The sequence below is a fragment of the Serratia sp. Ag1 genome (assembly GCF_000743355.1).
In the GTDB taxonomy this organism is placed as follows: Bacteria; Pseudomonadota; Gammaproteobacteria; order Enterobacterales; family Enterobacteriaceae; genus Chania.
The window spans coordinates 57,672-110,837 of the sequence record NZ_JQEI01000013.1; the positions used below are offsets into that span (position 1 = coordinate 57,672).

Genomic DNA, 53,166 nt, shown 5'->3' on the forward strand with positions numbered 1-53,166 from the left:
TTCTGCTCCTGATTATATGTCCCCTTGTTTTAGGTGCGATGTGCTATTTAAATTGCGGCAAATAAGCCTGGTTCACCGCTAATACTTCTTCCAGCAGCGGTTGGGCAATCTGGGCATTGGCGATTAACGGGTTGGTCACCAGGGCCAGCAGAGCACTGCGGCGATCGCCGTGTACGGCGGCTTCAATTGTCAGGCGCTCGTAGGTTTTTATCTGTTGGGTTAGCGCGTGCATCGATTCCGCCAGCTTGCCGAAAGTGAGCGGGTGTGCGCCCTGAGCATCGACGACGCAGTTGGTTTCTATCACAGCATCGTCTGGCAAACCACCAATAGCGCCACGGTTTGCGGTATTGACAACTAATTGCGTCCCGAGATTATTGTGAATCGCACGAATCAGTTCCAGCGCGACTTCCGAATAAAACGAACCGCCACGGAAGCTGAGCTGCTCGGGTTTGCTGTCCAGATGCGGATCGGCATACAGTTCAAACAGCGCTTGCTCCACCTGCATCACCTGTTCTGCACGGGTGCCGCGCTCGGTTGCGGCGGCGGTTTCTTCTGCCAGCATCTGCTGAGTCTGGTAGAAATAACGATGATAAGGGCAGGGGATAGCACCGACCGCCCGCAGGAACTCCGGCGGCCACGGCTCTTCTTTGATGTTGTTCATGGTTAATGTCGCGCCGTTGCACAGCATGTCGATCACGTTGCCGGTGACGTCCTGGCCGTTTTGCAGCACTTTGTGTACCCAAACCAGGTGATTCAGCCCGGCAAACTGCAATTGCACCTGGTCGTAAGGAGCTTGCAGCATATTGGCAATCATATGGTGCATGCTGATGGGCACGTTGCACAGGCCGATGATTTTCGCTTTGGTATAACGCGAAACCGCTTCGGTCACGATGCCTGCCGGATTGGTGAAATTGATGATCCAGGCGTTCGGTGCCAATTGTTCCACTTTACGGGCGATGTTCAGCATGACCGGTATGGTGCGCAGTGCTTTGGCAAAACCGCCGATGCCGGTGGTTTCCTGGCCGATTAGGCGGTATTTCAGGCCTAAACGTTCATCGGCAGCGCGCGCGGGCAACTGGCCGACGCGCAGTTGCGTCAGCACAAACTTGGCCCCGCGAATGGCTTCGTCCAGCTCGAAATGCACGCTGACTTTCACCTGCTCCAAGCCGTTACGTGCCAACATGCGCTGAGTCAACGCCGCAATGATCGCCACTTTTTCGCGGCCTGGCTCGACGTCGACCAACGCCAGTTCGGTCACCGGCAACTCCGCAATACGCTGAATCAGGCCCTCCACCAGTTCCGGCGTATAGCTGCTGCCGCCGCCGATAATGGCAATTTTCAACGAACTCATGAATGGGTCTCCTGTTGCGCCTGACGGCGGTAAAGTTCAATCATGTCGCCAGCCAAGTCCTGAATGACCATGGCGTTCATCAAGTGATCCTGTGCATGTACGGTGATCAGGGTGATCGGCAGCTTGCCGCAGCCTTCGTCCAGGCCGATAAGCTGGGTTTGAATATGATGCGCATGCTTTACCGCTTGCTGTGATTCGGCCATATGCGCAGCCGAGGCGGCGAAATCACCGGCACGCGCCTGTTGCAACGCCATCAGTGCGCTGCTGCGGGCACTGCCCGCGAACACCAGCAATTCCATGATGATGCTTTCAAAATCCGGGCTGACATCAGCCATCAATTCCGTCACGTCATTTCTCCTGTTACTGCGCGGCAGCGGTATCGGCGGCTTCAGGTTCAGCGGTGGCCTGCTGCTGTTCCTGCTCTAGCAATTGTTTTTCATACACTTTGAAGAACGGCAACCAGATCGCCAGATCGATCACCATCAAGAGCAGCACCAGTAACGCCGCGCGGACATCCCAAGACGCAGAGATCATCGCCCCTAGCGGGGCTGGTGCGGTCCAGGGGGCCATCGCAACCATTTTTTCCACCAAGTCCCAGTTCAACGCGAAGTAGGCCAAGGTCGCGTTGACCATCGGGACGACGATCAGCGGGATAAACAGCGTTGGGTTCATCACTACCGGTGAACCGAACAGCAGCGGTTCATTGATGTTGAAGGCGGCGGGTACCACGCTCAGCTTGCCGATGGTGCGCAGATGAATAGAGCGGCTACGCATATACAGAAAAGCCAGCACCAGCGTGGAACCTGAGCCGCCGATACAGACATAGAACGACCAGAATGGCGCGGTGAGGGTTTGCGTGCTGGCTGCGCCGTGCGCGACCAGCGCAGCGTTGGTCGCCAGGTTAGCCATAAAGATTGGGTTGAGCAGGCCGGTCACGATGTTGTCACCGTGAATACCGGCAAACCACAGCAGGTTGGCGATCAGCACGGCCAGCAGGATGGCAGGCAGAGTATCACTGGCAGAAATCAGTGGCTGGAACAGATGCATAATGGCATCCGGCAGCAGAAGCTGGAATTCGCTCTGCATCAGAATGCTGATCGGGTACACCGTCAGCAGAATGCCCACTACCGGGTACAGCAGTTCGAACGAACGCGCAATTGCCGGTGGCACCTGTTCCGGCATGCGGATGGTAATGCGGTACTTTTTCAGCAGACGAATCAGTTCAACTGACCAGATCGCGCAGATCAGGGCGGTAAATACCCCTTGGCCGCCTAGAAAATCGAGCGACATCTTATTATCAACCTGCGGTGCTGCCGCCAGCAGAAATGCCATCAGCGACAGTAACCCGGCGGTCAAGGCATCCAGGCCGTAGTGTTTGGCCAGGCTGTAGGCAGTGCCAATCGCAACGAACACGCTCATCAGACCCATGGTCATAAAGAATGGCATGGTGATGGTATTCCAGTGAGTTTTGGCAAAACTCAGCCATGCCTGCCCGAAACCGGAAGTGGTATTGGCATCAAACGGCGGGTTGGCGACGATCAGCATAATACTGCCGACAATCAGGAACGGCATGGCGGAAATAAAACCATCGCGGATAGCGATAATATGGCGCTGGCTACCGATCCGCCCAGCCAGCGGGGCAACATGGTTTTCCACCACGCGCATCAGAGAAGCGTAAAGGCTCATGGTTCTCTCCGCAGAGTCAGTCAATCAGGCTGAGGGCGTGTTCCAGCACTTTGTCGCCACGCATTGTGCCGTAATCCATCATGTCGATGACGGCGACCTGCAGGCCATGGGGTTCCGCGAGTTTGCTGAAGCGCGCCAGTTCGTATCTCACCTGTGGCCCCAGCAGGACAACGTTCGCGGTGGGCAGTTCGGCCTCGAAATCAGCAGCCGGTACTGCGACGATCTCCAGGTGCAGTTCACGTTTCTGCGCTTCGGCTTGCATGCGCTTGACCAGCATGCTGGTGGACATTCCTGCGGCACAACACAGCACAATCTTCATCACTTTAGCTCCCCCGTTATTCTTATGTTTTATTAGCGCTAAATGAGAGCGCTCTCATTGAATAAGCGTAACCAGATTACAGAATCAAACCGGGAGTTAAGTCGCAAAAAATAAGTGGAAGAGGAAGAGGGTAAAAAATGCGTGATCCACTTGGCAAAAATGAGTACGGCGATCATACTGTCGGCAGGCCAAAAAGCAGTCTGAGTAAGAAATATCCTGCAATTACTTAAATATTGGTAAATGGCTGGCGCTATCAGGGGGAGCTCTTTAGAATCAAGGCGCTTTTCCGTTGTTTGTCTCTTAGAGAAAGGACCCGTTCATGTTCAAACGTACTTTAGTGACCTTCGTTGCGCTGTGTTCCCTGATAGCAACGGCTCCTGCTGCATTAGCCGCCGGTGAAACCCGCGTGATGCTGACCACCTCGGCAGGCAATATTGAATTAGCGCTCGACAGCCAGAAAGCTCCCGTTTCTACGAAGAACTTCATCGACTACGTGAACAGCGGTTATTACAACAACACCGTTTTCCACCGTGTGATCCCAGGTTTTATGATTCAGGGCGGTGGTTTCGCGGCGGATATGCAACAGAAAGCGACCGGTGCAGCAATCAAGAACGAAGCTGACAACGGCCTGCGCAATCTGCGCGGGACTATTTCCATGGCGCGTACTGCCGATAAAGACAGCGCGACCAGCCAGTTCTTCCTGAACGTGGCGGATAATGCCTTCCTCGATCATGGCCAGCGTGATTTCGGTTATGCGGTATTTGGTAAAGTGGTGAAAGGGATGGACGTGGTGGACAAGATCTCCCAGGTGCCAACCGGCAACGTAGGGCCTTACCAGAACGTGCCAACCACACCCGTCGTCATCCTGTCGGCCAAAGTGCTGCCATAAACCCCCTTCTTATGACTTGGAGTTGGCCACAGCTCCAAGTCTGTTAGCTTCCGCTTGGCGGCTGGCTTGTTCTCTTCCCACCGAAGCTTTGCCTACATCACTGTTTTCTTCCTCTTGGCATGCTCTAATCAGCGCCCATAACCAGACCTTTTAGTTATCTGCCTTTGTTGTTTATGATGAGCTGTTGTTTATGTATGAATTCAACCAGGTTTTGCTGCTGTTACAGCAGATGTGTGTTTATCTTGTTATCGCCTATTTATTAAGCAAGACACCGCTGTTTATTCCGCTGATGCAGGTCACCATCCGCCTGCCACACAAGCTGCTGTGCTACGTCATTTTCTCCGTATTCTGCATCATGGGCACTTACTTCGGTTTGCACATTCAGGATTCGATCGCCAATACCCGGGCGATCGGTGCCGTATTGGGCGGCTTGCTCGGTGGGCCTTCCGTTGGCTTTCTGGTTGGCCTGACCGGCGGCCTGCACCGCTACACCCTCGGGGGCATGACCGATGTGGCCTGTGCAGTGTCGACGGTGGCCGAAGGGCTGGTGGGCGGCATAGTACACAGTATTGCCATGCGGCGCGGGCGTATCGATCTGCTGTTCAACCCCCTGTTTGTGGCAGGGGTGGCGTTAAGCACCGAAGTGCTGCAGATGGTTATCATCCTGGCGATTGCCCGACCATTCCCGGAAGCACTGCTGCTGGTGGAACATATTGCTTTACCGATGCTGATCGCCAATACGCTTGGGGCTGCGATGTTTATGCAGATCCTATTGGATCGGCGGGCGATGTTTGAGAAATACACCAGCGCCTTTTCTTCAAAAGCGCTGAAGATCGCCGAACGCACCGAAGGTATTTTGCGGCAAGGGTTCGACCAGGAAAACAGCATGAAGGTGGCGCGCGTCATTTATCAGGAGTTGGGCATTGGTGCCGTGGCGATCACCGACCGTGACAAATTGCTGGCTTTTATCGGCATTGGTGACGATCACCACCTGCCGGGGACGCCGATCTCTTCGGTGCATTCTCACCGGGCGATTGATCACAATGAAGTGGTGTATGCCGATGGTAACGAACTGTCTTACTGCTGTTCAATCAACGCCAGTTGCAAACTGGGGTCGACGCTGGTGATCCCGCTGCGTGGCGAGAATCAGCAGGTGATCGGTACTATCAAGCTGTACGAACCCAAAACCAAACTGTTCAGCACCATCAATCGTACCTTGGGGGAAGGGATCGCCAGCCTGCTGTCGGCACAAATCATGGCGGGGCAATATGAACGGCATAAACAGCTGTTGGCGCAGTCGGAAATCAAGCTGCTGCACGCCCAGGTGAACCCGCACTTCCTGTTCAATGCGTTAAATACGCTGGTGGCGGTGATTCGTCGCGACGGCGAACGAGCCTGCGAACTGGTGCAATACCTTTCCACCTTTTTCCGCAAAAACCTGAAGCGCTCCGATGATGAAGTGAGTCTGGCGGATGAGCTTGAGCATGTGAATGCCTATTTGCAGATAGAAAAGGCCCGCTTTGCCGATCGGTTGGAGATTAACGTTTCGCTGCCGGAAGAGTTGCTGGCGGTGAGATTACCTGCCTTTTCACTGCAGCCGATTGTAGAAAATGCCATCAAGCACGGGACTTCACACTTGTTGGGGATTGGCCGGATCGATATTGGCGCTCGGCGCGAAGGGGAACATCTGTTGCTGCAGGTGACCGACAATGCCGGGCTGTTTTGCCCACAGGCGGGCGGCAGCGGCTTGGGAATGAACCTGGTGGATCGGCGGATCCGCGTGCGCTATGGGGAAGATTACGGGGTACAGGTCGCCTGCGAGGCTGAAACCTTTACCTGCATTACCTTGAGCGTGCCGTTGGCGAGGGCTGCCTGATGTTAACCATATTGATTGTTGATGATGAACCGTCGGCCCGCGATAACCTGCGCCATCTGCTGGAAGAAGAAGAGGGCGTGACGATTATCGGCGAGTGCGCCAATGCGATTGAAGCCATCAGCCAGATCCACCGTTTGCAACCGGACGTGGTGTTTCTGGATATTCAGATGCCGCGTATCAGCGGGCTGGAAATGGTGGGGATGCTCGATCCCAACCGCATGCCGTATATCGTATTCCTGACGGCGTACGACGAATACGCCGTGCAGGCTTTTGAAGAGCATGCGTTCGATTACCTGTTGAAGCCGACCGATGCGACCAGGCTGAACAAGACGTTGCAGCGCCTGCACCAGCGCCGAGCACCGCAGAATGTCGCCGCGCTGGAAGAGAGCGCTGGCTACCTGAAATATATTCCCTGCACCGGCCATAGCCGCATCTATCTGCTGCGCTTTGATGAGGTGATCGCGATCCGTTCGCGTTCGACCGGGGTGTATGTGGTTCGTAATGATGGGATGGAATGTTTCACTGAACTGACGCTGCGCACGCTGGAAAGCCGCACGCCGTTGGTGCGCTGTCACCGGCAGTATCTGGTTAACCTCGAGCAGGTCAGAGAGATCCGTTTTGAGGAAAGCGGTGCGGCGGAGATGATTATGCCAGTGGGCGAGCCGGTGCCGGTCAGCCGCCGCTATCTGAAATCGCTGAAAGAAGAGTTGGGGCTGCGCGGTTAAGCGGCGTCTCTGAGGGCATGCCTTGACGGTATTTCGTCCTACTTATAGCTTTAATAGCATCAACGGGTGTTTTGCGTCGTCTCAGACCAAAGGAACAGCACATGAGTGAAGCACGGATTATTGCCAAAGCAATGCACGATGGGAAACCGGGACAGGAACTGGTGATTTTGCCCGCCTTAGCCAACCGCCATGGCCTGATTACCGGAGCGACCGGAACCGGTAAAACGGTAACGCTGCAAAAGATGGCGGAGCAGTTCGCGCGCATTGGTATTCCGGTGTTTCTGGCCGATGTCAAAGGTGATTTATCAGGTATCGCGGCTGAAGGTGTGCCTTCCGAAAAACTCCAGGCACGGCTGGCGGCCATTGGTGTCACCGACTGGCAGCCACAAGCCTGCCCGATGATCCCGTGGGATATTTTTGGCGAAAAGGGTCACCCAATCCGTGCCACCGTTTCCGATCTTGGCCCGCTGTTGTTGGGCCGCCTGTTGGATCTGAACGAGGTGCAAAGCGGCGTGCTGCAACTGATCTTTAAAATCGCCGATGACAATGCGCTGTTGCTGCTCGATATGAAGGATTTGCGGGCAATGGTGCAGTATGTTGGGGATAACGCCAAACAGTTCCAGACTCAATATGGCAATATCTCTTCTGCCTCGGTTGGCGCGATCCAGCGTGGTTTGCTGACGCTGGAAGAGCAGGGAGCCAATCAGTTTTTTGGTGAGCCGATGTTGGATATCAACGAGCTGATGAAAACCGATGCTAACGGTCACGGTATCATCAATCTGCTGGCGGCAGATAAGTTGATTAACCAACCGAAACTCTATTCGGTATTCCTGCTGTGGCTGTTGGCTGAATTGTTCGAGCATTTACCCGAAGTCGGCGACCCCGAGCAGCCGAAACTGGTGTTTTTCTTTGATGAGGCCCACTTGCTGTTTAACGATGCGCCACCGGCTTTGCTGACCAAAATCGAGCAAGTGGTGCGGTTAATCCGTTCGAAAGGGGTGGGGATCTATTTTGTCACCCAGAATCCGCTGGATATCCCAGACAGCGTGCTGGGCCAGCTCGGTAACCGCGTTCAGCATGCGCTGCGCGCTTTTACACCGCGTGACCAGAAAGCGGTGAAGGCGGCGGCCCAAACGATGCGCGCCAACCCGGCCTTTAATGCGGAAACGGCGATTACCGAATTAGGCGTAGGGGAAGCGTTGGTGTCCTTTCTGGATGAGAAAGGGCGGCCTAACGTGGTGGAGCGGGCGATGGTGATCGCTCCTGAATCGAAAATGGGTATGCTGGGGGCCGAAGGGCTGAACAGCGCCATCAATAAATCGCCGTTATATGGGCGTTACGAGGATGCAGTGGATCGCGAATCCGCCTATGAGAAGCTTTCTGTCGGAGGTTTTGCCACCATGGGCAAACCCCAGCCCGATCAAACGGCACCTAAATCGGCGACGGAGCAGGGAAGCGGTGGCGGGCTGATGGACGGATTGAACGACATTCTGTTTGGTTCCACCGGCCCGCGCGGGGGGAAACGCGATGGTATTGTTCAGACCGCAGCCAAGAGCATGGCGCGCGATTTAGGCCGCCAGATCCTGCGTGGCGTTTTAGGCTCAATCATGGGGGGCCGCAAAAAGTAGGCTGACATTATTGGTTGCGGCAGTAAACTAGCGCAGCATTTTTTCTGTTGGAAGTCACATGCTGCTGTTGATCGATAATTACGACTCCTTTACCTATAACCTTTATCAGTACTTCTGCGAACTGGGTGCAGAGGTGCTGGTAAAGCGTAACGACGAACTGCAACTGGCCGAGATCGAGCGGCTGGCTCCGCAGTATCTAGTCATCTCTCCGGGCCCTTGTACGCCGAACGAGGCGGGCATTTCGCTGGCGGCTATTCGCCACTTTGCTGGCAAGTTGCCGATCCTCGGGGTTTGCCTTGGGCATCAGGCGATCGGCCAGGCATTGGGGGCCAACGTGGTGCGTGCCCGGGCAGCCATGCATGGCAAAACCTCCGCCATTCGTCACAACCATCAGGGCGTGTTTACCGGCCTGAATAACCCGCTGACCGTGACCCGCTACCATTCGTTGGTGCTGGAGGCGGCGACCTTGCCAAGCTGCTTTGAGGTGACTGCCTGGAGTGAGCGCAACGGTGAGCGGGATGAGATCATGGGCATTCGCCACCGGACGCTGGCACTGGAAGGGGTGCAGTTCCACCCGGAAAGCATCCTGAGTGAGCAAGGTCATCAACTGCTGGCTAATTTCCTTAAAAATTAGTTTGTTAGGATTATTTTGCCACTGCCGATGATTTTGGTTTGCCCTTTATTGGTTTTTTATGCATATTTTGTGACTATATTTTCAAATCATCACAACAATAACGCTGAGTCAACTTCAGGATGGAGCCCATAATGACCGAAAAAATCGCCGTCGATCGCAGCACCTTTGATCAGGTTATCCTGCCTGTTTATGCGCCCGCTCAATTTGTGCCGGTGAAGGGCAAGGGCAGCCGCGTGTGGGATCAGCAGGGCAAAGAGTATATCGATTTCTCTGGTGGTATTGCCGTTACCGCGCTGGGGCATTGCCATCCTGCTTTGGTGGCTGCGTTGCAACAGCAGGGCGAAACGCTGTGGCACACCAGTAACGTTTTTACCAATGAACCTGCGCTGCGCTTGGCAACCAAACTGATCAACGCCACGTTTGCCGATCGGGTGTTCTTTGCCAACTCGGGGGCAGAGGCCAACGAAGCCGCATTCAAACTGGCGCGGCACTATGCGATCAGCCGTTATAGCCCATACAAAACCAAGATTATTGCGTTCAACAACGCGTTCCATGGCCGCACCCTGTTCACGGTTTCCGTCGGTGGCCAGCCGAAATACTCCGACGGTTTCGGGCCGAAACCAGCCGATATCGTGCATGTGCCGTTCAACGATCTGGCAGCGGTGAAAGCGGTGATGGACGATCATACCTGCGCGGTGGTGATGGAGCCGATCCAGGGTGAAGGTGGCATTACCTCAGCGGATGCGGCTTTTTTGCAAGGTGTGCGTGAGCTGTGCGACAAACATCAGGCTTTGCTGGTGTTTGATGAGGTGCAGAGCGGCATGGGCCGCAGTGGCAAGCTGTTTACCTATATGCATTACGGCATTACGCCGGATATTCTCACCACCGCCAAAGCGCTGGGCGGTGGCTTCCCGGTGAGCGCGATGCTGACCACGGAAGAGATCGCTTCAGTGATGCATGTGGGCACCCATGGCACCACCTACGGTGGTAACCCGTTAGCCTGTGCGGTGGCGGAAGCGGCGCTGGACGTGATCAATACGCCGGAAGTATTGAGCGGCATTGAACAGCGCCACAAGCTGTATGTGCAGGCATTGCAGAACATCGGCGAGAAGTACCGGATTTTCAGCGATATTCGCGGCATGGGATTGCTGATCGGTGCGGAACTGATGCCGGAATATCACGGCAAAGCGCGGGACTTCCTGACTGCGGCGGCGGCGCGGGGTTTGATGATCCTCAACGCGGGGCCAAACGTAATTCGCTTCGCACCTTCGCTGGTGGTGGAGCTGAAAGATATTGAAGAGGGGATGGCGTTGTTCGAACTGGCGGTACAGGATGTGATTAACGCTTAAGTGCTTTGCAGGAGCTGATCAGCAGATTTAGCTCCTGCCAATCTCAGTTTTCCCGCAGTTTCCGCTTCAACCAAATGCCATGATGCGGGCGCTGGCGCCAGGCCAGCGACGAAATGGTGTGCATGACGCTCAGATGCGAAAGAATACGCAACAGGTGGCGCTCCATCTCACTGGGCGGCTTATCCGGATGCAGCAGCGGAGGCGGCATAATGAGCTTGCTGGTGCTTGGGCCGTCATATTCCAGCCGCTGTTGGCAGCTTTGCAGGGCGATCTCACAGCTTTGCAGATACTCTTTTGCCATCTCTGGCGTTAAGGTGTCGTGCTCGCGTGCCAGAATGGTCAGTGCATTCAGGTGCTCAACAATAAACTGGCTGTGTGTGACCCATAAGCGCATATCTGCCAGATAATTCGACTCAAATCCCGGTTCCTGCATGGCCTGATTGAGCGAGGTGAACAGGGTATTATGCGCCTGGTTGACCTGCATACGGGCATAGGCCAGCGTAGCGGAGTCTGCCTCTGGTTCTTTCAGCAACAGGCGCAGTGCGGTTTGATCTTGCTCCAGTGCCTGGTGCGCATTCTGACGCAGCAGGCCGCTCTGCCATTGTGGCCACAGCCAGATGCTGCCGCCAAACGTCAACACGCAGCCAATCAGCGTATCGATCAGGCGCGGAACCAGAAAATTGCTGCCGTTCAGTGACAGCAAGTGCAGGGTATACACAGCGGTAATGGTAAATCCGATCACCGACAGCCCATAATTTTTGCGCAAGATCAGGTAGGAAGCCAGCGTGATCGCTAACATGACGCCCAGCGTTGCGTTCAACGGCAGTTGCAGTTGTAACAACCCAGCCGCAATCACCAATCCCACCAGCGTCCCGAGCGCACGGTGCTGGATCCTGATGCGTGTAGCGTTATAGCCGTTCTGGCTGACCAGCATGATGGTCAACAGGATCCAATAGGGCTTCGGCAGATGGAAAATCATCCCCAGGCTACTGCCTACCGCCAGGATGATGCCCAGTCGAGCAGCATTGCGCAGGGCGTTGGACTTCAACGACAGGTAGCTGAGCAGCGCTGGCCAGAAAGGTAACCGCGTTTGGTTGGCCATCAGATCGCGCTGATACAGTGGGCGCTGGGCGCGTAACAGGCGGGCGATACGGCTGAAGTGGTAAAAACAGAACTGGCCAACCGGATTGTCGGCATGCTGTGTGGCCACTTTTTCTAACGCTGCCAGCTCCTTCTTCATGCTGAAACGCGTTGAACGCTGGTGATAGAGAATATCGTTGGCTATCACGCGCAACCGCCCGGCAATCACCTGAGCGTTGCGGCGGATGATGGCTTCGGCCTGGCTCTGTTCTACCAGCTTTTGCACTTCTTCTGGTTGATGCAGGCTGACAGTAATGTGTTCCTGCAGGTCGAGCGCTACCTGAAAGGTGCGTCGCAGGCGCTTTTGCTCTTGGCTATTGGCATGGGGCAAGAAATTGAGCTGCTGATATAACAGGCCGATCAGATCCATCACCTTTTGCTGGCGTTGGAGCAGCGGTGGCAGAGCGGTTTCGGGATCGGTATGTTGGGTCAGCAGCGAGTATTTGGCTTCAAAATAGTCTGCCAACAGGAGATAGAGCTGGCTCAGGGATTCGCGCATCGGCTGTTCTTTCCACAGTTTGAACCAGAACCAGGTGAACAGCCCGTACCACAGGGTACCAACCAGATACAGCAGCGGCGTATGCCAGATCGGCACTTGTCCGGCCATGCTGAGCGAGAAGATGGCTGCGACCAGCGCGGCAGGCAGCAAGCGGGCGTGCAGCGGGCTGATTTCACCGCTGACACCCAGCAGCAGGGGCATTGCCAGCATCAGCAACGGCAACGGAATATGCCACAGCAACGCCTGTTGCAGCAGCAGGCTGCTGAGGGCAAACAGGGAACCGCCCACCATCAGGCGTTTGAAAAAGCGTTTGTGCGGTGTGTCCAGCCCGGCGATGTTGCAGCAGGCGGGCACCAGAGAGGACAGCAGGCCGAGTTGCAGGTTGCCCATCAGCAGGAAGAAAACGACCGGTAAGCACAGCACCAGCGTTTGTCGCAGTGCGTAGTTGACTTCCGGGTGATAGATCAGACGCCGCCACATCAGGTTTGGGGGGTAAAACGGCGTATCGCTACGCCGTTTCCTTGGTGATTAACGCGTGCCGTAGACGACAATGGTTTTGCCGTGGGCAGAAATCAGGTTTTGATCTTCGAGCATTTTCAGAATACGACCGACGGTTTCACGTGAGCAACCGACGATTTGACCGATTTCCTGGCGGGTAATCTTGATTTGCATGCCATCCGGGTGAGTCATGGCATCAGGCTGTTTTGCCAGGTTCAGCAGGGTTTGTGCAATGCGGCCAGTAACATCAAGGAAGGCGAGGTTACCCACTTTCTCTGAGGTGATTTGCAAGCGGCTTGCCATCTGCGCAGACAGGCGCATCAGGATATCCGGGTTAACCTGAATCAACTGGCGGAATTTCTTATAGGAAATTTCAGCCACTTCACAGGCTGTTTTCGCTCTAACCCAGGCACTGCGCTCTTGGCCTTCTTCAAATAATCCAAGTTCACCGATGAAATCCCCCTGATTAAGGTAGGACAGAATCATCTCTTTGCCTTCTTCATCCTTGATCAGCACCGCGACGGAACCTTTCACGATGTAGTAAAGCGTTTCGGCCTTTTCACCTTGGTGAATCAGCGTACTCTTCGATGGATATTTGTGGATATGGCAATGAGACAGGAACCATTCGAGAGTAGGGTCTGTTTGCGGTTTGCCGAGAACCATTCGCTGTTATCCTCTGTTGTTATCGCTGCCTTGTATCACAGGGGTCAGAGTTCCCTGTAAAACGTGCTTATAGCCTGGTGTTTTATTGAGTGGCTATCAACAGGTTTTGAGGCATGTTATAGAAATACGCTTGTGCCTTAGCATATTAACTTGCGCCAAGTGCTGCAAGCTACATTCTGTTAACATACCAATATAGGGTTCTTTCCTCGGACATTTCCCTGAAATCGATGACCTGGAAAGAGTTATTGCGGCTCTGTTTGTAGCACAGAGTGAAGCGGGTGTCTTGTATTGTCTCGCTTCAGCATGATTAGCATCAGGTTCCGTTGCCAGTTTCTATGCGAAAGCGTACCCTGATTTTGAGAAATTAACTGGAGTGTACAAAATGCAGGCAAGAGTTAAGTGGGTAGAAGGACTGACATTCTTAGGGGAGTCTGCGTCTGGCCATCAGGTTTTGATGGATGGTAACGCGGGCGATAAAGCGCCAAGCCCGATGGAAATGGTATTGATGTCGGTGGGCGGCTGTAGTGCGATTGATGTGATGTCGATTCTGCAAAAGGGCCGTAACGATGTTCGTGACTGCGAGGTGAAACTGACCTCGGAACGCCGCGAAGAAGCACCGCGTCTGTTTACCCACATCAACCTGCATTTTATCGTCACCGGTAAGGGGCTGACTGATAAAATCGTTGAGCGTGCGGTTAATCTCTCTGCCGAGAAATATTGCTCGGTCTCGCTGATGTTGGGCAAAGCGGCCAGCGTCACCCACAGTTTTGAAATCTGTGAAGTTGCCTGAGATCGCCTGCGGTAACCCTGATGGCATCAAGGCACCAATCGCTGCGCCGTAACAGCGATTGGTGTCAGTGCTGTTGCTCCTCGGAGCTATTCGATTTTTTTACCTTCCAGCAGACGTTGCACCAGCGGCGCCATAATCAGCTCCATCGCCAGCCCCATCTTGCCACCCGGCACCACCAGCGTATTGATATGCGAGATGAAAGAACCCTGCAGCATGGCAAGCAGATAAGGGTAATCAATCTGATCCAGACCACGGAAATGAATCACCACAAAGCTTTCATCCAGCGAAGGAATGGCTTTGGCGGCAAATGGATTGGAAGTATCGACCGTCGGTACCCGCTGGAAGTTGATATGGGTGCGTGAGAACTGTGGTGTGATGTAGCTGATGTAATCTTCCATCGAGCGCACGACGGAATCCATCACCGCTTCACGGGAATGGCCACGCTCGCCGGTATCGCGGATTAATTTCTGGATCCATTCCAGATTGACGATCGGCACTACGCCCACCAGCAGATCGACATGTTTGGCAACGTCGACTTTATCGGCGACTACGCCACCGTGCAGCCCCTCGTAGAACAACACATCGGTAGGTTCCGGCAACGGCTCCCAAGGCGTGAAGGTGCCGGGCACCTGATCGTAAGGCACGGCTTCATCGTAAGTGTGCAGATACTTGCGTGAGCGACCGGTACCATTCTTGCCATACTGGGTGAAGCTTTGTTCCAGTAGGCTGAAGTTATTGGCCTCCGGGCCGAAATAGCTGATGTGGCGGCCCAAATCGCGCGCTTTGCGGATTGCCGCATCCATTTCTGGTCGGGTGTAGTTATGGAAGCTATCCCCTTCCAGTTGGGCAGCGCGAATATTCAACTGCTGGAAAATCTTGCGGAATGCCAGACTGGTTGTGGTGGTGCCCGCACCGCTGGAGCCGGTCACCGCAATGATAGGATGTTTGGCAGACATAATGGTTTGTCACTCCGTAGTAAACCCGTGGACGTCGATCGGCGATAATCCATTGTTACCTGATTTTTTTTGCCAATCATAGGTTGGAGTGACTAAATTTCTTCCTGCCCTGCACGGAACTGCCCGCGCGGCATAATATTGACGGTTTCATGCAGTTCCGACCAGACCAGCACGATCTCGCCACTTTTTAGTTGGCGGCGGACGTCGTCCACTTTCTGCTCCAACGAGCGTTCGTGCTCGCCGTAGTCGGTGCCTTCACGCAATACAAAGGATTCGATCAGGCTGTCCAGGGTGGCCGGTTCAAGTTGTTGCCAAGGGATAATCACGTGGTTGATTCCAGAAAAGGGGAAAGCCAGGCCGGAATTCGCTGCTCCAGCCACATTTGCGGTTTCTTCAAGGTGCCGCCAACAAAGCCGACGTGGCCGCCACGTTCGGTTAGTTGATATTCGATATTGGCTGGCAGCGTGCTGAGATCGGGGATCACTTCGTCGGTCATGAAGGGGTCGTCCTTCGCGTGGATGATCAACAGTGGCGTAGTGATCTGTGGCAGCAGGGGCAGAGCGCTGCAGCGGCGATAATAATCGACAGCGCCGTTGAAACCGTGCAAGCGCGAGGTGATCACTTCGTCAAATTCGCGGATGCGGCGCAGGCTGTTCAATTGCGGCAGGTTCAGCGGCAAGGTGTCGGGGTAATACAGCAGCTTGCGCGTGGCGTTCTGCTTCAACTGGCCCAGTAAATAGTGTTGATAAACGCGCGAAAAGCCTTGTTCCATGCGAATAGAGCAAGGTTCCAGCATCAGTGGTGCCGACACCACAACCGCCGCCTGCAGCAGGCTGTCATGGCCCTGCTGTGCCAGGTAGTACGCCAGCATATTGCCGCCGAGAGAAATGCCTACCGCCGCCGTTGGCACTTCGCCAAAGTTGCTACGCAGCCAGCGCAGGAAGAAACGGGCATCTTCGGTTTCCCCGGAGTGGTAGATACGGTGTTTGCGGTTAGGGACACCGCTACAACCACGGAAATGCATCACCACGCCCAGCCACCCTTTTTCACTCCAGGCGTTGAGCAGGCCGTGGGCATAAGGGCTGTAGAAACTGCCCTCCAATCCGTGGAACAGCACCACGCGTGGCTTCTTGAGGGCTTGCAGTGGATCTTCACTCCAGGCGAGATCGACAAAATCGCCGTCGGGCAATTCCAGCCGTTGCCAGTGGGGCTTCACCAGGACATGGCGACGCACCAGCCGTGGCAGCAGGGTTTGCAGATGTGGATTACTGGCCCCGGTCAGAGGGCGAAAGGATTCATGCATAGTTGAATAAAAATCTTGTTGGCGGCTATTGTGTGATCAATACCGCACTGTTAGCTTCAATGTCATGTATTAACAATAATACTGCAAAAAATCATTTGGGTGAGGAGCACCCGCTTCATGGAACTGAGTTTATTTCTTTCGATGTTAGGCTTCCTGTGGGTTGCCGCAATCACGCCTGGCCCAAACAATATGCTGCTCACCACTTCCGGAGCTAACTTCGGTTTTATGCGTTCGCTGTGGCTGATGATCGGCATCATGCTCGGCATGCAGAGTATTATGCTGCTGGTAGCGTTTGGTGTGGGCGGTCTGATCCTGATTTACCCTTCGTTGCACCTGATCCTGAAGATTCTCGGTAGCCTGTATCTGTTATGGCTGGCGTGGAAAGTGGCCACCGCTGCCTATGAAACACTGGAAACCGATGTGGCACCGCCCAAGCCGATTCGCCTGTATCAAGGCTGGCTGCTGCAGTTCCTCAACCCGAAAGCCTGGCTGATGGGGCTGGGAGCCGTGGCGAGTTTCAGCCTGGAGGGGGAAAAGTACAATCATTCCATTCTGGCGATCGCTTTTGGCCTGTTCGTGGTGAACATCGTTGCCGGGGTGATTTGGTTGGGATTCGGCACGGTGATTGGCCGCTTGCTGCATAGCAAGAAAGCCTGGGTAATTTTTAACGTTTCCATGGGGCTGTTAACGGCGGCCTGTGTGTTGCTGATCTGGCACTAGAGGAAAAAGGGATGAGCGAAAATTACTTCCATGTTGACGCGTTTATCGGTGCAGGCTTGCGCGGCAACCCTGCGGGCGTCTGCCTGCTGGAACACCCGTTGGCCACGGAGCAGATGCAAGCGATCGCCAATGAGCTGTATCTGCCCGAGACCGCTTTTGTCTGGGATGAAGGCGGTATGTATGGGATCCGCTGGTTTACCCCCACGCGTGAGGTCGATTTGTGCGGGCATGCCACACTGGCAACAGCACATGTGTTGTTAAGCGTGGTCAATCCGGCATTGCACGATATTCGTTTTCGCTCTGCCAGCGGCGAACTGCATGTCACCAGGGATGCTGAGGATCGCGAGCGGTTGATTCTGGACTTCCCTTCCCGCCCACCGCAGAAAGTGACCGAACCCGCTGGGCTGGCAGCCCTGCTGGGGGCTCAACCGCTGGAGGTGTGGCAGGCGACGTCGATGCTGGTGATATTAGAGCACGAAGCGCAGGTGCGGGCATTGCAGCCGGATATTCCAGAGCTGATCGAGCAACTTGGGTGTGGCGTGATTGTGACTGCGCCGGGTGATGAGGTGGATTTTGTCTCACGTTATTTCTCGCTGGATCGCAGCGAAGACCCGGTGACCGGTTCTGCCCACTGTACGTTGATGCCTTACTGGGTGGCGCGTCTTGGCCGCCATAAGTTGCATGCCAAGCAAATTTCGGCACGCGGCGGTGAGCTGTTCTGTGAGCTGAAAGGGGAACGCACGATGTTGGGGGGCTATGCGCGCATTTTCCTGCGGGGTGAAATCACGCTTTAGGCTGAAGATATATTCACATAAGGAATAAAGAATATTTTTTTATTCCTTTATTGCCAGATTCCGCTCAGATAAAACTGTCAGCCACTGAACAGCAGTTTATCAACGGAGCGGCAATATGGCGGGCAAACTCTTTTCATTACGCAGCGTGATGCTGCTGGTTCTATCGCTTGGTGTGGCCAATGCCCAAGCGCTGGATGTGACCGTGGCGTACCAGACTTCCGCCGAGCCAGCCAAAGTGGCGCAGGCGGAAAACAGTTTCGCCAAGCAGTCTGGTGCGACCGTTGACTGGCGCAAATTTGACAGCGGTTCCGGCGTGCTGCGTGCGCTGGCCTCTGGTGATGTGCAGATCGGCAATATCGGTTCCAGCCCATTAGCGGTCGCCGCCAGCCAGAAACTCCCGATTGAAGTCTTCCTGATCGCCTCGCAGCTCGGTAGTTCCGAAGCCTTGGTCGTAAAGAAAGACATCAAATCTCCCCAGGATCTGATCGGCAAGCGCATCGCAGTGCCGTTTATTTCCACCACCCATTACAGCCTGCTGGCCTCTCTGAAACATTGGGGCATCAAACCGGAGCAAGTGCAGATCCTTAATCTGCAGCCCCCGGCGATCGCTGCCGCCTGGCAGCGTGGTGATATCGATGGTGCTTACGTTTGGGCTCCGGTGGTAAATGAACTCGCCAAGCAGGGCAACGTGTTGACCGACTCTGAACAGGTTGGCCAATGGGGAGCGCCGACGCTGGATGTGTGGGTAGTGCGTAAAGATTTCGCCGAGCAACACCCTGAGGTGGTGACCGCTTTCGCCGCCAGTGCGCTCAACGCGCAAAAAGCCTATCTGGCGCAGCCGGAGCAGTGGCTGAAGGATAACTATCATCTCAGTACGCTTGCCCGTTTGAGTGGTGTTGCAGAAGAGCAGGTGCCGTTACTGGTGAAAGGTAATCGCTATCTGCCAGTCGCGGATCAAATCATTCAGCTTGGGCAGCCGGTGAATAAAGCCATTCGCGATACCGCCGAGTTTCTTAAGCAGCAGGGCAAGATTCCGCAGGTCGACAGCGATTACAGTGCTTATGTGACCAATCGCTTCGTTAAACAGGTACAGGCTGCGCCGCAGTCGTGAGGGGACAGAATGCTCAACGTTAGCCATCTTGCCGCCGAGTACCAAGGGCGGTTAGCGCTACATGATGTCTCGTTCCAGATTGCTGCCGGGCAACTGGTGGTGGTCTTGGGGCCTTCAGGTTGCGGCAAAACCACGTTGTTGAATCTGTTGGCCGGCTTTATTGCTCCTTCTGCAGGCAGCATCACGTTGGATGGCGTTCCGGTGTTCGGCCCAGGGGCTGAACGCGGAGTGGTGTTCCAGCATGAAGGATTACTGCCGTGGTACAACGTGCTGGATAACGTGGCGTTCGGTTTGCAACTGGCTGGAGTTGGTAAGCAGGAACGCCACCAGGTTGCACAACAGATGCTGCAGCGTGTTGGGCTGGTGGGTTATGAGCAACATTTTATCTGGCAGCTTTCCGGCGGTATGCGCCAGCGTGTGGGTATCGCGCGGGCGCTGGCGGCCAATCCACGATTATTACTGCTGGACGAGCCTTTTGGCGCGCTGGATGCGTTCACTCGCGAACAGATGCAGGAACTGTTGCTGACTATCTGGCGTGATACCGGCAAGCAAGTATTGCTGATTACGCATGATATTGAAGAGGCAGTATTTCTCGCCAGTGAGTTATTGCTGCTTTCACCGGGGCCGGGGCAGGTGATGGAAAGGCTGACGCTGAACTTTGGCCAGCGCTATGCTGCCGGTGAAGCATGCCGTGCGATCAAATCCGACCCTGAATTTATCGCCCAACGCGAATATGTGCTGGGTAAAGTATTCCAGCAGCGTGAGGCACTGTTATGAGCCTGCATTCCACCCTGAAAACCTCGGTAAAACCGTTAATGGTGCGACGACTCAGTGTTAAATCACCCAGTCATCTTTGGTTGAGTGTCGCCACCTTGCTGGGGATCCTGCTGCTATGGTGGGGGGTTACCGCGATGCAGTTTATCAGCCCGCTGTTCTTGCCCGCTCCGCAGCAGGTATTGCATCAGTTGATGACCATTGCCAGCCCGCAGGGCTTTATGGAGGCCACTTTATGGCAGCACTTGGCTGCCAGCCTGGGGCGCATTCTGGTGGCGTTGCTGGCGGCGGTAATGATAGGTATCCCGGTTGGTATCGCAATGGGGTTGAACGATAAGGTGCGTGCCGTCCTCGATCCGCTGATTGAGATTTATCGCCCTGTGCCACCGCTGGCTTACTTACCGTTGATGGTGATCTGGTTCGGCATCGGTGAAACCTCAAAAATCTTGCTGATCTACCTGGCGATTTTTGCCCCGGTAGCGCTTTCTGCCGTAGCCGGGGTGCGTAGCGTGGAGCAGGTGCGCACCCGTGCTGCAAGGGCACTGGGGGCCAGCTATTGGCAGGTAGTGCGCTTCGTGGTGTTGCCGAGTGCGTTGCCGGAAATTCTCACTGGCATCCGCATTGGGCTGGGTGTCGGTTGGTCCACCTTAGTGGCTGCCGAACTGATTGCCGCTACGCGCGGTCTGGGGTTTATGGTGCAATCTGCTGGTGAGTTTCTGGCGACCGACGTGGTGGTCGCTGGCATCAGCGTGATTGCGGTCATCGCATTTGGTCTGGAGTTGGGATTACGCGCGTTGCAGCGCCACCTGACCCCGTGGCACGGAGTACAACAATGAACGAGCGTCTGACGATCAGCCCGTTAGGGCCATATATCGGTGCGTTAGTGGAAAACGTTAACCTGGCGCGGCCATTGGGCGACGGCCAGTTTGAACAGCTTTACCATGCATTGCTGAAGCATCAGGTGTTGTTCTTGCGTAATCAGCCGATTACGCCGCAGCAACAGCGCGAACTGGCTGCTCGCTTTGGCGATCTGCATATTCACCCGGTCTATCCGCACGCTCCTGATGTGAAAGAAATTATTGTGCTGGATACTCATAACGATAATCCCCCTGACAACGATAACTGGCATACCGATGTGACTTTTATTGCCAACCCTCCGTTGGGAGCGATCTTGGCCGCTAAACAATTACCGACGGCAGGCGGGGATACCCTGTGGGCCAGTGGTATTGCGGCGTATGAAGCGCTTTCTGAGCCATTTAAGCGGCTGTTGGCCGGTTTGCAGGCAGAGCACGACTTCACCAAATCATTCCCGGAACACAAGCATCGTGGCAGTGCAGAGGAACATCAGCGCTGGCAACTGGCGGTACAGAATAACCCACCGCTGCGGCACCCGGTGATCCGCACTCATCCGGTCAGCGGTAGGCAGGCACTGTTCGTGAATGAAGGATTCACCACCCGTATTGTCGATTTGGCAGCCAAAGAGAGCGATACCCTGTTGAACTTCCTGTTTACGCATATTACCAAGCCGGAGTTTCAGGTGCGTTGGCGCTGGCAGGAGAATGATATTGCGATTTGGGATAACCGCGTGACGCAGCATTACGCCAACGCGGATTACCTACCGCAGCGGCGCATTATGCATCGCGCGACCATTCTGGGAGATAAGCCCTATTATCGGGCTGAGGGGTAATTTACCTATTTTTTCGTGGTACAGGTGTACGTTGTGCACGCCTGTACCATTTTGTGGGGGCAACCAGTGAATAGATTAATCGCAGCTTGATTTGCCCGTTTTATGATTGATCGCCCCTTTTTCGATCAGCAGATTTGCCACATCGGTAAAACCGTGTTCGCAGGCACCGCTGAGAGGGCTGGCGTTAATTTTTGGATTTTCATTTATCGCCACGACGTTTAAATCTGGGTTAAATTGCAGAATGTATTTGACGGTGTCGAGCCTTCCATCCACTGCGGCGACCATAAATAAGGTTTCACCGTCTTGTTCTTTGGCATTCCAGTCGACTTCGTTCTTTAAACGTTCGTGCAGATATTTAACCACCTCGACGTTTTTCCCCATAACAGCAGATTTAACCGTATTATAAACATCGGCTCTATCCGTAGCGCGAATATCAGCACCTTGCTCCGTCAGATATTGCACAATATCTAAATAGCCAATAAATGCGGCCCAGCCTAACGCGGTCTGCCCTAAAGATGCTTCATCTTTTGCCTCAAGATTCTGCCCCGCTGCGACCATCTTTTTAACCGTCGCTAAATTGCCTTGTTTAACCGCATCGAACCAGGCAGCATCTGGGCCTGTAGAGGGTTTTGCATAGAAGATACGGTGCGGTAGCAACTTAGGGTTGGCAATTTGCTGCATCTCTTCGTAACTGAATCTGAATTTTGATAAATCTACATTTCCTTTATTTTCTTGCGCGTATAAATTAAAAGAACTTGAGACAAAAATACCGGCAAGGAGTATTACTTTCGTTAGTTTCATCATTTTATTTACCCTGAGGTGGATTTAAAGGGTTTTTTAGACTATTTCCCCTGAGAATACCAGCGGTAATCTTTGAACATGACATTTAAAAAAGTTGAGTGTTAAAAATATGCAGTAAGTTGAGGCGGATATTTGGTGGTTAATCTGGGGTTGACCTTGCTATGCCAACTCAACCCCGATTGTCGATGTTAATTCGTCATACTGCAGGTGACTTGGGTGTCGCCTACAAACCACTCGAATTATTTTGGCTATAACCTTCCGCCTCAAATGCCTGAGTCAGATTTTCCAGCTGTTCTTGCGCATCCAGCCAGGCCATTTCTGTTTCTTCTAAAGCAGATTTGGTTTGGCTCTGCTTCTGCAGGCATTCGGTCAGATCGGCTTTACGGCTGATGTCATACAGTGCGGAATCTGCCAATTGTTCTTCCACCGCAGCCAACGTTGCTCCCAGCTTTTCCATCTGTTGTTCCAGCTTGGCGACCTGCTTGCGCAGCGGCTGGGTTTGCGTGCGGAACTCGGCTTCACGGCGTTTTTGGTCTTTCCGCGCTTGTGCGCTGTTGCCGTTATCCTGCTTTGGCGCTGCATCCTGCTGGGCTTGCTGCTTTTGCAAGTCACTCAGCCACTGCTGGTAGTCGTCGAGATCTCCGGCGAATTGCTCCACTTGGCCATCGTGTACCAGGTACAAATCATCGGTAGTGGAACGCAGCAGGTGACGGTCGTGCGAAACCACCACCAGCGCACCTTCGAAATCGATCAGCGCTTCGGTCAGCGCTTGGCGCATATCCAGATCCAGGTGGTTAGTCGGTTCATCAAGCAGCAGCAGGTTGGGGCGCTGCCAGACGATCAAGGCCAACACCAACCGGGCTTTTTCGCCGCCGGAGAAACGCTCGGTCATTTCAGTCACTTTATCGCCCTGGAAGCCAAAGCCGCCGAGGTAATCGCGCAACTGCTGCTCCAGCACGCGTGGCGCAATGCGGCTCAGGTGCTGCAACGGCGATTCGTCAGCGCGTAAGAACTCCAACTGATGCTGGGCGAAATACCCGAGCTTGATACCTTTTGCCAAGCCGATCTCACCGCTCAATGGCTCCAGCGTGCCAGCCAGCAGCTTGATCAGCGTCGATTTACCGGCACCGTTACGCCCCAGCAGGCCGATGCGTGAACCGGGCACCAGATTGAGTTTGATCGACCGCAGGATCACGTTGTCACCATAACCTGCGCTGACTTTTTCCATTCGCAGCAGCGGATTTGGCAGGCTTTCCGGCTGGCGGAAGCTGAAGCTGAATGGGTTATCGACGTGTGCCGGAGCGATCAACTCCATGCGTTCCAGCATTTTGATGCGGCTCTGTGCCTGTTTGGCTTTGGTGGCCTGGGCGCGGAAGCGGTCAATGTAGCTTTGCAGATGGGCTACTTTTTCCTGCTGGCTCTGATAAAGCGACTGCTGTTGTGCCAGTTTGGTGACGCGTTGGCGTTCGAACGAGGAGTAGTTACCGGTGTATTCGTTAATAGTCTGGTTTTCGATATGCAGGATTTTATCGACGATGGGATCGAGGAAGTCGCGGTCATGCGAAATCAGCACCAAAGTACCGGTATAGCTTTTCAGCCAGCGCTCCAGCCAGATCACCGCGTCTAAATCCAGGTGGTTGGTGGGTTCGTCGAGCAACAACAGATCGGAGCGGCACACCAGCGCCTGTGCCAGGTTAAGGCGCATGCGCCAGCCGCCGGAAAAAGCACGCACCGGGCTTTGCAGTTGCTCGTTGGAGAAACCTAGACCGTGCAGCAGACTGGCGGCGCGTGAACGGATGGTCCAGGCATCAATGGCATCGAGCTTACCGTGCAATGTGGCGATAGCGTGGCCGTCATTCTGCTCATTTGCCAACTGCAAATCGGCTTCGAACTGGCGGAATTCTCGATCACCATCAATCACATACTCAATAGCGGGGATGTCCAGTGCGGGCGTTTCCTGATTCACCCAGGCCAGTGCCCAGTTGCCAGGGAAGGTGTAGCTGCCGCCGTCTGCGGCGATTTCACCTTTCAGCATGGCGAGCAGCGTGGATTTACCGCAGCCGTTTTTACCCACCAGGCCGACTTTCTGACCGGGATTAACCGTCGCCGTGGCGTTGTCCAACAGGACGCGCGTGCCGCGTCGGATTTGTAGCGAGGAGAAAACAATCATAAAGCGCCGTATGTTCAGAGTATGTTAAATTGAGATGATTGTAAGTTAACAGGACGCATACTGTCCTATTATTGTCTTTTTGTTTGCGCTGCATGGTAACGGAAATCTGCTACCCTGACGACGCTTTGGAGGGGAATGATGTCGCAGCCGCCTAAGGTTTTGCTGCTGTATGCCCATCCGGAATCCCAGGACTCGGTTGCAAACCGGGTTTTGTTACAACCGGCACAGCAGTTGGATCATGTCACCGTGCACGATCTCTACGCGCACTATCCTGATTTCTTTATTGATATCCACCATGAGCAACAGCTGCTGCGTGAACATCAGGTGATTGTTTTTCAACATCCTTTGTACACTTATAGCTGCCCGGCCCTACTGAAAGAGTGGCTGGATCGCGTGTTGGCGCGCGGCTTTGCCAGCGGTATCGGTGGCAATGCATTGGCGGGCAAGTACTGGCGTTCAGTGATCACCACTGGCGAACCGGAGGGGGCTTACCGCACCGGTGGTTACAACCGTTATCCAATTGAAGATATTCTGCGTCCGTTTGAGCTGACGGCGGCCATGTGTCATATGCATTGGTTGACACCGATGGTGGTCTATTGGGCTCGTCGACAAAAAACTGAAGTATTGAAGAGTCACGCCAGCGCTTATGGCGATTGGCTGAGCAACCCGTTGCCGCATACAGGGAGAGTGTGATGGAAGGGGAGTCTTTATTGACAGCGATACTGCTGTTCCTGTTCGCTGCCGTGGTGACCGTGCCCATCGCCCGCCGTTTGGGGATCGGCGCGGTCTTGGGGTATCTGATCGCCGGTATTGCGATTGGCCCGTGGGGATTAGGGTTTATCCGTGATGTGGACGAAATCCTGCACTTTTCTGAGCTGGGCGTGGTGTTCCTGATGTTTATCATCGGGCTGGAACTGAATCCGGCCAAGCTGTGGGAATTGCGCCGTTCAATCTTCGGTGTCGGGGCCGGACAGGTGTTGCTCACTGCGGCGATACTGGGGGCGTTGCTGTATTTCAGCCATTTCGCCTGGCAGGCTGCGGTGATTGGCGGGATTGGCTTGGCGATGTCCTCCACCGCCATGGCATTGCAACTGATGCGTGAAAAAGGCATGAATCGCAACGAGGGCGGGCAGTTGGGGTTCTCGGTGCTGTTGTTCCAGGATATGGCGGTGATCCCCGCATTGGCACTGATTCCGATTCTGGCCGGTGGCGGTGGCACCAGTGATGATTGGGCGGAAATCGCCATGAAAGTGGCCGCCTTCGGTGGCATGCTGATTGGTGGCCGTTTTCTGTTGCGCCCGCTGTTCCGCTATATCGCTTCTTCTGGCGTGCGTGAGATCTTTACTGCCGCAGCGTTGCTGGTGGTGTTGGGCGCGGCGCTGTTTATGGAGGCCCTTGGCCTTTCCATGGCGCTTGGCACTTTTATCGCTGGTGTGTTGCTGGCCGAAAGCGAATATCGCCACGAACTGGAAATTGCTATTGAACCGTTCAAGGGATTGCTGCTGGGGCTGTTCTTTATTTCTGTGGGTATGGAGCTGAATATTGGTGTGCTCTATACCCATTTGACCGAGATCCTGTTGGGCGTGCTGCTGCTTGTGGCGATTAAGTCCGGTGTGCTGTATGCGCTGGCGCGGGTTTTTGGCCTGCATCATTCGATACGCCTACAGTTTGCCGGTGTCCTTAGCCAGGGCGGTGAGTTTGCTTTCGTCCTGTTCTCTGCGGCGTTGGCACAACAGGTGCTGGATTCTGATCAACTGGCGCTGTTGCTGGTGGTGGTGACGCTGTCGATGATGACCACGCCACTGCTGATGCAGGTCATTGATCGTATTCTAGGGCACCGTTACAACGCCAAAGATGAGGGTGAAGAGGCTCCTTACGTGGAGGATGACGATCCGCAGGTGATCATCGTCGGCTTTGGGCGTTTTGGTCAGGTGATTGGCCGTTTGCTGATGGCTAACAAGATGCGTATCACCGTGTTGGAGCGTGACGTCAGCGCCGTTGGGATGCTGCGCCGCTATGGCTATAAAGTCTACTATGGTGATGCGACAGAGTTGGAACTGCTGCGAGCTGCCGGGGCGGAGAAAGCCAAGTCTATCGTTATTACCTGTAATGAACCGGAAGATACGATGGCGATCGTTCATCTGTGTCAGAAACATTTCCCCAATCTTACCCTGTTGGCGCGTGCCCGTGGCCGTGTAGAGGCGCATGAACTGTTACAGGCTGGGGTGAAGCAATTCAGCCGTGAAACGTTCTCCAGCGCCCTGGAACTGGGGCGTAAAGCGCTGATGGAGCTTGGCATGCACCCACATCAGGCTTATCGGGCTCAGCAGCACTTCCGGCGTTTGGACATGCGGATGCTGCGTGAGTTAATGCCGCCACATCAGGGTGACGTGGCGCAGATTTCCCGCGTGAAAGAAGCCCGACGTGAACTGGAAGAACTGTTCCATCGCGAAATGCAAAAAGAAAAACGGCAGTATGACGCTTGGGATGAACACGAATAACTGGGAGCACAATGATGTCTGCAACACGTAAAAGATTTATCGCCGGTGCGGTTTGCCCAAGCTGTAACGCCATGGATACGTTGGCAATCTGGCGCGAAGATCGGGTTGAAGTGGTGGAATGTGTCAAGTGTGGGCACCATCAGCGCCAGACCGAACAACAGGTGGAGAAACATGTGCGCCCGCAGGAACAGGTAATCGGTATTTTCCATCCCGAGTAGCGTTATCTGCCGTGATTTTTTATGCTGAAGGGTACAGCGGTGCAGATTTCCGATACAATCTTCACCGATTTAGTTTCTACCCAAAGTACTTGGAGTTGCAGGTAGGCGGCCAAGGTGTGAGTCCCCAGGAGCATAGCCAACTATGTGACTGGGGTGAACGCCTGCAGCCAACCCCCCTGCAGCTTCAAGTAAGAAGGGTATCCAATGGTAGGAGATATCATGAAAGTAGCAAAAGACTTGGTGGTCAGCCTGGCTTACCAAGTGCGTACAGAAGACGGTGTTTTGGTTGATGAGTCTCCGGTGAGTGCACCGTTGGACTATCTGCACGGGCATGGTTCTCTGATCACAGGTCTGGAAAAAGCGCTCGAAGGCCACAGCGCGGGCGATAGTTTTGATGTGCATGTTGGTGCCAACGAAGCTTATGGCGACTTTGACGAAAACCTGGTGCAGCGCGTGCCAAAAGACGTCTTTATGGGTGTTGATGAGCTGCAAGTAGGCATGCGCTTCCTGGCTGACACCGATCAGGGCCCGGTCCCGGTCGAGATCACTGAAGTGGATGGCGATCATGTCGTGGTTGATGGCAACCATATGCTGGCTGGCCAGAATCTGAACTTCCATGTAGAAGTGGTTGCGATCCGTGAAGCGACAGAAGAAGAACTGGCTCATGGGCACGTACATGGCGCACACGATCATCATCATGAACACGGTGACGGCTGCTGTGGTGGTCACGGTCATGACCACGAAGGCCATGACCACGGTAAGAAAGGTGGTTGCGGTGGTAACGGCGGTTGTGGTTGCCACTAATCACAGCATGTCACTGCAAGAGAAAGGTCGCTTCGGCGGCCTTTTTAGTAGTGTGGCGGTGGCGTCTCTTCTGACTGCGGGGCGATCATGGAAGGCTGTGTAGCGCGCAACTTATCGGTGAGTAGCCGTAGCTGCTCCTGCAGTTTCAACATTTCTAGCTGATGTTGTATGACAGTTTGATTGAGTTCTTCAATAGTGACCTCCTGAAATGCCTGACGGCTTTCCAACTCTTCCAGCCGCTTTAACAGACTTTCGTTGTCGATATTGTGCATGATATTACCTCTGGCACTGTTCAATCCGGGATACTGGCGCTATGTTAACAGTAGCTGCCAGCTTTGCGCTGCGCTATTTATGAGCATGGCGTTTGTGCATCCCATGACATCTCTAGGATGTGCTGAGAATAAAGGGTATTTCGAGCCGTAGGGCGATAATCCCGCAGTGGCTGTAAAATGAGAAGGCTCTTAATTATCAGCGGGATAGACAAAGTCTAGGAACTTGTAGGCAAATTTAGGGTCACAGTTTGGCTCGATTGGTTATCTGTGTGACTGTTTTGTTTTGTTTCAGGCAGCTATAGTAGCCCGGCTAACTTACTTAATGATCGTTTGAGGCATTGCTTCAGACACTGGAGAAATGGATGAAATCTTTGTTTAAAGTCACGCTTCTGGCAACCACTATGGCTTTCGCTCTGAATGCGTCTCATGTTATGGCGGCTGATGCGGCCAAACCTGCAGCTGACGCTGCTGCGCCAGCTACTGAAGCAGCTAAACCAGCAGAAGCGCCAAGCACTGGCAAGTTCAAGAATGACGATGAGCAGGCTGCCTACGCTCTGGGTGCTTCACTGGGTCGTTACATGGAAAACTCGCTGAAAGAACAAGAAAAACTGGGCATCGCGTTGGATAAAGACCAACTGATCTCCGGCGTTCAGGATGCGTTTGCCAATAAGAGCAAATTGAACGATGCCGATATCGAGAAAACCCTGCAGAGTTTTGAAGCTCGCGTGAAAGCATCTGCTCAGGCCAAGATGGAGAAAGATGCGAAAGAAAATGAAGAGAAAGGCGCTAAATACAGCGAAACTTTCGCCAAAGAGAAAGGCGTGAAGAAGACCGAGTCTGGCTTGCTGTATCTGGTAGAGAAAGAAGGTACGGGTGAAGCACCGAAAGACAGCGATACCGTCGTAGTGAACTACAAAGGTACGCTGACTGATGGTACTGAGTTTGACAACTCTTACACTCGTGGCGAGCCGCTGTCATTCCGTCTGGACGGTGTGATCCCAGGCTGGACCGAAGGCCTGAAGCAGATCAAGAAAGGCGGCAAAATCAAGCTGGTTATCCCGCCAGCGTTGGCTTACGGCAAAACTGGTGTCCCAGGTATTCCGGCTAACTCCACTCTGGTGTTTGACGTTGAACTGCTGGATGTGAAACCAGCGGCTAAAGCGGACGAAAAAGCGACAGAAGAGAAAGCAGTAGAAGAGAAAGCGGCTGAAGAGCCAGCAGCAGACGCTAAAGCCAAATAAGCGTATTTTACCAACCGCCGCGAATGCCCTTCGTGGCGGTTGTCATTTTAAGCCCACCGAATAATGCAAAATCCCCTGCAAGTTTTATTCCTCCCTCTACTGATTGCTTGACGCCTGCCGGGCATCGGGCTTAACGTCATTACCACGCGCAAACGCAGGGATGTTGATCTGGCGGTTTTACCAGATTCAGTGTCTGGATTTATGAGTCATGTGCCTGCCCCTTAGGGCGACGGGGATAAAGCTGTGTCTGGCCTTCTGCTGATGTTACTCAATCCGTATGGGCAGTTTCAGCGGCGTCCCTTGGTACAGGCGATCTATGAGGGTGGTATCTTCGATGTCTAATTCGCTTTTATCCAGCGAAGCCAGTGAACTTGATTTGCTGAATGAGCGTCCGTTTAGCCAAACGGACCATGAAATCCTGAAATCGTACGAAGCTGTGGTCGACGGCCTGGCGATGTTGATTGGTGCTCACTGCGAAATCGTGCTGCATTCGTTGGAAGACCTGAAATGTTCAGCGGTGCGGATCGCTAATGGCGAACATACCGGGCGTAAAATTGGTTCACCTATCACCGATTTGGCCCTGCGTATGCTGCATGACATGGCTGGCGCTGATAGCAGCGTTTCCCAGGCCTATTTCACCCGGGCTAAAAGCGGCGTGCTGATGAAATCGGTCACTATCGCCATTCGAAACCGCGAACAGCGCGTTATCGGCCTGCTGTGTATCAACATGAACCTCGATGTGCCATTCTCTCAGGTAATACAGACGTTTATGCCGCCAGCAACCCAGGAAGTGGCTTCTTCGGTGAACTTTGCCTCTTCGGTTGACGATCTGGTTGCTCAGACGTTGGAGTTTACTATCGAGGAGGTGAATATTGATCGCAACGTGTCCAATAACGCTAAAAATCGCCAGATAGTGCTCAATCTCTACGAAAAAGGCATTTTTGATATCAAAGACGCGATTAACCAAGTTGCTGAACGTTTGAATATCTCTAAACATACGGTGTATCTGTATATTCGCCAGTTTAAAAGTGGCGATCTGCTGGGAAATGAGCGTTGATGCTGAATTACTGCCTGCTGGTCACTGGCCCGGCGTATGGAACCCAGCAGGCCAGCAGCGCCTGGCAATTTGCTCGGGCGTTGCTGGCTGCGGGGCATAGGATTTCCAGCGTGTTTTTTTATCGCGAAGGCGTATTGAATGCTAATCAGCTGACTTCTCCGGCGAGCGATGAGTTTGATTTGATAAAAGCCTGGGTAACGCTGTCCAGACAACACGCTATTGAGCTCAACGTTTGTGTGGCTGCCGCTTTGCGACGCGGAATCACGGATGAACGAGAGGCTGCTCAGCTTGGGTTGGCAGCGGCCAACCTGCAGGAAGGGTTTACCCTTAGCGGTTTGGGGGCGTTAGCTGAAGCGGCGTTGAGTTGCGATCGCCTGGTGCAGTTTTAAGAGAGCAAGATGAAACGAGTGGCGTTTGTTTTTACCCAAGGACCGCATGGTAGTTCCGCTGGCAGAGAGGGGCTGGATGCGCTGCTTGCGACTTCGGCGCTGAGCGAAGATATTGGCGTCTTCTTTATCGGTGACGGGGTGCTACAGCTTTTGCCGGGGCAACAGCCTGAAAAGATTATGGCCCGTAACTACATCGCCACTTTCGGTGTGTTGCCGCTGTATGACATCGAAAACTGTTATCTCTGCGAAACGGCACTGCGCGAGCGCGGTTTGCAGCAGGCGACAGGTTGGGTGCTGGAGGCCGAGGTACTGCCAGCAGAAATGCTGCGCCAGAAACTGGCTGGTTATGATGTGGTGATGACTTTCTAGTAGGATATTTTGATGCTGTATACCCTGAACCATTCCCCGAACCAATGTGATTTACCTGCCTTGTTACGGCTCACCGCATCGGGTGATGCCTTGCTGCTGTTGCAGGATGGTGTGCTGGCAGGGCTTGCTGGCAGTACTCCCCTTGATTTATTGCTCAAAGCCCCGATATCCCTTTATGCGCTGCAGGACGATGTGGAGGCCAGAGGGTTGTCTGGCTATATTTCACACAATATTACGCTCATCAGCTATACTCACTTCGTTGAATTGACCGAGAAGCACCCGGGCCAAATGGCTTGGTAATGTGTGGTATGTTGTATATTTCTTGACACCTCTACTGGTCAGCCATAAAATTCTGCGTCCTCGTACTTTGCCAGTAGTGCATACGAGGTGATTTATCACATGTTTACGAAGCAAAAACCAGGAGCTTTTTAATGGCAACAATTAATCAGCTGGTTCGCAAACCACGCTCTGTGAAGGCTGCTAAAAGCAACGTTCCAGCGCTGGAAGCTTGCCCGCAAAAACGTGGTGTATGTACCCGCGTATATACTACCACTCCGAAGAAACCAAACTCTGCACTGCGTAAAGTCTGCCGTGTGCGTTTGACTAACGGTTTTGAAGTAAGTTCTTACATCGGTGGTGAAGGTCATAACCTGCAGGAACACTCCGTGATCCTGATCCGCGGTGGTCGTGTTAAAGACCTGCCAGGTGTGCGTTATCACACCGTTCGTGGCGCACTTGACTGCTCCGGTGTTAAAGACCGTAAGCAAGCTCGTTCCAAGTACGGCGTGAAGAAGCCAAAGGCTTAATGGTTCTTCGTTAAGTAAGGCCAAACATTTTCACTTTAAATGTCAAAATAAACTCGTAGAGTTTTGGACAATCCTGAATTAAAAACGGAGTATTTCCATGCCACGTCGTCGCGTCATTGGTCAACGTAAAATCCTGCCAGATCCTAAGTTCGGATCTGAACTGTTGGCTAAATTTGTAAATATCCTGATGGTAGATGGTAAAAAATCTACCGCAGAAGCAATCGTCTATACCGCGCTGGAAACCCTGGCCCAGCGTTCTGGTAAAGGCCACCTGGAAGCTTTTGAAGTCGCTCTCGACAACGTTCGTCCGACTGTAGAAGTTAAGTCTCGCCGCGTTGGTGGCTCGACTTACCAGGTACCTGTTGAAGTTCGTCCGGTTCGTCGTAATGCCCTGGCAATGCGCTGGATCGTTGATGCTGCTCGTAAACGTGGTGATAAATCCATGGCTCTGCGCCTGGCGAATGAACTGTCTGACGCAGCGGAGAACAAAGGTTCTGCCGTTAAGAAGCGTGAAGACGTTCACCGTATGGCAGAAGCCAACAAGGCGTTCGCCCACTACCGCTGGTAATTACCATGCTGTAGTTATGCTAACCAAGCGGGCGCGTCAAGTCGTTAGCCCGCTTGGTTTACACTTGAACGCCCAAGGCAATAGAGGAATCAAATGGCTCGTACAACACCCATTGCGCGCTACCGTAATATCGGTATCAGTGCCCACATCGACGCCGGTAAGACCACCACTACCGAACGTATCCTGTTCTATACCGGTGTAAACCATAAGATTGGTGAAACGCACGAAGGCACCGCGACCATGGACTGGATGGAGCAGGAACAGGAACGTGGTATTACCATCACTTCCGCTGCGACCACCGCTTTCTGGTCGGGTATGGCCAAGCAGTTTGAACCACACCGTATTAACATCATCGATACCCCAGGGCACGTTGACTTCACTATCGAAGTAGAACGTTCCATGCGTGTTCTTGATGGTGCAGTAATGGTTTACTGTGCGGTTGGTGGTGTTCAGCCGCAGTCTGAAACCGTATGGCGTCAGGCGAACAAATACAAAGTTCCACGCATCGCGTTCGTTAACAAAATGGACCGTATGGGTGCTAACTTCCTGAAAGTTGTTGGTCAGCTTAAATCTCGTCTGGCAGCGAACCCAGTTCCATTGCAACTGGCGATCGGCGCAGAAGAGAAATTCACCGGTGTTGTTGACCTGGTGAAAATGAAAGCGATCAACTGGAGCGATGCTGACCAAGGCGTGTCTTTCGTATACGAAGACATCCCTGCGGATATGCAAGAGCTGGCTGACGAATGGCACCAGAATCTGGTTGAGTCAGCGGCGGAAGCTTCTGAAGAGCTGATGGACAAATACTTGGGCGGCGAAGAGCTGACCGAGGAAGAAATCAAGAAAGCTCTGCGTCAGCGCGTGCTGAAAAACGAAATCATTCTGGTTACCTGTGGTTCTGCGTTTAAAAACAAAGGCGTACAGGCAATGCTGGATGCGGTCGTTGAATATCTGCCAGCACCAACTGACGTTGAAGCTATCAACGGTATGTTGGACGATGGTAAAGACACGCCAGCAGTGCGTCATTCCGATGACAAAGAGCCGTTCTCGGCACTGGCGTTCAAGATTGCGACCGACCCATTCGTGGGTAACCTGACGTTCTTCCGCGTGTACTCCGGTGTGGTTAACTCTGGTGATACCGTACTGAACTCAGTAAAAGCGCAGCGTGAGCGTCTGGGCCGTATCGTTCAGATGCACGCCAACAAGCGTGAAGAGATCAAAGAAGTTCGTGCTGGTGACATCGCTGCGGCTATCGGTCTGAAAGACGTTACTACCGGTGACACCCTGTGTGATCCGGCTAACCCGATCATTCTGGAACGTATGGAATTCCCGGATCCGGTAATTTCGGTTGCTGTTGAGCCGAAAACTAAAGCCGACCAGGAAAAAATGGGTCTGGCTCTGGGCCGTCTGGCGAAGGAAGATCCATCATTCCGCGTATGGACTGATGAAGAATCAGGTCAAACTATCATCGCGGGTATGGGCGAACTGCACCTGGATGTACTGGTTGACCGTATGCGTCGTGAATTTAACGTTGAAGCGAACGTCGGTAAGCCGCAGGTTGCCTATCGTGAAACGATTCGTGAAACTGTTAAAGACATTGAAGGTAAGCACGCCAAGCAGTCTGGTGGTCGCGGTCAGTATGGTCACGTTGTGATCGATATGATGCCATTGCCTCCAGGTGGTGCTGGTTATGAATTTGTCAACGATATCGTGGGTGGTACAATTCCTAAGGAATTCATCCCAGCCGTTGATAAAGGCATGCAGGAACAGCTTAAGTCTGGTCCTCTGGCAGGCTACCCGGTTGTTGACATCAAGGTGCGCCTGCACTTCGGTTCTTACCATGATGTTGACTCCTCTGAATTGGCGTTTAAATTGGCTGCTTCTATTGCGTTTAAAGACGCATTTAAGAAAGCCAAGCCAGTTCTGCTTGAGCCAGTGATGAAGGTTGAAGTCGAAACCCCTGAAGATTACATGGGTGACGTCATTGGTGACTTGAACCGTCGTCGCGGTATGATCGAAGGCATGGATGATACTGCCACCGGTAAAACCGTTCGCGCTCAGGTTCCACTGTCTGAAATGTTTGGTTATGCTACTGACCTGCGTTCTCAGACCCAGGGCCGTGCTTCATACTCCATGGAGTTCCTGAAGTATGCTGAAGCGCCGAACAACGTCGCTCAGGCCGTTATCGAAGCCCGTGGTAAATAAGCTGTCGGGTTTAAAACATTGATCCAGTGCTCTCTCCATGAGGAGGGGCATAAGAGTAAGGAATATAGCCGTGTCTAAAGAAAAATTTGAACGTTCCAAACCGCACGTTAACGTTGGTACTATCGGCCACGTTGACCACGGTAAAACTACCCTGACTGCTGCAATCACCACCGTACTGGCTAAAACCTACGGCGGTAACGCACGTGCTTTCGACCAGATCGATAACGCGCCAGAAGAAAAAGCACGTGGTATCACCATCAACACCTCTCATGTTGAGTACGATACCCCGAGCCGTCACTACGCGCACGTTGACTGCCCAGGGCACGCCGACTACGTGAAAAACATGATCACCGGTGCTGCTCAGATGGACGGCGCTATTCTGGTTGTTGCTGCAACTGATGGCCCAATGCCACAGACCCGTGAGCACATCCTGTTGGGCCGTCAGGTTGGCGTTCCTTACATCATCGTGTTCATGAACAAATGTGACATGGTTGATGATGAAGAGCTGCTGGAGCTGGTAGAAATGGAAGTGCGTGAACTTCTGTCTGCCTATGACTTCCCGGGTGATGATCTGCCAGTGGTTCGTGGTTCAGCTCTGCAAGCGCTGAATGGCGTGCCAGAGTGGGAAGCGAAGATCATCGAACTGGCTGGTCACCTGGATTCTTACATCCCAGAACCAGAGCGTGCGATTGACAAGCCATTCCTGCTGCCAATCGAAGACGTATTCTCCATCTCTGGTCGTGGTACCGTTGTTACCGGTCGTGTTGAGCGCGGTATCATCAAGGTGGGTGAAGAAGTTGAAATCGTCGGTATCAAAGACACCGTTAAGTCTACCTGTACTGGCGTAGAAATGTTCCGCAAACTGCTGGACGAAGGCCGTGCGGGTGAGAACGTGGGTGTTCTGCTGCGTGGTATCAAGCGTGAAGATATCGAACGTGGTCAGGTTCTGGCGAAGCCAGGTTCAATCAAGCCACACACCAAGTTTGACTCAGAAGTGTATATCCTGAGCAAAGAAGAAGGTGGTCGTCATACTCCATTCTTCAAAGGCTACCGTCCACAGTTCTACTTCCGTACTACTGACGTGACCGGTACCATCGAACTGCCAGAAGGCGTAGAGATGGTTATGCCTGGCGATAACGTGAACATGGTTGTTACCCTGATTCACCCAATCGCAATGGACGACGGTCTGCGTTTCGCAATCCGTGAAGGCGGCCGTACTGTAGGTGCGGGCGTTGTTGCTAAAGTTATCGCTTAATCGCCATTAACTTATCAGTACTAAGAGGGCACTTCGGTGCCCTTTTTTTATCCAATTTTTACGGATGCTAATTGAAATAAAAACGATTCCCATTTAGAATTAACCCATCGGTTAAGAAGTAGGCCTATCCTTATGTACGTCTGTCTGTGTAATGCCGTGACTGATAAAGCAATCCGCAAGGCGGTTCGTCAGCACAACCCCCATACCATGAAGCAATTACGCGACTTAGTGCCGTTTGGGACCGATTGTGGGAAATGTATTCGCCAGGCAAGACAAATCATGGTGGAGGAACGCGCGGCTATTATCCACATGCACGAAGTCGCCTAATAAAAGCTATGGTTATTTTTTGACTCCTGTTCTGCAGGTTCTACACTTCTAGAACTGTTCAGGAGGACATGCTTATGAAAGGTGATAAAAAACTCATTGCTCATCTCAATAAACTGCTCGGTAACGAGTTAGTTGCCATCAATCAATATTTCCTGCATGCGCGAATGTTCAAAAACTGGGGCCTGACGCGTTTGAACGAGAAGGAATATCACGAATCCATTGATGAAATGAAACATGCCGATCGCTACATCGAGCGTATTTTGTTTCTCGAGGGGATACCTAATCTGCAGGATCTCGGTAAGTTAAATATTGGCGAAGATATTGAAGAGATGCTTAGGTCTGACTTGGCGTTGGAACTGGAAGGAGCTAAAAACCTACGTGAAGGCATAGCTTACGCCGATTCCATTCATGATTATGTCAGTCGCGACCTGATGAAAGATGTTTTAGCTGACGAAGAAGCCCACATTGACTGGCTGGAAACTGAGTTAAGTTTGATCGAGCGTCTCGGGATCCAAAATTATGCCCAAGCACAGATACTCGAGCGGAAAGACTGATTTCCATTGCTCCCTACCTGACTCGCAGTCAGTGCGGTCAGGTTAAGGGGGCGTTGCTTACTCTTCGCACTTCCTTCCCTTATTGCATCGCTGAAAGCCAAAGACTGCCAGAGTTGCTGTAATTCTGAACATATTCCCATCTGTGGCTTGCAACCTGGCCCGTTTTGCGTATAATGCGCGGGCTTACCTAATCTTGGCAAGCCTGATTTTAGCGAATCAGTCGATTGGCAGGTTTGTTTTGCCTTTCGAACAATACTCCCGATATGGGGGTTATATGTTGACGATTACACTCCCCCATCAATCGAAATGGGTGCGAGGAGTAATTATTTACGTTTATAAATAATTGGAGCTCTGGTCTCATGCAGAACCAAAGAATCCGTATCCGCCTGAAAGCGTTTGATCATCGTCTGATCGATCAATCAACCGCGGAAATCGTCGAGACTGCCAAGCGCACTGGTGCGCAAGTCCGTGGTCCGATCCCGCTGCCAACTCGCAAAGAGCGCTTTACCGTTCTGATCTCTCCGCACGTCAACAAAGATGCGCGTGATCAGTACGAGATCCGCACTCACAAGCGTCTGGTTGACATCGTTGAGCCAACCGAGAAAACCGTTGATGCTCTGATGCGTCTGGATCTGGCTGCCGGTGTAGACGTGCAGATCAGCCTGGGTTAATCAGGTCATTGAGCGATTGAGAGGTTGAAACAATGATTGGTTTAGTCGGTAAAAAAGTGGGTATGACCCGTATCTTCACTGAAGATGGCGTTTCTATCCCAGTAACCGTGATTGAAATTGAAGCGAACCGCGTGACTCAGGTTAAAGACCTGGCGACCGACGGGTACCGTGCCATTCAGGTCACTACCGGTAGCAAAAAAGCTAACCGTGTGACCAAACCGGAAGCGGGCCATTTCGCTAAAGCTGGCGTTGAAGCTGGCCGTGGTCTGTGGGAATTCCGCCTTGAAGAAGGTCAAGAGTTCGCAGCAGGTCAAGAAATCAGCGTAGAAATCTTCGCTGACGTTAAAAAAGTCGATGTTACCGGTACTTCTAAAGGTAAAGGTTTTGCTGGCACTGTTAAGCGCTGGAATTTCCGTACCCAAGACGCTACCCACGGTAACTCCTTGTCACACCGCGTTCCGGGTTCTATCGGTCAGAACCAGACTCCGGGCAAAGTGTTCAAAGGCAAGAAAATGGCTGGCCACCTGGGTGACGAGCGTGTAACCGTTCAAAGCCTGGACGTAGTACGTGTTGACGCTGAGCGCAACCTGCTGCTGGTTAAGGGTGCTGTACCGGGCGCTACCGGCGGTAACCTGATCGTTAAACCAGCTGTGAAGGCGTAAGGGGATAGCAATGGAATTAGTATTGAAAGACGCGCAAAGCGCGCTGACTGTTTCCGAAACTACCTTCGGTCGTGATTTCAACGAAGCGCTGGTACACCAGGTTGTTGTTGCTTATGCAGCAGGTGCCCGTCAAGGTACCCGTGCTCAGAAGACCCGTGCTGAAGTGACTGGTTCCGGTAAAAAACCGTGGCGCCAGAAAGGTACTGGCCGTGCGCGTTCAGGTTCTGTAAAGAGCCCGATCTGGCGTTCCGGTGGTGTGACCTTCGCTGCTAAGCCACAGGACCACAGTCAGAAAGTAAACAAAAAGATGTACCGCGGCGCGCTGAAAAGCATCCTGTCCGAACTGGTACGTCAAGATCGTCTGATCGTTGTCGAGAAGTTCTCTGTAGAAGCGCCTAAAACTAAGCTGCTGGCACAGAAACTGAAAGATATGGCGCTGGAAGATGTGCTGATCGTGACCGGTGAACTGGATGAGAATCTGTTCCTGGCTGCACGTAACCTGTACAAGGTAGACGTGCGCGATGTAGCAGGTATCGACCCAGTTAGCCTGATCGCCTTCGACAAAGTGGTTATGACTGCTGATGCTGTGAAGCAAGTTGAGGAGATGCTGGCATGATCCGTGAAGAACGTTTGCTGAAAGTGCTGCGTGCACCGCACGTATCTGAAAAAGCATCCGCAGCGATGGAAAAAAGTAACACCATCGTTCTCAAAGTTGCCAAAGACGCGACCAAAGCAGAAATCAAAGCTGCAGTGCAGAAACTGTTTGAAGTCGAAGTCGAAGACGTGAACACCCTGGTAGTTAAAGGGAAAGTGAAGCGTCACGGTCAGCGTGTTGGTCGTCGTAGCGACTGGAAAAAAGCTTACGTCACCCTGAAAGAAGGCCAGAACCTGGACTTCATCGGCGGCGCAGAGTAAGTCGGAGGAGTAAGAACAATGGCAATTGTTAAATGTAAACCTACATCTCCGGGTCGTCGCCACGTTGTTAAAGTGGTTAACCCTGAGCTGCACAAGGGTAAACCTTATGCCCCGCTGCTTGAAAAAATGAGCAAAAGCGGTGGTCGTAACAACAATGGCCGTATCACCACCCGTCATATCGGTGGTGGCCACAAGCAACATTATCGTCTGGTTGACTTCAAACGCAACAAAGATGGTATCCCTGCTGTGGTTGAGCGTCTGGAGTACGATCCGAACCGTTCCGCGAATATCGCGCTGGTTCTGTACAAAGACGGCGAACGCCGTTATATCCTAGCGCCAAAAGGCCTGAAAGCTGGTGACCAGATCCAATCTGGTGTTGATGCTGCAATCAAAGCAGGTAACACCCTGCCGATGCGTAACATCCCAGTCGGTTCAACGGTTCACAACGTAGAAATGAAACCAGGTAAAGGCGGCCAGTTGGCGCGTTCTGCTGGTGCCTACGTTCAGATCGTTGCACGTGATGGTTCCTATGTAACTCTGCGTTTGCGTTCAGGCGAAATGCGTAAAGTTCCAGTTGATTGCCGCGCCACCCTGGGTGAAGTCGGTAACGCTGAACATATGCTTCGCGTTCTGGGTAAAGCAGGTGCTGCACGTTGGCGTGGTGTTCGTCCTACCGTTCGCGGTACGGCGATGAACCCAGTCGACCACCCGCACGGTGGTGGTGAAGGTCGTAACTTTGGTAAGCACCCGGTAACTCCGTGGGGCGTTCAGACCAAAGGTAAGAAGACCCGTAGCAACAAGCGTACTGACAAGTTCATCGTACGTCGCCGTAGTAAAAAATAATTAGAGGATAAGCCATGCCACGTTCTCTCAAGAAAGGTCCTTTTATTGACCTGCACTTGCTGAAGAAGGTAGAGAAAGCGGTGGAAAGCGGTGACAAGAAGCCTTTGCGCACTTGGTCCCGTCGTTCAACGATCTTTCCTAACATGATCGGTTTGACCATCGCTGTCCATAATGGTCGTCAGCACGTACCAGTGTTCGTTTCCGATGAAATGGTCGGTCACAAACTGGGTGAATTCGCGCCGACTCGTACTTATCGCGGCCATGCGGCTGATAAAAAAGCTAAAAAGCGCTAAGGTAGGAGGAAGAGATGGAAACTATCGCTAAACATCGCCACGCTCGTTCTTCTGCTCAGAAGGTTCGCCTTGTTGCTGACCTGATCCGCGGTAAGAAAGTGTCGCAAGCTCTGGAAACTCTGACCTACACCAACAAGAAAGCTGCTGGTCTGGTTAAGAAAGTGCTGGAGTCTGCCATTGCTAACGCAGAACACAACGATGGCGCTGACATCGATGATCTGAAAGTCACGAAAATTTTCGTCGACGAAGGCCCAAGCATGAAGCGCATTATGCCGCGTGCAAAAGGTCGTGCAGATCGCATCCTGAAGCGCACCAGCCACATTACTGTGGTTGTGTCCGATCGCTGAGACTCTGGAGACTAGCAATGGGTCAGAAAGTACATCCTAATGGTATTCGCCTGGGTATTGTCAAACCTTGGAACTCTACTTGGTATGCGAATACCAAAGAATTCGCTGACAACCTGGACAGCGACTTTAAAGTTCGCCAATTCTTGACTAAAGAACTGGCGAAAGCTTCCGTTTCGCGCATCGTTATCGAGCGTCCTGCGAAGAGCATCCGTGTGACTATTCACACTGCTCGTCCAGGCATCGTTATCGGCAAGAAAGGTGAAGATGTCGAAAAACTGCGTAAGGTCGTAGCGGATATCGCTGGCGTTCCTGCGCAAATTAACATCGCCGAAGTCCGTAAACCGGAACTTGACGCTAAATTGGTTGCTGACAGCATCACTTCACAGCTGGAACGTCGCGTTATGTTCCGTCGTGCTATGAAGCGTGCGGTACAGAACGCAATGCGTCTTGGCGCTAAAGGTATCAAAGTTGAAGTAAGTGGCCGTCTTGGCGGTGCTGAAATCGCGCGTACCGAATGGTACCGTGAAGGTCGTGTTCCGTTGCATACACTGCGTGCGGATATCGATTACAACACATCTGAAGCGCACACCACTTATGGTGTAATCGGCGTTAAGGTATGGATCTTCAAAGGTGAGATCCTGGGTGGTATGGCTGCAGTTGAACAACCGGAACCGGCTGCTCAACCTAAAAAGCAGCAGCGTAAAGGCCGCAAGTAAGGAGAGTCGCTGATGTTACAACCAAAGCGTACAAAATTCCGTAAGGTGCACAAGGGCCGCAACCGTGGTCTGGCGCAAGGTACGGATGTTAGCTTCGGCACTTTCGGTCTGAAAGCTGTTGGCCGTGGCCGTCTGACTGCTCGTCAAATCGAAGCAGCTCGTCGTGCAATGACTCGTGCAGTTAAGCGTCAAGGTAAGATTTGGATCCGTGTATTCCCGGACAAACCAATCACCGAGAAGCCGCTTGAAGTGCGTATGGGTAAAGGTAAGGGTAACGTGGAGTATTGGGTTGCCCTGATCCAACCTGGTAAAGTCCTGTACGAAATGGACGGTGTACCGGAAGAAGTCGCCCGTGAAGCATTCAAGCTGGCAGCAGCGAAACTGCCGATCAAAACCACCTTTGTAACTAAGACGGTGATGTAATGAAAGCACAAGAGCTGCGTCAAAAAAGTGTTGAAGAGCTGAACACTGAGCTGCTCAACCTGCTGCGTGAGCAATTTAACTTACGCATGCAGGCGGCGAGTGGCCAACTGCAACAAACTCACCTGTTGAAGCAAGTGCGTCGTAATGTCGCACGTGTTAAGACTTTACTGACTGAAAAGGCGGGTGCGTAAATGACAGATATTATCCGTACTCTGCAAGGTCGTGTTGTTAGTGACAAAATGGAGAAATCCATGGTTGTTGCTATCGAACGTACGGTGAAGCACCCGATTTACGGGAAGTTCATCAAGCGTACGACTAAGCTGCACGTACACGACGAGAACAATGAATGTGGTATCGGCGACGTGGTAGAAATCCGCGAATGCCGTCCACTGTCTAAGACTAAGTCTTGGACGCTGGTTCGCGTTGTAGAGAAAGCGATTCTGTAATAGAGTAGCTGGCTCTAACTTAATAAACGGCTCAGAAAGTGAGCCGTTTATTTTTTCTACCCATACTTTGGATGCGGTGTTATAATGCTGCGCCCTCAGTTATGGGGCTTTTCAACGACCTAGTAATAGGTCCTAAAGTTGTAGTTGACATTAGCGGAGCACTAACATGATCCAAGAACAGACTATGCTGAACGTGGCCGACAACTCCGGTGCACGTCGCGTAATGTGTATCAAGGTTCTAGGTGGCTCGCACCGTCGCTACGCAGGCGTCGGCGACATCATCAAAATTACCATCAAGGAAGCAATTCCTCGCGGTAAGGTGAAGAAAGGCGATGTGCTGAAGGCGGTAGTGGTGCGCACCAAGAAGGGTGTACGTCGCCCGGACGGTTCTGTCATTCGCTTCGATGGTAATGCATGCGTTATTTTAAACAATAACAGCGAGCAGCCTATCGGTACGCGTATTTTTGGGCCGGTAACTCGTGAACTGCGTAATGAGAAGTTCATGAAAATTATCTCTCTGGCACCAGAAGTACTCTAAGGAGCGAACCATGGCAGCGAAAATCCGTCGTGATGACGAAGTTATCGTGATTACCGGGAAAGACAAAGGTAAACGCGGTAAAGTAAAAAGTGTCCTGTCTGCTAGTAAGGTCATTGTTGAAGGGATCAACCTGGTTAAGAAACATCAGAAGCCTGTACCGGCCCTGAACCAACCAGGTGGCATTGTTGAAAAAGAAGCTGCTATTCAGGTTTCTAACATTGCTCTCTTCAACGCGGCTACTGGTAAGGCTGACCGTGTAGGCTTTAGATTCGAAGACGGCAAAAAAGTCCGTTTCTTCAAATCAAATAGCGAAACTATCAAGTAATTTGGAGTATGACGATGGCGAAACTGCATGATTACTACAAAGACGAGGTAGTCAAACAACTGATGTCTCAGTTTGATTACAACTCTGTCATGCAAGTCCCTCGGGTCGAGAAGATCACCCTGAATATGGGTGTTGGTGAAGCGATCGCTGATAAGAAACTGCTGGACAATGCAGCAGCTGACTTGGCAGCAATCTCCGGTCAAAAGCCGTTTATCACCAAAGCACGCAAATCTGTTGCAGGCTTCAAAATCCGCCAGGGCTATCCGATCGGCTGTAAAGTAACTCTGCGTGGCGAACGCATGTGGGAGTTCTTTGAGCGTCTGATTTCCATTGCTGTTCCACGTATCCGTGACTTCCGTGGCTTGTCTGCTAAGTCATTCGACGGCCGTGGTAACTACAGCATGGGTGTGCGTGAGCAAATCATCTTCCCAGAAATCGACTACGACAAAGTCGATCGCGTTCGTGGTTTGGATATTACCATTACCACTAGTGCGAAATCTGATGATGAAGGCCGCGCATTGTTGGCTGCTTTTAACTTCCCGTTCCGCAAGTAAGGCAGGGTTACTGATGGCTAAGCAATCAATGAAAGCACGCGAAGTTGTTCGCGTGAAACTAGCTAACAAATACCGCGCTAAACGCGAGGAATTAAAAGCTATTATCTCTGGTGTGAACTCATCCGACGAAGATCGTTGGGATGCGGTTCTTAAACTGCAGACTCTGCCGCGTGATTCCAGCCCGTCTCGTCAGCGTAAACGCTGCCGCCAAACTGGCCGTCCACATGGTTATGTGGGCAAATTCGGGTTGAGCCGTATCAAGTTACGTGAAGCCGCCATGCGCGGTGAAGTACCAGGCTTGAAAAAGGCTAGCTGGTAATTACCAATTGAATCACGGGAGTAAAGACAGATGAGCATGCAAGATCCGATCGCGGATATGCTGACCCGTATCCGTAACGGTCAAGCCGCGAACAAAGTTGCGGTCACCATGCCTTCCTCCAAGCTGAAAGTGGCGATTGCCAACGTGCTGAAGGAAGAAGGTTTTATTGAAGATTTCAAAGTCGAAGGCGACGCCAAGCCTGTTCTGGAACTGGTACTGAAGTACTTCCAGGGCAAGGCAGTGGTAGAAAGCATTCAGCGTATCAGCCGTCCAGGTCTGCGTATCTATAAGAAAAAAGATGCACTGCCAAAAGTTATGGCCGGTTTGGGTATCGCTGTTATTTCTACCTCTAAAGGTGTTATGACCGATCGTGCAGCTCGCCAAGCTGGTCTTGGTGGCGAGATTATCTGCTACGTAGCTTAATTCGGGAGGAAAGAATGTCTCGTGTTGCAAAAGCACCCGTCGTCATTCCTGCCGGCGTAGAGGTAAAACTCAACGGTCAGGTTATTTCGATTAAGGGTAAGAACGGCGAGCTGACTCGTACAGTCCATGAAGCCGTTATCGTTACGCAAGAAGCCAACGCACTGACTTTCGCTCCACGCGAAGGTTTTGTTAACGCATGGGCCCAAGCGGGTACTACGCGTGCTCTGCTGAACGCAATGGTTGTCGGTGTTACCGAAGGCTTCACCAAGAAGCTTCAACTGGTAGGTGTTGGTTATCGTGCTGCCGTTAAAGGCAATGTGGTGAATTTAGCCTTGGGCTTCTCTCACCCAATCGATCATCAGCTGCCAGCAGGTATTACTGCTGAATGCCCAAGCCAAACTGAAATCGTGCTGAAAGGCGCTGATAAGCAGGTAATTGGCCAGGTTGCTGCAGATCTGCGTGCCTACCGCCGTCCTGAGCCATATAAAGGCAAGGGTGTCCGTTACGCCGACGAAGTCGTGCGTACCAAAGAGGCTAAGAAGAAGTAAGGTAACACTATGGATAAGAAATCTGCTCGTATCCGTCGTGCGACCCGCGCACGCCGTAAGCTCAGAGAACTGGGTGCAACCCGCCTGGTGGTACATCGTACCCCGCGTCACATTTACGCACAGGTAATTGCTCCAAATGGTTCTGAAGTACTGGTAGCCGCTTCTACTGTAGAAAAAGCTATTGCTGAGCAATTGAAGTATTCCGGTAACAAAGACGCAGCAGCAGCCGTAGGTAAAGCTCTGGCTGAGCGCGCGTTGGAAAAAGGGATTGCAAAAGTATCCTTTGACCGTTCCGGTTTCCAATATCATGGTCGAGTCCAGGCACTGGCAGATGCTGCCCGTGAAGCTGGCCTTCAGTTCTAAGGAAGAGGTTTAAGATGGCTCACATCGAAAAACAAGCTGGCGAACTGCAGGAAAAGCTGATCGCGGTAAACCGCGTATCTAAAACCGTAAAAGGTGGCCGTATTTTCAGCTTTACCGCACTGACAGTTGTTGGTGATGGTAACGGTCGCGTTGGTTTTGGCTACGGCAAAGCACGCGAAGTTCCAGCAGCGATCCAGAAAGCGATGGAAAAAGCCCGTCGCAACATGATGAATGTCGCGCTGAACAGCGGCACCCTGCAGCACCCTGTTAAAGGTGCTCATACAGGGTCTCGTGTGTTCATGCAGCCAGCTCATGAAGGTACCGGTATCATTGCGGGCGGTGCAATGCGCGCCGTTCTTGAGGTTGCTGGGGTGCACAACGTATTGGCTAAAGCTTATGGTTCCACCAACCCGATCAACGTGGTTCGTGCAACGATTGATGCTTTGGCAAATATGAAGTCTCCTGAAATGGTCGCTGCCAAGCGTGGTAAATCCGTTGCAGACATTCTGGGGTAATTGACCATGGCTAAGACTATCAAAGTAACACAAGTTCGCAGCTCCATTGGCCGTTTGCCGAAGCATAAAGCTACACTGCTCGGTCTGGGTCTGCGTCGTATTGGTCACACCGTAGAGCGCGAGGATACTCCTGCTGTACGCGGTATGATCAACCTGGTTTCCTACATGGTTAAAGTTGAGGAGTAACAGATGCGTTTAAATACTCTGTCTCCGGCTGAAGGTGCCAAGCATGCGCCTAAGCGTGTAGGTCGTGGTATTGGTTCTGGCCTGGGTAAAACCGGCGGCCGTGGTCACAAAGGTCAGAAGTCTCGTTCTGGCGGTGGCGTACGTCGTGGTTTTGAAGGTGGTCAGATGCCTTTATATCGTCGTTTGCCGAAATTCGGCTTCACCTCTCGCAAAGCTATGATCACGGCAGAAGTTCGTCTGTCTGAACTGGCTCTGATTGAAGGCGACGTAATCGACCTGAACACGCTGAAAGCCGCTAACGTTGTTGGTACCCAGATCGAATTCGCGAAAGTTATGCTTTCTGGCGAAATCGCTCGTCCGGTTACCCTGCGTGGTCTGCGTGTCACCAAAGGCGCTCGTGCTGCTATCGAGGCTGCTGGCGGTAAAATTGAGGAATAAGTGAGCTAATGGCTAAGCAACCAGGATTAGATTTTCAAAGTGCTAAAGGCGGACTCGGCGAGCTGAAGCGCAGACTTTTGTTTGTTATCGGCGCGCTGATTGTTTTCCGCATCGGCTCTTTTATTCCGATTCCTGGTATCGATGCCACTGTGCTTGCCAAATTGCTTGAGCAGCAGAGAGGCACCATCATTGAAATGTTTAACATGTTCTCTGGTGGTGCTCTCAGCCGTGCTTCTATCTTTGCTCTGGGGATCATGCCGTATATTTCGGCGTCGATTATTATCCAGTTGCTAACGGTGGTTCATCCAGCGTTAGCGGAAATAAAGAAAGAAGGGGAGGCTGGCCGTCGCAAGATTAGCCAGTACACCCGCTACGGTACGCTGGTATTGGCCATATTCCAGTCGATCGGTATTGCTACCGGTCTGCCGAATATGCCTGGTATGCAGGGCCTGGTGTTAAACCCAGGTTTTGCTTTCTACTTTACCGCGGTTGTGAGTCTGGTTACCGGAACGATGTTCCTGATGTGGCTGGGCGAACAAATTACTGAACGTGGTATCGGTAACGGTATCTCGATCATTATCTTCGCAGGTATTGTGGCGGGATTACCGCCAGCAGTAGGCCATACTATTGAGCAAGCTCGGCAAGGCGACCTGCACTTCCTCCTGTTGCTGTTGGTTGCAGTATTAGTGTTTGCAGTAACCTTCTTCGTTGTTTTCATCGAGCGTGGTCAACGTCGTATCGTCGTTAACTATGCGAAGCGTCAACAAGGTCGTCGTGTTTACGCAGCACAGAGCACACACTTACCACTGAAAGTGAATATGGCAGGCGTAATACCTGCAATCTTCGCCTCCAGTATTATTCTATTCCCTGCCACGATTGCATCATGGTTTGGGGGTGGTACCGGTTGGAACTGGCTGACAACGATTTCGCTGTATTTGCAGCCTGGACAACCGCTTTATGTGTTACTCTATGCGTCTGCAATCATCTTCTTCTGTTTCTTCTACACCGCGTTGGTTTTCAACCCGCGTGAAACAGCAGATAACCTGAAGAAGTCCGGTGCCTTCGTACCAGGAATTCGTCCGGGAGAGCAAACGGCGAAGTATATTGATAAGGTAATGACGCGTTTAACCCTGGTGGGCGCGATGTACATTACTTTCATCTGCCTGATCCCGGAGTTCATGCGTGATGCAATGAAAGTACCATTCTACTTTGGTGGTACCTCGCTACTGATCGTGGTTGTTGTCATCATGGACTTTATGGCTCAAGTGCAAACTTTGATGATGTCAAGTCAGTACGAGTCTGCATTGAAGAAAGCAAACCTGAAAGGCTATAACCGCTAATCAGGCGCGTTTGAGAAGTTACGGAGAGTAAAAATGAAAGTTCGTGCTTCCGTCAAGAAATTATGTCGTAACTGCAAAATCGTTAAGCGTGACGGTGTCGTTCGCGTGATCTGCAGTGCCGAGCCGAAGCATAAACAGCGTCAAGGCTGATTATCTCGCATATTTTTCTTGCAAAGTTGGGTTGAGCTGGCTAGATTAGCCAGCCAATCTTTTGTATGTAGCTGCAACATTATTTGAGTATCCTGAAAACGGGCTTTTCAGAATGGTGTTGCCGTAAAAATAAGTAGGAGTGCATAGTGGCCCGTATAGCAGGCATTAACATTCCTGATCATAAACATACCGTTATCGCGTTAACGTCGATCTTCGGAATCGGCAAAACTCGTTCACAGTCTATCTGTGCTACTGCGGGTATTGCTGAAAATGTTAAGATCAGTGAGCTGTCTGAAGAGCAAATTGAACAATTGCGTGAAGCAGTTGCCAAATTCACTGTTGAAGGTGATTTGCGTCGTGAAGTTACCCTGAGCATCAAGCGTCTGATGGATCTTGGTACATATCGTGGTTTACGCCATCGTCGTGGTCTGCCAGTTCGCGGTCAGCGTACTAAGACCAACGCACGTACCCGTAAGGGTCCGCGTAAACCGATCAAGAAATAATCGGGGTGATTGAATAATGGCAAAGGCACCTGTTCGTACACGTAAGCGTGTAAGAAAACAAGTCTCTGACGGCGTGGCTCATATCCATGCTTCTTTCAACAACACCATTGTAACTATTACCGATCGTCAGGGTAATGCTTTGGGTTGGGCAACTGCCGGTGGTTCCGGTTTCCGTGGTTCTCGTAAGTCAACTCCGTTTGCAGCTCAGGTTGCAGCCGAGCGTTGTGCTGACGCAGTAAAAGAATACGGTATCAAGAACCTGGAAGTTATGGTTAAAGGACCTGGTCCTGGTCGTGAGTCTACTATCCGCGCTCTGAACGCGGCTGGTTTCCGCATCACTAATATTACCGATGTGACTCCGATTCCTCATAACGGTTGTCGTCCACCGAAAAAGCGTCGCGTATAACGCCCCTGCTTTTCGGATTGTTGGAGAAAGAAAATGGCAAGATATTTGGGTCCTAAGCTCAAGCTTAGCCGCCGCGAGGGCACAGACCTGTTCCTGAAGTCTGGCGTTCGCGCGATAGATTCAAAGTGCAAAATTGAGCAACCGCCTGGTCAGCATGGTGCGCGTAAGCCGCGTCTGTCTGACTATGGTGTACAGTTACGTGAAAAGCAAAAAGTTCGCCGTATGTACGGTGTTCTGGAGCGTCAGTTCCGTAACTATTACAAAGAAGCAACCCGCCTGAAAGGCAACACTGGTGAAAACCTGTTGGCACTTCTGGAAGGTCGTCTGGACAACGTAGTTTATCGTATGGGCTTTGGCGCAACTCGTGCAGAAGCACGTCAGTTGGTTAGCCATAAAGCCGTAATGGTAAATGGTCGCGTTGTTAACATCGCTTCTTATCAGGTATCTCCGAATGACGTAGTCAGCATCCGCGAGAAAGCTAAAAAGCAGTCTCGTGTTAAGGCTTCTCTGGAGCTGGCTGAGCAGCGTGAAAAGCCGACTTGGCTGGAAGTTGATGCTGCGAAGATGGAGGGTGTGTTCAAACGTATTCCTGAACGTACCGATCTGTCCGCCGACATTAACGAACACCTGATCGTCGAGCTTTACTCTAAGTAAAGCTTGAGTTTCAAAGAGAGGACACAATGCAGGGTTCTGTGACAGAGTTTCTAAAACCGCGCCTGGTAGATATCGAGCAAGTCAGTTCGACGCACGCCAAGGTGACCCTTGAGCCTTTAGAGCGTGGCTTTGGCCATACTCTTGGCAACGCACTGCGCCGTATTCTGCTTTCATCTATGCCGGGTTGCGCGGTGACCGAGGTTGAGATTGATGGTGTACTGCATGAGTACAGCACCAAAGAAGGCGTACAGGAAGATATCCTGGAGATCCTGCTCAACCTGAAAGGGCTGGCGGTGAGAGTTCAAGGCAAAGATGAAGTTATTCTTACCCTGAATAAATCTGGCATTGGCCCTGTGACCGCTGCCGACATTACCCATGATGGTGATGTCGAAATCGTCAAGCCGCAGCACGTGATCTGCCACCTGACCGATGAGAACGCTGCTATCAGCATGCGTATCAAAGTTCAGCGCGGTCGCGGTTATGTGCCGGCTTCTGCCCGAATTCATTCGGAAGAAGATGAGCGCCCGATTGGTCGTCTGTTGGTTGACGCCTGCTATAGCCCTGTAGAGCGTATTGCCTACAATGTTGAAGCAGCGCGTGTAGAACAGCGTACTGACCTGGACAAGCTGGTAATCGAAATGGAAACCAATGGTACGATCGATCCTGAAGAGGCGATCCGCCGTGCGGCGACCATTCTGGCTGAACAACTGGAAGCTTTCGTTGACTTACGTGATGTTCGTCAGCCGGAAGTGAAAGAAGAGAAACCAGAATTCGATCCGATCCTGCTGCGCCCTGTTGACGATCTGGAATTGACTGTCCGCTCTGCTAACTGCCTCAAGGCAGAAGCTATCCACTACATCGGTGATCTGGTACAGCGTACCGAGGTTGAGTTGCTGAAAACGCCTAACCTGGGTAAAAAATCTCTTACTGAGATTAAAGACGTGCTGGCTTCGCGTGGTTTGTCTCTGGGCATGCGCCTGGAAAACTGGCCACCGGCAAGCATTGCTGACGAGTAACCGGATCACAGGTTAAGGTTTTACTGAGAAGGATAAGGTCATGCGCCATCGTAAGAGTGGTCGTCAACTGAACCGTAACAGCAGCCATCGCCAGGCTATGTTCCGTAACATGGCCGGCTCTTTGGTTCGTCATGAGATCATCAAGACGACCTTGCCAAAAGCGAAAGAGCTGCGTCGCGTTGTTGAGCCGCTGATTACTCTTGCCAAGACCGACAGCGTAGCTAATCGTCGTCTGGCATTCGCCCGTACTCGTGATAACGAGATCGTGGCAAAACTGTTTAACGAGCTGGGCCCGCGTTTCGCGAGCCGTGCCGGTGGTTACACTCGTATTCTGAAGTGTGGCTTCCGCGCAGGCGACAACGCGCCGATGGCATACATCGAGCTGGTTGATCGTGCTGAGTCTCAAGCAGAAGTAGCAACTGCAGAGTAATCTGTAGACGCGTAAAAAAACCGGGCTTGCCCGGTTTTTTTACGTCCATCCATCCGGCACGAAAGCATTCAACTGCCACGACACATCTTCAGATCCTTCTTTTTACCCGTTATGCTTATACGAGCGTTCGGGCTATTGCGTCTTTGAATTCCTATAATGGGAAATTTAGTTCTGAGGAGTGAATCATGTTTAAAATCGGCCAACTGGCTAAGCTCGCAGAGGTGACTCCTGATACTGTTCGCTATTACGAAAAACAGGGCATGATGGAGCACAACATCCGTACCGAGGGGGGCTATCGCTTGTATAGCGAGCAGGATCTTCAGCGCTTGCGTTTCATCCGCTATGCAAAACAGCTCGGTTTCACGTTAGAAGCGATCGCGGAATTATTGTCGATCCGTGTAGATCCTGAACATCATACCTGTAAAGAGTCTAAATCTATCGTAGATGCCAGGCTATTTGAGGTGGAGAACAAACTTATAGAACTAACGAGGATGCGCGAGTCGCTCAAAAGACTCAGCGATGCCTGCTGCGGAAGTGCCCATGCCAGCAACTACTGTTCTATTCTGGAAGCTTTGGAACAAGGGGCAAGTGAAGATAAGAGTAAAAAGTCACCTTGAATGTTGCACGGCAATTTGACTTTTATCTGTACAGCAGTATTATCGGCTCGTTTTAACCTATGTGACTAAAAGGAAGACTATGATGACCAAATATCGGCATACGAGAGGCCAGATACAAGAAAACGCCATCGAGGCATTGCTGCACGATCCGCTTTTCCGTCAGCGTGTAGAAAAGAACGTTAAAGGGAAAGGCAGTTATCGGCGTAAAGATAAACACGTAAAGGGAGGAAGCTGGGAGGCCAGTGGTAAGTTATCAAAGAATAATTTACCACTGGCCTTCTGGTTTTGAGGCATAAAGAAGCCATCTGACTAAGATGGCTTTTCTTTTATGTATTGAGCAGTTTAGTTCTTTGGCTGTTGTTGGCTCAATAAATCACGGATTTCTGTCAATAATTTCTCTTCAGCGGTAGGGGCTGGCGGTGCTGCAGGCTCTTCTACTTCTTTACGGCGCATCTTGTTCATCAGCTTGATAGCCATAAAGATAGCGAAGGCTACAATGATAAAGTCAAAAATGTTCTGTAGAAACGCGCCATAGTTCATGACAACGGCAGGGATGTTGCCCTCAGCTTCACGCAGTACGAGATGGAATTGCTTGAAATCAACGCCGCCGATCAGCATCCCTAAGGGAGGCATGATGATATCTGAAACCAGCGAAGAGACAATTCTGCCAAATGCGGCACCGATAATAACGCCTACTGCCAAGTCGACAACGTTGCCACGCATGGCGAACTCACGAAACTCTTTCAAAATACCCATAAAGACACTCCTTAGAAACTGGTTATACAAGTTTAACCAAGCGATTTCCTTTCGCCACGATGAGTAGAGGAAAGCGTTTGGTTTTTCTCAAGCAGGCATCGCTCACAGCCATATTGTTATAGGAAGAACGGGCTTGGTTGGAATAGGCGTTCAACGTCCGGCACGAATTTCTTGTCGGTAATAAACATGATGATGTGGTCGCCCTGCTGAATTTTGCTATCGCCGTTGGCAATAATGACATCATCGCCGCGTACAATAGCGCCAATAGTGGTGCCCGGGGGTAATTTAATTTCTGCTACCATTCGGCCAACGACTTTAGAGGTGCTTTCATCGCCGTGAGCAATGGCTTCGATGGCCTCTGCAACCCCCCGGCGCAGTGACGAAACGCTGACGATATCTGCTTTACGCACGTGTCCTAATAATGCGGAGATCGTCGCTTGTTGAGGTGAAATAGCAATATCAATCACGCTACCTTGCACTAAGTCGACATAAGCACGCCTCTGGATCAGCACCATGGCTTTCTTGGCCCCCATCCGCTTGGCCAGCATTGCAGACATGATATTAGCTTCGTCATCATTGGTGATGGCGATAAATACGTCTACTTGATCCACATGTTCTTCAGCAAGCAGCTCCTGATCCGATGCATCGCCATAAAAGACAATCGTGTCGTGCAAATGCTCCGCCAATTCAGCGGCGCGCTGCTGATTACGTTCAATCAACTTCACGTTGTATGATTTTTCTAGCCGTTGTGCTAACCCGGCACCGACATTGCCGCCGCCAACAATCATGATGCGTTTATAGGGTTTTTCTAGCCGCTGTAATTCGCTCATTACCGCACGAATA

At 52.2% G+C, this 53,166-nt stretch carries 72 protein-coding genes (1 of these 72 cut by a window edge); 58 read left to right on the forward strand and 14 right to left on the reverse strand.

The window, feature by feature from the left end:
* Positions 1-43: 43 nt before the first annotated feature.
* The 4 genes from IV04_RS07775 to IV04_RS07790 are packed head-to-tail and all read right to left on the reverse strand — an operon-like array spanning position 44 to position 3,359.
* Complete coding sequence (locus IV04_RS07775; RefSeq protein WP_037402780.1) at positions 44-1,351, reverse strand: 6-phospho-beta-glucosidase; 1,308 nt, start codon at positions 1,349-1,351, stop codon at positions 44-46.
* A complete protein-coding gene (locus IV04_RS07780) occupies positions 1,348-1,686 on the reverse strand; it encodes a PTS lactose/cellobiose transporter subunit IIA (RefSeq protein WP_037402892.1) in 339 nt (112 codons plus the stop codon). The genes IV04_RS07775 and IV04_RS07780 overlap by 4 nt, the downstream gene beginning before the upstream one ends.
* A gap of 25 nt (positions 1,687-1,711) precedes the next feature.
* Positions 1,712-3,037: a PTS sugar transporter subunit IIC gene (locus tag IV04_RS07785; RefSeq protein WP_037402778.1), complete on the reverse strand. Its 1,326-nt coding sequence runs from the start codon at positions 3,035-3,037 to the stop codon at positions 1,712-1,714.
* A gap of 16 nt (positions 3,038-3,053) precedes the next feature.
* Entirely contained in the window at positions 3,054-3,359 is a 306-nt protein-coding gene (locus IV04_RS07790) for a PTS sugar transporter subunit IIB (protein ID WP_037402776.1), read from the reverse strand.
* A 316-nt stretch (positions 3,360-3,675) separates the two neighbouring features.
* On the opposite strand from IV04_RS07790, the gene ppiA reads away from it, so the two are divergent.
* The 6 genes from ppiA to IV04_RS07820 all read left to right on the forward strand — a co-directional run bounded on the left by ppiA (position 3,676) and on the right by IV04_RS07820 (position 10,457).
* Positions 3,676-4,245, forward strand: a complete 570-nt coding sequence (ppiA, locus tag IV04_RS07795; protein WP_037402774.1) for a peptidylprolyl isomerase A — start codon at positions 3,676-3,678, stop codon at positions 4,243-4,245.
* A 190-nt stretch (positions 4,246-4,435) separates the two neighbouring features.
* Positions 4,436-6,121 carry a sensor histidine kinase gene (locus tag IV04_RS07800; protein ID WP_037402771.1) on the forward strand — a complete coding sequence of 562 codons (1,686 nt, stop codon included), beginning with the start codon at positions 4,436-4,438 and terminating at the stop codon, positions 6,119-6,121.
* A complete protein-coding gene (btsR, locus tag IV04_RS07805; RefSeq protein WP_037402769.1) occupies positions 6,121-6,846 on the forward strand; it encodes a two-component system response regulator BtsR in 726 nt (241 codons plus the stop codon). Before IV04_RS07800 ends, btsR begins: the two co-directional genes overlap by 1 nt.
* A gap of 101 nt (positions 6,847-6,947) precedes the next feature.
* Complete coding sequence (locus tag IV04_RS07810; protein ID WP_037402766.1) at positions 6,948-8,474, forward strand: helicase HerA-like C-terminal domain-containing protein; 1,527 nt, start codon at positions 6,948-6,950, stop codon at positions 8,472-8,474.
* Positions 8,475-8,532: 58 nt separating this feature from the next.
* Positions 8,533-9,108 carry an aminodeoxychorismate synthase component II gene (locus IV04_RS07815; RefSeq protein WP_037402764.1) on the forward strand — a complete coding sequence of 192 codons (576 nt, stop codon included), beginning with the start codon at positions 8,533-8,535 and terminating at the stop codon, positions 9,106-9,108.
* 131 nt (positions 9,109-9,239) lie between these two features.
* Positions 9,240-10,457 (forward strand): aspartate aminotransferase family protein, encoded by a 1,218-nt coding sequence (locus IV04_RS07820; protein WP_037402760.1) that lies wholly within the window; start codon positions 9,240-9,242, stop codon positions 10,455-10,457.
* 43 nt (positions 10,458-10,500) lie between these two features.
* Here the strand turns inward: IV04_RS07820 and IV04_RS07825 are convergent, their stop codons facing one another.
* Positions 10,501-12,576, reverse strand: a complete 2,076-nt coding sequence (locus IV04_RS07825; RefSeq protein ID WP_037402758.1) for a YccS/YhfK family putative transporter — start codon at positions 12,574-12,576, stop codon at positions 10,501-10,503.
* Positions 12,577-12,624: 48 nt separating this feature from the next.
* Positions 12,625-13,257, reverse strand: coding sequence for a cAMP-activated global transcriptional regulator CRP (gene crp, locus IV04_RS07830; RefSeq protein WP_004956281.1), 633 nt, complete (start codon positions 13,255-13,257; stop codon positions 12,625-12,627).
* A 382-nt stretch (positions 13,258-13,639) separates the two neighbouring features.
* Here crp and IV04_RS07835 point away from each other — a divergent pair, with 382 nt between their 5' ends.
* Positions 13,640-14,047 carry an OsmC family protein gene (locus IV04_RS07835; protein WP_037402756.1) on the forward strand — a complete coding sequence of 136 codons (408 nt, stop codon included), beginning with the start codon at positions 13,640-13,642 and terminating at the stop codon, positions 14,045-14,047.
* Positions 14,048-14,133: 86 nt separating this feature from the next.
* Here the strand turns inward: IV04_RS07835 and IV04_RS07840 are convergent, their stop codons facing one another.
* The 3 genes from IV04_RS07840 to IV04_RS07850 form a co-directional block, all read right to left on the reverse strand.
* On the reverse strand, positions 14,134-15,003 hold the full coding sequence (locus IV04_RS07840; protein ID WP_037402754.1) for a phosphoribulokinase: 870 nt from the start codon (positions 15,001-15,003) through the stop codon (positions 14,134-14,136).
* A 92-nt stretch (positions 15,004-15,095) separates the two neighbouring features.
* Positions 15,096-15,329, reverse strand: a complete 234-nt coding sequence (locus tag IV04_RS07845; RefSeq protein WP_037402752.1) for a YheU family protein — start codon at positions 15,327-15,329, stop codon at positions 15,096-15,098.
* Positions 15,326-16,306, reverse strand: a complete 981-nt coding sequence (locus tag IV04_RS07850) for a hydrolase (protein WP_037402751.1) — start codon at positions 16,304-16,306, stop codon at positions 15,326-15,328. The genes IV04_RS07845 and IV04_RS07850 overlap by 4 nt, the downstream gene beginning before the upstream one ends.
* Before the next feature lie 117 nt (positions 16,307-16,423).
* Here IV04_RS07850 and IV04_RS07855 point away from each other — a divergent pair, with 117 nt between their 5' ends.
* The 6 genes from IV04_RS07855 (at position 16,424) to tauD (ending at position 21,392) form a co-directional block, all read left to right on the forward strand.
* Complete coding sequence (locus IV04_RS07855) at positions 16,424-17,026, forward strand: LysE family translocator (protein ID WP_037402750.1); 603 nt, start codon at positions 16,424-16,426, stop codon at positions 17,024-17,026.
* An 11-nt stretch (positions 17,027-17,037) separates the two neighbouring features.
* Complete coding sequence (locus IV04_RS07860) at positions 17,038-17,820, forward strand: PhzF family phenazine biosynthesis protein (protein ID WP_037402749.1); 783 nt, start codon at positions 17,038-17,040, stop codon at positions 17,818-17,820.
* Positions 17,821-17,935: 115 nt separating this feature from the next.
* Complete coding sequence (gene tauA, locus IV04_RS07865) at positions 17,936-18,931, forward strand: taurine ABC transporter substrate-binding protein (RefSeq protein WP_037402748.1); 996 nt, start codon at positions 17,936-17,938, stop codon at positions 18,929-18,931.
* Between the two features lie 9 nt (positions 18,932-18,940).
* Complete coding sequence (gene tauB / locus IV04_RS07870; RefSeq protein ID WP_037402747.1) at positions 18,941-19,708, forward strand: taurine ABC transporter ATP-binding subunit; 768 nt, start codon at positions 18,941-18,943, stop codon at positions 19,706-19,708.
* 38 nt (positions 19,709-19,746) lie between these two features.
* Positions 19,747-20,541, forward strand: a complete 795-nt coding sequence (gene tauC / locus IV04_RS07875; protein ID WP_231566302.1) for a taurine ABC transporter permease TauC — start codon at positions 19,747-19,749, stop codon at positions 20,539-20,541.
* Complete coding sequence (gene tauD / locus IV04_RS07880) at positions 20,538-21,392, forward strand: taurine dioxygenase (RefSeq protein WP_037402744.1); 855 nt, start codon at positions 20,538-20,540, stop codon at positions 21,390-21,392. Before tauC ends, tauD begins: the two co-directional genes overlap by 4 nt.
* 75 nt (positions 21,393-21,467) lie before the next feature.
* Here tauD and IV04_RS07885 read toward each other — a convergent pair whose 3' ends face one another.
* A complete protein-coding gene (locus tag IV04_RS07885; RefSeq protein WP_197062192.1) occupies positions 21,468-22,196 on the reverse strand; it encodes an ankyrin repeat domain-containing protein in 729 nt (242 codons plus the stop codon).
* Between the two features lie 220 nt (positions 22,197-22,416).
* On the reverse strand, positions 22,417-24,363 hold the full coding sequence (locus tag IV04_RS07890; protein WP_037402743.1) for an ABC transporter ATP-binding protein: 1,947 nt from the start codon (positions 24,361-24,363) through the stop codon (positions 22,417-22,419).
* 138 nt (positions 24,364-24,501) lie between these two features.
* On the opposite strand from IV04_RS07890, the gene kefG reads away from it, so the two are divergent.
* The 4 genes from kefG (at position 24,502) to slyD (ending at position 27,886) form a co-directional block, all read left to right on the forward strand.
* The gene (gene kefG / locus IV04_RS07895) at positions 24,502-25,056 is read left to right on the forward strand and encodes a glutathione-regulated potassium-efflux system ancillary protein KefG (RefSeq protein WP_037402742.1); all 555 of its coding nucleotides are present in this window, start codon (positions 24,502-24,504) and stop codon (positions 25,054-25,056) included.
* Entirely contained in the window at positions 25,056-26,864 is a 1,809-nt protein-coding gene (gene kefB / locus IV04_RS07900) for a glutathione-regulated potassium-efflux system protein KefB (protein WP_037402741.1), read from the forward strand. The genes kefG and kefB overlap by 1 nt, the downstream gene beginning before the upstream one ends.
* Positions 26,865-26,878: 14 nt before the next feature.
* On the forward strand, positions 26,879-27,082 hold the full coding sequence (locus IV04_RS07905) for a YheV family putative zinc ribbon protein (RefSeq protein WP_037402886.1): 204 nt from the start codon (positions 26,879-26,881) through the stop codon (positions 27,080-27,082).
* 219 nt (positions 27,083-27,301) lie between these two features.
* Positions 27,302-27,886, forward strand: a complete 585-nt coding sequence (slyD, locus tag IV04_RS07910) for a peptidylprolyl isomerase (protein WP_037402740.1) — start codon at positions 27,302-27,304, stop codon at positions 27,884-27,886.
* A gap of 44 nt (positions 27,887-27,930) precedes the next feature.
* Here slyD and IV04_RS07915 read toward each other — a convergent pair whose 3' ends face one another.
* Positions 27,931-28,158, reverse strand: a complete 228-nt coding sequence (locus tag IV04_RS07915; protein ID WP_037402739.1) for a protein SlyX — start codon at positions 28,156-28,158, stop codon at positions 27,931-27,933.
* Positions 28,159-28,520: 362 nt separating this feature from the next.
* On the opposite strand from IV04_RS07915, the gene fkpA reads away from it, so the two are divergent.
* From fkpA to IV04_RS08115, 41 genes are all read left to right on the forward strand, one after another.
* A complete protein-coding gene (fkpA, locus tag IV04_RS07920; RefSeq protein WP_037402738.1) occupies positions 28,521-29,399 on the forward strand; it encodes an FKBP-type peptidyl-prolyl cis-trans isomerase in 879 nt (292 codons plus the stop codon).
* Positions 29,400-29,733: 334 nt separating this feature from the next.
* Positions 29,734-30,456, forward strand: a complete 723-nt coding sequence (locus IV04_RS07925) for a transcriptional regulator (protein WP_037402735.1) — start codon at positions 29,734-29,736, stop codon at positions 30,454-30,456.
* A complete protein-coding gene (gene tusD, locus IV04_RS07930; protein WP_037402732.1) occupies positions 30,456-30,845 on the forward strand; it encodes a sulfurtransferase complex subunit TusD in 390 nt (129 codons plus the stop codon). The genes IV04_RS07925 and tusD overlap by 1 nt, the downstream gene beginning before the upstream one ends.
* A gap of 9 nt (positions 30,846-30,854) precedes the next feature.
* Positions 30,855-31,214, forward strand: coding sequence for a sulfurtransferase complex subunit TusC (gene tusC, locus IV04_RS07935; RefSeq protein ID WP_037402729.1), 360 nt, complete (start codon positions 30,855-30,857; stop codon positions 31,212-31,214).
* Positions 31,215-31,226: 12 nt separating this feature from the next.
* Positions 31,227-31,514 (forward strand): sulfurtransferase complex subunit TusB, encoded by a 288-nt coding sequence (gene tusB, locus IV04_RS07940; protein WP_037402727.1) that lies wholly within the window; start codon positions 31,227-31,229, stop codon positions 31,512-31,514.
* Positions 31,515-31,645: 131 nt separating this feature from the next.
* Complete coding sequence (gene rpsL / locus IV04_RS07945; RefSeq protein ID WP_024914452.1) at positions 31,646-32,020, forward strand: 30S ribosomal protein S12; 375 nt, start codon at positions 31,646-31,648, stop codon at positions 32,018-32,020.
* Between the two features lie 97 nt (positions 32,021-32,117).
* Positions 32,118-32,588 (forward strand): 30S ribosomal protein S7, encoded by a 471-nt coding sequence (rpsG, locus tag IV04_RS07950; protein WP_021181637.1) that lies wholly within the window; start codon positions 32,118-32,120, stop codon positions 32,586-32,588.
* Positions 32,589-32,681: 93 nt separating this feature from the next.
* Complete coding sequence (gene fusA, locus IV04_RS07955; RefSeq protein WP_037402722.1) at positions 32,682-34,790, forward strand: elongation factor G; 2,109 nt, start codon at positions 32,682-32,684, stop codon at positions 34,788-34,790.
* A 70-nt stretch (positions 34,791-34,860) separates the two neighbouring features.
* Positions 34,861-36,045: an elongation factor Tu gene (gene tuf / locus IV04_RS07960; RefSeq protein ID WP_037402720.1), complete on the forward strand. Its 1,185-nt coding sequence runs from the start codon at positions 34,861-34,863 to the stop codon at positions 36,043-36,045.
* A 132-nt stretch (positions 36,046-36,177) separates the two neighbouring features.
* A complete protein-coding gene (gene bfd / locus IV04_RS25120) occupies positions 36,178-36,372 on the forward strand; it encodes a bacterioferritin-associated ferredoxin (protein ID WP_072010853.1) in 195 nt (64 codons plus the stop codon).
* 74 nt (positions 36,373-36,446) lie between these two features.
* On the forward strand, positions 36,447-36,926 hold the full coding sequence (gene bfr / locus IV04_RS07965) for a bacterioferritin (protein WP_037402717.1): 480 nt from the start codon (positions 36,447-36,449) through the stop codon (positions 36,924-36,926).
* A gap of 359 nt (positions 36,927-37,285) precedes the next feature.
* Positions 37,286-37,597, forward strand: coding sequence for a 30S ribosomal protein S10 (gene rpsJ / locus IV04_RS07970; RefSeq protein ID WP_001181005.1), 312 nt, complete (start codon positions 37,286-37,288; stop codon positions 37,595-37,597).
* A 32-nt stretch (positions 37,598-37,629) separates the two neighbouring features.
* The gene (gene rplC, locus IV04_RS07975; RefSeq protein WP_037402714.1) at positions 37,630-38,259 is read left to right on the forward strand and encodes a 50S ribosomal protein L3; all 630 of its coding nucleotides are present in this window, start codon (positions 37,630-37,632) and stop codon (positions 38,257-38,259) included.
* Positions 38,260-38,269: 10 nt separating this feature from the next.
* Positions 38,270-38,875: a 50S ribosomal protein L4 gene (gene rplD, locus IV04_RS07980; RefSeq protein WP_004929779.1), complete on the forward strand. Its 606-nt coding sequence runs from the start codon at positions 38,270-38,272 to the stop codon at positions 38,873-38,875.
* Positions 38,872-39,174 (forward strand): 50S ribosomal protein L23, encoded by a 303-nt coding sequence (gene rplW / locus IV04_RS07985; RefSeq protein ID WP_004951179.1) that lies wholly within the window; start codon positions 38,872-38,874, stop codon positions 39,172-39,174. The genes rplD and rplW overlap by 4 nt, the downstream gene beginning before the upstream one ends.
* An 18-nt stretch (positions 39,175-39,192) precedes the next feature.
* Entirely contained in the window at positions 39,193-40,017 is an 825-nt protein-coding gene (gene rplB, locus IV04_RS07990) for a 50S ribosomal protein L2 (protein WP_037402710.1), read from the forward strand.
* 14 nt (positions 40,018-40,031) lie between these two features.
* Complete coding sequence (rpsS, locus tag IV04_RS07995; RefSeq protein ID WP_004929772.1) at positions 40,032-40,310, forward strand: 30S ribosomal protein S19; 279 nt, start codon at positions 40,032-40,034, stop codon at positions 40,308-40,310.
* 14 nt (positions 40,311-40,324) lie between these two features.
* Positions 40,325-40,657 (forward strand): 50S ribosomal protein L22, encoded by a 333-nt coding sequence (gene rplV, locus IV04_RS08000; RefSeq protein WP_002223844.1) that lies wholly within the window; start codon positions 40,325-40,327, stop codon positions 40,655-40,657.
* Between the two features lie 17 nt (positions 40,658-40,674).
* Entirely contained in the window at positions 40,675-41,373 is a 699-nt protein-coding gene (rpsC, locus tag IV04_RS08005) for a 30S ribosomal protein S3 (protein WP_004956187.1), read from the forward strand.
* A 12-nt stretch (positions 41,374-41,385) separates the two neighbouring features.
* Entirely contained in the window at positions 41,386-41,796 is a 411-nt protein-coding gene (rplP, locus tag IV04_RS08010) for a 50S ribosomal protein L16 (RefSeq protein WP_004929764.1), read from the forward strand.
* On the forward strand, positions 41,796-41,987 hold the full coding sequence (gene rpmC / locus IV04_RS08015) for a 50S ribosomal protein L29 (RefSeq protein WP_024912203.1): 192 nt from the start codon (positions 41,796-41,798) through the stop codon (positions 41,985-41,987). The genes rplP and rpmC overlap by 1 nt, the downstream gene beginning before the upstream one ends.
* Entirely contained in the window at positions 41,988-42,242 is a 255-nt protein-coding gene (gene rpsQ / locus IV04_RS08020) for a 30S ribosomal protein S17 (RefSeq protein ID WP_020837241.1), read from the forward strand.
* Positions 42,243-42,408: 166 nt separating this feature from the next.
* On the forward strand, positions 42,409-42,780 hold the full coding sequence (rplN, locus tag IV04_RS08025) for a 50S ribosomal protein L14 (RefSeq protein WP_000613954.1): 372 nt from the start codon (positions 42,409-42,411) through the stop codon (positions 42,778-42,780).
* A 10-nt stretch (positions 42,781-42,790) separates the two neighbouring features.
* Positions 42,791-43,105, forward strand: a complete 315-nt coding sequence (rplX, locus tag IV04_RS08030; RefSeq protein ID WP_037402707.1) for a 50S ribosomal protein L24 — start codon at positions 42,791-42,793, stop codon at positions 43,103-43,105.
* A 14-nt stretch (positions 43,106-43,119) separates the two neighbouring features.
* On the forward strand, positions 43,120-43,659 hold the full coding sequence (rplE, locus tag IV04_RS08035; RefSeq protein ID WP_021808125.1) for a 50S ribosomal protein L5: 540 nt from the start codon (positions 43,120-43,122) through the stop codon (positions 43,657-43,659).
* Between the two features lie 13 nt (positions 43,660-43,672).
* Complete coding sequence (gene rpsN, locus IV04_RS08040) at positions 43,673-43,978, forward strand: 30S ribosomal protein S14 (RefSeq protein WP_024912201.1); 306 nt, start codon at positions 43,673-43,675, stop codon at positions 43,976-43,978.
* A 30-nt stretch (positions 43,979-44,008) separates the two neighbouring features.
* Complete coding sequence (gene rpsH / locus IV04_RS08045) at positions 44,009-44,401, forward strand: 30S ribosomal protein S8 (protein ID WP_037402701.1); 393 nt, start codon at positions 44,009-44,011, stop codon at positions 44,399-44,401.
* Between the two features lie 14 nt (positions 44,402-44,415).
* Positions 44,416-44,949, forward strand: a complete 534-nt coding sequence (rplF, locus tag IV04_RS08050; protein WP_037402697.1) for a 50S ribosomal protein L6 — start codon at positions 44,416-44,418, stop codon at positions 44,947-44,949.
* 9 nt (positions 44,950-44,958) lie between these two features.
* Entirely contained in the window at positions 44,959-45,312 is a 354-nt protein-coding gene (gene rplR, locus IV04_RS08055) for a 50S ribosomal protein L18 (protein ID WP_037402694.1), read from the forward strand.
* A gap of 14 nt (positions 45,313-45,326) precedes the next feature.
* A complete protein-coding gene (rpsE, locus tag IV04_RS08060) occupies positions 45,327-45,827 on the forward strand; it encodes a 30S ribosomal protein S5 (protein ID WP_004929747.1) in 501 nt (166 codons plus the stop codon).
* A gap of 6 nt (positions 45,828-45,833) precedes the next feature.
* On the forward strand, positions 45,834-46,013 hold the full coding sequence (gene rpmD, locus IV04_RS08065; RefSeq protein ID WP_004956161.1) for a 50S ribosomal protein L30: 180 nt from the start codon (positions 45,834-45,836) through the stop codon (positions 46,011-46,013).
* 3 nt (positions 46,014-46,016) lie between these two features.
* Positions 46,017-46,451, forward strand: coding sequence for a 50S ribosomal protein L15 (gene rplO / locus IV04_RS08070; protein ID WP_024912197.1), 435 nt, complete (start codon positions 46,017-46,019; stop codon positions 46,449-46,451).
* A gap of 8 nt (positions 46,452-46,459) precedes the next feature.
* Entirely contained in the window at positions 46,460-47,791 is a 1,332-nt protein-coding gene (gene secY / locus IV04_RS08075) for a preprotein translocase subunit SecY (RefSeq protein WP_021182218.1), read from the forward strand.
* Between the two features lie 33 nt (positions 47,792-47,824).
* Positions 47,825-47,941, forward strand: a complete 117-nt coding sequence (gene rpmJ / locus IV04_RS08080; RefSeq protein WP_037402687.1) for a 50S ribosomal protein L36 — start codon at positions 47,825-47,827, stop codon at positions 47,939-47,941.
* Between the two features lie 146 nt (positions 47,942-48,087).
* Positions 48,088-48,444, forward strand: coding sequence for a 30S ribosomal protein S13 (gene rpsM / locus IV04_RS08085; protein ID WP_037402684.1), 357 nt, complete (start codon positions 48,088-48,090; stop codon positions 48,442-48,444).
* A gap of 16 nt (positions 48,445-48,460) precedes the next feature.
* On the forward strand, positions 48,461-48,850 hold the full coding sequence (gene rpsK, locus IV04_RS08090; protein ID WP_004929731.1) for a 30S ribosomal protein S11: 390 nt from the start codon (positions 48,461-48,463) through the stop codon (positions 48,848-48,850).
* Positions 48,851-48,883: 33 nt separating this feature from the next.
* Positions 48,884-49,504 (forward strand): 30S ribosomal protein S4, encoded by a 621-nt coding sequence (gene rpsD, locus IV04_RS08095; RefSeq protein ID WP_037402682.1) that lies wholly within the window; start codon positions 48,884-48,886, stop codon positions 49,502-49,504.
* Between the two features lie 26 nt (positions 49,505-49,530).
* The gene (gene rpoA, locus IV04_RS08100) at positions 49,531-50,520 is read left to right on the forward strand and encodes a DNA-directed RNA polymerase subunit alpha (protein WP_002919219.1); all 990 of its coding nucleotides are present in this window, start codon (positions 49,531-49,533) and stop codon (positions 50,518-50,520) included.
* Between the two features lie 40 nt (positions 50,521-50,560).
* On the forward strand, positions 50,561-50,950 hold the full coding sequence (gene rplQ / locus IV04_RS08105; RefSeq protein ID WP_004929726.1) for a 50S ribosomal protein L17: 390 nt from the start codon (positions 50,561-50,563) through the stop codon (positions 50,948-50,950).
* 185 nt (positions 50,951-51,135) lie between these two features.
* Positions 51,136-51,567: a Zn(2+)-responsive transcriptional regulator gene (zntR, locus tag IV04_RS08110; protein WP_037402678.1), complete on the forward strand. Its 432-nt coding sequence runs from the start codon at positions 51,136-51,138 to the stop codon at positions 51,565-51,567.
* 82 nt (positions 51,568-51,649) lie between these two features.
* Positions 51,650-51,856 (forward strand): alternative ribosome-rescue factor A, encoded by a 207-nt coding sequence (locus IV04_RS08115; protein WP_037402675.1) that lies wholly within the window; start codon positions 51,650-51,652, stop codon positions 51,854-51,856.
* Positions 51,857-51,909: 53 nt separating this feature from the next.
* Here the strand turns inward: IV04_RS08115 and mscL are convergent, their stop codons facing one another.
* Both mscL and trkA read right to left on the reverse strand, forming a co-directional pair.
* On the reverse strand, positions 51,910-52,323 hold the full coding sequence (gene mscL, locus IV04_RS08120) for a large-conductance mechanosensitive channel protein MscL (protein ID WP_037402672.1): 414 nt from the start codon (positions 52,321-52,323) through the stop codon (positions 51,910-51,912).
* Positions 52,324-52,439: 116 nt separating this feature from the next.
* Positions 52,440-53,166 carry the 3' portion of a Trk system potassium transporter TrkA gene (trkA, locus tag IV04_RS08125; protein ID WP_037402669.1) on the reverse strand. Its footprint extends 650 nt past the window's final position, so only the last 727 of its 1,377 coding nucleotides appear in the window; its start codon lies beyond the right edge, outside the window; it ends in the stop codon at positions 52,440-52,442.

Excerpts from the sequence above, each read along its gene's own strand:
- rplV (WP_002223844.1), top strand. The coding sequence starts at position 40,325 with ATGGAAACTATCGCTAAACATCGCCACGCTCGTTCTTCTGCTCAGAAG.
- rpsK (WP_004929731.1), top strand. The coding sequence starts at position 48,461 with ATGGCAAAGGCACCTGTTCGTACACGTAAGCGTGTAAGAAAACAAGTC.
- fusA (WP_037402722.1), top strand. The coding sequence starts at position 32,682 with ATGGCTCGTACAACACCCATTGCGCGCTACCGTAATATCGGTATCAGT.
- rplB (WP_037402710.1), top strand. The coding sequence starts at position 39,193 with ATGGCAATTGTTAAATGTAAACCTACATCTCCGGGTCGTCGCCACGTT.
- bfd (WP_072010853.1), top strand. The coding sequence starts at position 36,178 with ATGTACGTCTGTCTGTGTAATGCCGTGACTGATAAAGCAATCCGCAAG.
- tusB (WP_037402727.1), top strand. The coding sequence starts at position 31,227 with ATGCTGTATACCCTGAACCATTCCCCGAACCAATGTGATTTACCTGCC.
- IV04_RS07775 (WP_037402780.1), bottom strand. The coding sequence starts at position 1,351 with ATGAGTTCGTTGAAAATTGCCATTATCGGCGGCGGCAGCAGCTATACG.
- secY (WP_021182218.1), top strand. The coding sequence starts at position 46,460 with ATGGCTAAGCAACCAGGATTAGATTTTCAAAGTGCTAAAGGCGGACTC.
- IV04_RS07915 (WP_037402739.1), bottom strand. The coding sequence starts at position 28,158 with ATGCACAATATCGACAACGAAAGTCTGTTAAAGCGGCTGGAAGAGTTG.
- rplE (WP_021808125.1), top strand. The coding sequence starts at position 43,120 with ATGGCGAAACTGCATGATTACTACAAAGACGAGGTAGTCAAACAACTG.
- rpsJ (WP_001181005.1), top strand. The coding sequence starts at position 37,286 with ATGCAGAACCAAAGAATCCGTATCCGCCTGAAAGCGTTTGATCATCGT.
- IV04_RS07835 (WP_037402756.1), top strand. The coding sequence starts at position 13,640 with ATGCAGGCAAGAGTTAAGTGGGTAGAAGGACTGACATTCTTAGGGGAG.
- IV04_RS07825 (WP_037402758.1), bottom strand. The coding sequence starts at position 12,576 with ATGTGGCGGCGTCTGATCTATCACCCGGAAGTCAACTACGCACTGCGA.
- rpsQ (WP_020837241.1), top strand. The coding sequence starts at position 41,988 with ATGACAGATATTATCCGTACTCTGCAAGGTCGTGTTGTTAGTGACAAA.
- rpsN (WP_024912201.1), top strand. The coding sequence starts at position 43,673 with ATGGCTAAGCAATCAATGAAAGCACGCGAAGTTGTTCGCGTGAAACTA.
- IV04_RS07885 (WP_197062192.1), bottom strand. The coding sequence starts at position 22,196 with ATGATGAAACTAACGAAAGTAATACTCCTTGCCGGTATTTTTGTCTCA.
- rpmD (WP_004956161.1), top strand. The coding sequence starts at position 45,834 with ATGGCTAAGACTATCAAAGTAACACAAGTTCGCAGCTCCATTGGCCGT.
- fkpA (WP_037402738.1), top strand. The coding sequence starts at position 28,521 with ATGAAATCTTTGTTTAAAGTCACGCTTCTGGCAACCACTATGGCTTTC.
- rplC (WP_037402714.1), top strand. The coding sequence starts at position 37,630 with ATGATTGGTTTAGTCGGTAAAAAAGTGGGTATGACCCGTATCTTCACT.
- kefB (WP_037402741.1), top strand. The coding sequence starts at position 25,056 with ATGGAAGGGGAGTCTTTATTGACAGCGATACTGCTGTTCCTGTTCGCT.
- rpsS (WP_004929772.1), top strand. The coding sequence starts at position 40,032 with ATGCCACGTTCTCTCAAGAAAGGTCCTTTTATTGACCTGCACTTGCTG.
- rplX (WP_037402707.1), top strand. The coding sequence starts at position 42,791 with ATGGCAGCGAAAATCCGTCGTGATGACGAAGTTATCGTGATTACCGGG.
- IV04_RS07850 (WP_037402751.1), bottom strand. The coding sequence starts at position 16,306 with ATGCATGAATCCTTTCGCCCTCTGACCGGGGCCAGTAATCCACATCTG.
- rplR (WP_037402694.1), top strand. The coding sequence starts at position 44,959 with ATGGATAAGAAATCTGCTCGTATCCGTCGTGCGACCCGCGCACGCCGT.
- IV04_RS07820 (WP_037402760.1), top strand. The coding sequence starts at position 9,240 with ATGACCGAAAAAATCGCCGTCGATCGCAGCACCTTTGATCAGGTTATC.
- mscL (WP_037402672.1), bottom strand. The coding sequence starts at position 52,323 with ATGGGTATTTTGAAAGAGTTTCGTGAGTTCGCCATGCGTGGCAACGTT.
- IV04_RS08115 (WP_037402675.1), top strand. The coding sequence starts at position 51,650 with ATGACCAAATATCGGCATACGAGAGGCCAGATACAAGAAAACGCCATC.
- tauD (WP_037402744.1), top strand. The coding sequence starts at position 20,538 with ATGAACGAGCGTCTGACGATCAGCCCGTTAGGGCCATATATCGGTGCG.
- bfr (WP_037402717.1), top strand. The coding sequence starts at position 36,447 with ATGAAAGGTGATAAAAAACTCATTGCTCATCTCAATAAACTGCTCGGT.
- slyD (WP_037402740.1), top strand. The coding sequence starts at position 27,302 with ATGAAAGTAGCAAAAGACTTGGTGGTCAGCCTGGCTTACCAAGTGCGT.
- IV04_RS07860 (WP_037402749.1), top strand. The coding sequence starts at position 17,038 with ATGAGCGAAAATTACTTCCATGTTGACGCGTTTATCGGTGCAGGCTTG.
- rpmJ (WP_037402687.1), top strand. The coding sequence starts at position 47,825 with ATGAAAGTTCGTGCTTCCGTCAAGAAATTATGTCGTAACTGCAAAATC.
- IV04_RS07815 (WP_037402764.1), top strand. The coding sequence starts at position 8,533 with ATGCTGCTGTTGATCGATAATTACGACTCCTTTACCTATAACCTTTAT.
- kefG (WP_037402742.1), top strand. The coding sequence starts at position 24,502 with ATGTCGCAGCCGCCTAAGGTTTTGCTGCTGTATGCCCATCCGGAATCC.
- IV04_RS07840 (WP_037402754.1), bottom strand. The coding sequence starts at position 15,003 with ATGTCTGCCAAACATCCTATCATTGCGGTGACCGGCTCCAGCGGTGCG.
- rplD (WP_004929779.1), top strand. The coding sequence starts at position 38,270 with ATGGAATTAGTATTGAAAGACGCGCAAAGCGCGCTGACTGTTTCCGAA.
- IV04_RS07780 (WP_037402892.1), bottom strand. The coding sequence starts at position 1,686 with ATGGCTGATGTCAGCCCGGATTTTGAAAGCATCATCATGGAATTGCTG.
- rplO (WP_024912197.1), top strand. The coding sequence starts at position 46,017 with ATGCGTTTAAATACTCTGTCTCCGGCTGAAGGTGCCAAGCATGCGCCT.
- rpmC (WP_024912203.1), top strand. The coding sequence starts at position 41,796 with ATGAAAGCACAAGAGCTGCGTCAAAAAAGTGTTGAAGAGCTGAACACT.
- rplW (WP_004951179.1), top strand. The coding sequence starts at position 38,872 with ATGATCCGTGAAGAACGTTTGCTGAAAGTGCTGCGTGCACCGCACGTA.
- rplN (WP_000613954.1), top strand. The coding sequence starts at position 42,409 with ATGATCCAAGAACAGACTATGCTGAACGTGGCCGACAACTCCGGTGCA.
- zntR (WP_037402678.1), top strand. The coding sequence starts at position 51,136 with ATGTTTAAAATCGGCCAACTGGCTAAGCTCGCAGAGGTGACTCCTGAT.
- IV04_RS07925 (WP_037402735.1), top strand. The coding sequence starts at position 29,734 with ATGTCTAATTCGCTTTTATCCAGCGAAGCCAGTGAACTTGATTTGCTG.
- rplF (WP_037402697.1), top strand. The coding sequence starts at position 44,416 with ATGTCTCGTGTTGCAAAAGCACCCGTCGTCATTCCTGCCGGCGTAGAG.
- IV04_RS07810 (WP_037402766.1), top strand. The coding sequence starts at position 6,948 with ATGAGTGAAGCACGGATTATTGCCAAAGCAATGCACGATGGGAAACCG.
- tauB (WP_037402747.1), top strand. The coding sequence starts at position 18,941 with ATGCTCAACGTTAGCCATCTTGCCGCCGAGTACCAAGGGCGGTTAGCG.
- IV04_RS07855 (WP_037402750.1), top strand. The coding sequence starts at position 16,424 with ATGGAACTGAGTTTATTTCTTTCGATGTTAGGCTTCCTGTGGGTTGCC.
- ppiA (WP_037402774.1), top strand. The coding sequence starts at position 3,676 with ATGTTCAAACGTACTTTAGTGACCTTCGTTGCGCTGTGTTCCCTGATA.
- rpsL (WP_024914452.1), top strand. The coding sequence starts at position 31,646 with ATGGCAACAATTAATCAGCTGGTTCGCAAACCACGCTCTGTGAAGGCT.
- IV04_RS07905 (WP_037402886.1), top strand. The coding sequence starts at position 26,879 with ATGTCTGCAACACGTAAAAGATTTATCGCCGGTGCGGTTTGCCCAAGC.
- rplQ (WP_004929726.1), top strand. The coding sequence starts at position 50,561 with ATGCGCCATCGTAAGAGTGGTCGTCAACTGAACCGTAACAGCAGCCAT.
- rpsD (WP_037402682.1), top strand. The coding sequence starts at position 48,884 with ATGGCAAGATATTTGGGTCCTAAGCTCAAGCTTAGCCGCCGCGAGGGC.
- tusC (WP_037402729.1), top strand. The coding sequence starts at position 30,855 with ATGAAACGAGTGGCGTTTGTTTTTACCCAAGGACCGCATGGTAGTTCC.
- IV04_RS07890 (WP_037402743.1), bottom strand. The coding sequence starts at position 24,363 with ATGATTGTTTTCTCCTCGCTACAAATCCGACGCGGCACGCGCGTCCTG.
- rpsH (WP_037402701.1), top strand. The coding sequence starts at position 44,009 with ATGAGCATGCAAGATCCGATCGCGGATATGCTGACCCGTATCCGTAAC.
- tauA (WP_037402748.1), top strand. The coding sequence starts at position 17,936 with ATGGCGGGCAAACTCTTTTCATTACGCAGCGTGATGCTGCTGGTTCTA.
- rpoA (WP_002919219.1), top strand. The coding sequence starts at position 49,531 with ATGCAGGGTTCTGTGACAGAGTTTCTAAAACCGCGCCTGGTAGATATC.
- crp (WP_004956281.1), bottom strand. The coding sequence starts at position 13,257 with ATGGTTCTCGGCAAACCGCAAACAGACCCTACTCTCGAATGGTTCCTG.
- rpsG (WP_021181637.1), top strand. The coding sequence starts at position 32,118 with ATGCCACGTCGTCGCGTCATTGGTCAACGTAAAATCCTGCCAGATCCT.
- IV04_RS07785 (WP_037402778.1), bottom strand. The coding sequence starts at position 3,037 with ATGAGCCTTTACGCTTCTCTGATGCGCGTGGTGGAAAACCATGTTGCC.
- tusD (WP_037402732.1), top strand. The coding sequence starts at position 30,456 with ATGCTGAATTACTGCCTGCTGGTCACTGGCCCGGCGTATGGAACCCAG.
- IV04_RS07800 (WP_037402771.1), top strand. The coding sequence starts at position 4,436 with ATGTATGAATTCAACCAGGTTTTGCTGCTGTTACAGCAGATGTGTGTT.
- tauC (WP_231566302.1), top strand. The coding sequence starts at position 19,747 with ATGGTGCGACGACTCAGTGTTAAATCACCCAGTCATCTTTGGTTGAGT.
- rplP (WP_004929764.1), top strand. The coding sequence starts at position 41,386 with ATGTTACAACCAAAGCGTACAAAATTCCGTAAGGTGCACAAGGGCCGC.
- rpsC (WP_004956187.1), top strand. The coding sequence starts at position 40,675 with ATGGGTCAGAAAGTACATCCTAATGGTATTCGCCTGGGTATTGTCAAA.
- rpsE (WP_004929747.1), top strand. The coding sequence starts at position 45,327 with ATGGCTCACATCGAAAAACAAGCTGGCGAACTGCAGGAAAAGCTGATC.
- btsR (WP_037402769.1), top strand. The coding sequence starts at position 6,121 with ATGTTAACCATATTGATTGTTGATGATGAACCGTCGGCCCGCGATAAC.